Below are 57,671 nucleotides of genomic sequence, written 5' to 3' on the forward strand. Positions count from 1 at the left end.
TGGTTATGTTGGTATTGAATTAAGTGAAGTAAATAAAGTATAATATCCATGAGCATTGTCTCCTTTGTTGATAATGGTTTGTGGTGAATTCATTATACTTCAAAATGGAGGTCAATGCTTTTTTTATTTGCAAACCTCCAATAAATCAAGGTTTTAAAGATTTTTAGAACAATAAAAATGGGTAATATTTGACACTACCAATATTTTCTAGGAGGATAATTTATGATTTTAGAAAAAGCAAAGGAATTAAGAGCAGCAACCATCATTAAAAATCTTGAAAAAAGAAATATGACTGGTATTTACTGCAAAACCAAAGGAGATGCCCTGAAACAAGCTCTCGATTATATTGAAAAAGGATCTGTAGTCTCTTGGGGTGGCTCTATGAGCATTGAAGAAATTGGCCTAATGGATGCTGTTAAATCTGGAGATTATCAAGTCATTGACCGTTCTATTGCTAAAAATTATGAAGAACAAAGAGAAATTTTTTCTAAGGCTGTCTTATCTGATTATTATCTAATGAGTTCTAATGCAATTACGCTTGACGGAGAATTAATCAACATCGACGGAACTGGAAACCGTGTTGCATGCCTAAATTATGGTCCAAAAAATATTATTATGATCGTCGGAATGAACAAAGTTACAAACAATGTAGAAGACGGAATTGCAAGAGTCCGCAATATTGCTTCTCCACCAAATGCTCTCCGTCTTGATCTAAAAACTCCATGTTCCATAACTGGACGTTGCCAAGATTGTTACGGAGATTCTTGTATCTGTAGCCAAATTGTTATCACACGCCGTCAGAGTGCTGCCATGAGAGGCCGCATTAAGGTCATTCTTGTCGGAGAATCGCTGGGTTATTAAACTAAATTTAAATACAAAAAACAGCAGGTAGCTGATATATTCCAAATTTATAGACATATATCCAATGCACACCTGCTGTTTTCTTATTCTTTTTTAACCTTCCTGATCCCACTCGCGAAATGCAATAAATTTTGTTTTCCATAGAAGCGAAAAGGCAGGGGTTAAAACCCACAAAAGATATCCTCTTTTTCCTTCAAAAAACGGAAGCTGAATAATTCCTACGAACTGCACCAGCAATAAAATCGCATAAAGAACAATTAATCCATATGCTACAGAATAGGATGGATACACATCCTGCCGAATCTTAGCACTAAAATAAAACCGATCCAATGTAAGAGAAAGTACGGATAGCACTGCCAAAATTATTTGAACAAGTTTCTGATCCCCACCAATTTGCCAGTAAACAAGAAATGCTCCTGCAAAAATTAAAATTTGAAGATACCATAACATTTTTTCTTGTTTTTCATATAAATCCATATCAAATCCTCATTTCTAATAATGAATAAATACCGGATCCCCGATCTTTGTTAAACGATATACGGAAGCTGCATTGGACAAGGTTAAATTAACACATCCATGGGATCCATTTGCTTTATAATAAGTTGGCGACCAGCGATTCCAGTCTCCTCTACTACTGTAATGATATCCAGTTCCTGTCCACATAATTCTTGTCCAGTATTTTGTCGGAACACTATAATCTGCACCAGTCAAGGTCTTCGTTAATTTCTTTTCTTTGATATCATAAACACCAGTTCTTGTAATACGATCCGGAGTCGCTTTTCCTGTAATACAAGTACAACTAAACACAAGTTTTCCTTTTTTATAAATAAATACTTCCTGTGCAGATAAATCTACTTCACTATAATTTTGGGTATCCCAGTCATTTTGTTTCTTTGCGAAATCCATACGATATCCTTTGTGACTGTATACTGGTTTTAAAAATGTTGTCAATGCTTTTTGTTTGTCTGCAGATGGATTCTTTTCATAAGCTTCAATTGCACTTGCCTGTGGCGTTGTCTTTAGTGCTTTCATTACCTGCTTGATTACTTTATCATAATCAATTCTCCAGCCATAATCTCCACCGCTGACTTTGATTTTCTTTCCAGAATGAGTCTTAAATGTTCTTGCAATTCCCTGTGTCTTATACTTTAAGCAGAATTTTTCCAGCCATTTTTCTACAGCTTTTTTATCCAAAGACACTTTAAGATTCTTTGTATCTACTTTAATACACGCTTGAAGATCTTCTGGAGACATTGTTTCTTTCACATTTTTACCCATATCCCATTCAATCCAATGCAGCAAATATTGATTATAAGTTTCCTGCATTTTTTTAAGAGAATCCTGATCTTTCCGAAGCCCCGGCTGTTTGTAAACATCAGAATAATTCTTTGCATCTGTAACATCCATTGTAGAAGATAATTTTTCAACCGCTGTTCCAATTGCTTTTGCAAACGCATCCTGATTTAAGATATTTCCCTCTACTTCTTCTTTAATTACTCCATATTTCTTCTTTGCGGAATAAACAATGGTTGCATCTTCTGGCTGAATTAACTGATAACCATTCTTTCCAGTTACAAGATCTGAAGTTTTCACAAGATTTTTTACATTTTTTGTAGAATAAGAAATCAGATTTCCTGTTTTTGTATTCGTCTTATTTCCAAAAGAAACCAAAACACTGGAATTATGCTGATCATTATAAGCCTCTTTGATCATATTTTCTCCACTTAAGTGAAGACCAATATCTTTTCCAGTCAGCGTCATATTTCCATGATTTCTTGCTTTAATCTTTAACTGGTAGGAGTCTACTTTTTTCTGAATTTCTTTGACGGATTCTTCATAGGTCATCCCTGAAACATCTACCTGGCCAATCTTACTTCCTGGATACCATCGCCCAGAATAATGAATATGTACTCCAGCAGCAGCTGCTGCTACTGCAACGACGATGACGCCACCTGCAATCATCAGTCCCTTTTTCTTATCTATTTTCATGAAAATCCTCCAATTTATAAAAATACATTTATTGCCGATAGACCCTATTCTATCGCATATTGACTAGTATTTCAACAATTTCGAAAAATCTTCCCTGAAATTGCAAAAAAAGAAGAGATACCCGACACAAAAGTTTTTTGTGTCGGAATTATCTCTTTTAACCAACTTAAAATAATATGTATTCTATTCGTATAATGGATATTTATCTGTTAATCCTTTTACTAAAGCTGCTGCTTCATCCAGATTTTTATCTAATAATGTTAGACGAATTGCTTTCGCGATTGTCTTCATATCATCTTCTTTTAATCCTCTTGTTGTAACTGCAGGAGTCCCAAGACGAAGTCCTGATGTTACAAATGGAGATTTTGGATCATTCGGTACTGTATTTTTATTACATGTAATATGAACAGAATCCAAAACTTTTTCTGCTTCTTTTCCTGTCAAACCATATTTCTTTAAATCTACCAACATTAAGTGATTATCCGTTCCACCAGATACAATATCAAATCCTTCTTCTATCAAAGCTTTTGCTAATGTATCTGCATTTTTTACAACCTGTTTCATATAATCTTTAAATTCTGGCTGCAATGCTTCTTTGAAAGATACTGCTTTTGCTGCGATTACATGCATTAAAGGTCCACCCTGGATTCCAGGGAAAATTGCTTTATTAAAGTTGTATTTTTCATTTACTTCGTTGCTGCACATAATCATTCCGCCACGAGGTCCTCTTAATGTTTTATGTGTAGTCGTTGTTGTTACATGTGCATAAGGAATTGGGCTCTGATGAAGTCCTGCTGCTACTAGTCCTGCAATATGTGCCATATCAACCATTAAAACAGCACCAACTTTATCTGCAATCTCACGGAAACGTTTAAAGTCAATAGCTCTTGCATAAGCACTTGCTCCTGCAATGATCATTTTTGGTTTGCATTCCAGTGCGATTCTTTCTACTTCATCATAATCGATGTATCCTTCATCATTAACTCCATAAGGTACGCAATGATAATTTTTTCCTGACATATTTACAGGGCTTCCATGTGTTAAATGTCCACCATGATCAAGACTCATTCCCATATAAGTATCTCCGACATTTAATACAGCAAAAAATACTGCCATATTTGCCTGAGCTCCAGAATGTGGCTGTACATTTACATATTCACATCCAAATAATTTTTTGGCACGTTCTCTTGCCAGATTTTCTACGACATCAACGTATTCACATCCACCATAATAACGTTTTCCTGGATATCCTTCTGCATATTTATTTGTCAGATGACTTCCCATTGCTGCCATAACTGCTTTGGAAACAAGGTTCTCAGAAGCAATCAGTTCTAGATTACTTCTCTGTCTTGTAAGTTCATCCTCCATTGCTGCTGCTATTTCGCTGTCATAATTTTTTACTTCGCTAAAATCAAACATGCTACTTTTTTCTCCTCCATTGCTGCTTTTTGTTATTTTACTCCTGGAATTGTTCTTTTAACGCTTCCACTGCGCGTTCTACGCGACTTTCCTTGATCAATACTGTAATTTTGATCTCAGATGTATAAATCATTTTAATATTGATTCCTTTATTATATAATGCTTCAAACATTTTTGAAGCTGCTCCGGAATTTGACATCATTCCAGCTCCGACAATCGATACAATTCCTACTTCTTTATCACATACGATTTCATGATAATCTTGCTCTGCAAATGCTTCTTTTAAAGTATCAACTGCTTTTTCTGCATCTTCTTGTGCAACGACAAAAGAAATATCTTTTTCATCTCCACGTCCAATCGACTGAAGAATCAGTTCTACATTTAATTTCTTTTCTGCAATTGCTCCAAACACTTTTGCAGCAATTCCTGGCTGATTTTTAATTCCTTTGATGGCAATCAGTGCAACATCAGCGTTCGACTGCACACCACTGAATAACATTTTTTCCATGTCTATTTTTCCTCCTCATCTTTGTCTTTTGCAAGCTCAATACCAAGCTCTTCTAATTGTAATTTATCCACTTCCCCAGGAGCTTCTGTCATCAGACAAGATGCATCTTTTACTTTCGGGAATGCGATCACATCACGAATGCTATCCTCTCCTGTCAACCACATCACGAGACGGTCAAGTCCATAAGCCAATCCTGCATGTGGTGGAACTCCAAATCGAAATGCATCCAACAGGAATCCAAACCGTTCATGTGCATCCTCTTTTGTAAATCCAAGAGCTTCAAACATTTTTTCCTGGATATCATTCTGATGAATTCTTATAGATCCTCCACCAAGTTCTGTTCCATTTAATACGATATCATATGCCTTTGCACGAACTTTCCCTGGATCTGTATCAATCATTTCAATATCTTCTTCAAATGGCATAGTAAATGGATGATGCATTGCTGTATAACGATTTTGCTCATCACTCCACTCAAGTAATGGGAATTCTGTTACCCACAAGAAATTGAATAAAGATTCATCAATCATATCATATTGTTTTGCAATATGAATCCTTAAATTTCCGAGAACATCGAAGACAATTTTATCACGGTCAGCTGCAAATAAAAGCAAATCTCCTGCCTGGCCATCCATTGCCTTGATTAAGGCATCCATTTCTTCTTCTTTCATGAATTTAGCAAAAGAAGATTTCACACTTCCATCATTCTTTAACTGAATATAAGCCAGACCTTTAGCCCCGAAATCTTTGGCATAATCAACAAATCCATCAATTTTTTTACGTCCGAGATCTCCAAGACCTTTTGCATTTAATCCACGAACAGATCCGCCATTTTCCAATGCTCCTTTAAAGACCATAAAGTCACATCCTGCTACGGTATCTGATACATTAACAAGTTCCATTCCAAATCTTGTATCTGGTTTATCAGATCCAAAACGATCCATAGCTTCTTTGTAAGTTAGACGTTTCATTGGAATCTGAACATCAATATCAAGAATTTCCTTAAAGACTTTCTTTAAAAGACGTTCATTTACATCAATAACATCGTCGACATCTACAAATGAAAGTTCCATATCAACCTGTGTAAATTCTGGCTGTCGATCTGCACGAAGATCTTCATCACGAAAACATTTAGCAATTTGATAGTAACGATCAAATCCAGAACACATCAGAAGCTGTTTATAAAGCTGCGGAGACTGTGGAAGTCCATAAAAACTTCCTGGATGCACACGGCTTGGTACAAGATAGTCTCTAGCCCCTTCTGGTGTGCTTTTTCCAAGAACTGGTGTTTCAATTTCAATAAATCCTTCATCTGCTAGAAAATTTCTAATAATTCTTGCAACTTTATTTCTTGTAATTAAATTTTTCTGAAGGTTTGGTCTTCGAAGATCCAGATAACGATATTTTAATCGAAGTTCATCCTTTACTGTTTTTTCTGCATCAATTGGAAACGGTGGTGTATCAGACTCAGAAAGTACTCTTAATGTATGTACTTTAACTTCAATATCCCCCGTTTTTAAATTTTCATTAATGGCTGCGCTTCTTTTTTGAACAGTTCCTACCGCTGCAACAACATATTCACTTCGAAGTGTATTCGCTTTTTCATAATCTTCTTCTGATAAAGTTTCCTGATCAAAAACCAGCTGTAAAAGTCCAGAACGATCTCTCAAATCGACAAAGATTAGACTCCCTAAATTTCTTCTTTTCTGTACCCATCCCATAACAGTCACTTCTGTTCCTACAAGCTGATTGCTTACTTCTGTACATCGATGGGATCTGGCTAAACCTGACATTGATTCTGCCATGATAGTTCCTCCTTCATATTTTTTTGTAATTTATGCATCCTGCTTTACGAGAATCTGCTCAATCTCCGCTACATAAAGAACATGATAATCTTTATTCGGATACCACTCATCATCCAGTTGTTTAAAAGCATCCACAAATCCTTCCGGCTTCATCGGCTGTGCAAATAATTTTCTACAAATCAACACGATCTTTGCTTCTTCAAAAAATGGAATCCCATTTGCGTCGGTTGGCGTAAGTCTCGTTTTAGAAATTTTATCTTCATCACGTCCGGAAACGCTTCCAAGATAACTTAAATCCTTTTTAAATGTATCATCATAAAATGATAAAGTGAATGTATCGGATGAGTCAATAAACTCTTTTGTATAACGTTGTGGACGAATCACTGTCACTGCAACATTCTTTCCCCACATAACACCAAATCCACCCCAGGAAGCAGTCATTGTATTTACTTTCCCTTCTGGATTTTTTGCGGTTACAAGCATCCATTCTTTTCCTACCAGGCGAAATACGCTCTGATCAAAATCTTCTGGTGCCACGATTGCATACTCACTCATTAAGTTTCCTCCTTTTCAGGTTTCATTCTATAAATAGTCTTTTATATGGTCAAGTGAAACTTCTGTATTTTCTCCTGTTTCCATATTCTTTAAATGTCCTTGTCTGCTTTTTAATTCATCTTCACCGATGATAATCGTATTTTTTGCATGAAGCTTATTTGCATATTTCATCTGTGCTTTCACACTTCTTCCAAGGTAGTCTGTTTCTACAACAAAGCCATCCATACGAAGATTTGTTACAATCTCGTAGGCTTTTGCCTTTGCTTCTTCTCCAAGAATTCCAACATAAAGATCCAGATCTCTACTGCAAGGAAGTTCTACGCCCTCTTCTTCCAAGAAATATAGAATTCTTTCTACACCCATTCCAAATCCAACAGATGGCATAGAAACTTTTCCGTCAATTTCATGAACTAAATTATCATAGCGTCCACCGCCACATAAAGTAAACCCATCTTCATTTACAAACTCAAAAACAGTCTTTGTATAGTAATCTAACCCACGTACAATTTCTGTATCTACTTCATATGGAATATTTAAACTTTCCAGCATATTTTTCAAAGTTTCAAAATGCTCTCTGCATTCATCATCTAGAAAATCAATGGTTCTTGGCGCATCTTTTACAATTTCCTTACAATCAGGAACCTTACAATCAATCACACGCAATGGATTTTTTACCATACGCTCTCTACAAGTTGGACATAAATGATCTTCATGTTCTTTTAAGTATGCCAACAATGCCTGATTATATTTTTCTCTACATTTCGAACATCCAATACTGTTAATATGAAGTTTTGCATCTTTTAATCCGATTTTCTTAATAAATGCGGAAACAAGTGTAATTAGTTCCACTTCTGCAAGAGGACTTTCTGCTCCCACAAATTCTACTCCAAACTGATGATGCTGTCTTAATCTTCCACTTTGAGGTTTTTCATAACGAAAAGCTGGTGTAATATAAAACATCTTAATTGGCTGAGGATCATTTTGCATTCCATGTTCCAGATATGCACGGATCGCTCCCGCAGTTCCTTCTGGTTTCAAGGAAATACTTCTGTTCCCTTTATCTTGAAATGTATACATTTCTTTTTGTACAACATCTGTTGTTTCTCCAACACCTCGCTGAAAAAGTTCTGTGTGTTCAAATACTGGTGTGATAATTTCATGAATATTAAACGACGCACAAAGATCCTTAAAAATATGTTCTAAATAAGTGCGCTGATCCATTTCCTTTCCAAACCAGTCTTTTGTACCTCTTGGTGCCTGTGTGATCATGTTTCTTCCTCCTCTATCTCATCCAGATTGGCTTTTTCAATGACTTCTTTCATACTGTCAGAAAATGCCACTCTCTGAAATGCTAAAAATACTTTCATATCAAAATTTTTCACATCATCAATGATGATGTCCAGTGCTGTCTCTACATCAAAAGCCTCCCGATAATCTCTATTAGAGATCAGTGCTCCAAATACGTCACAAACATGCATGATGCGTGCGGCTAACGGAATATTTTTTCCTTTTAGATTATGTGGGTAACCAGTCCCGTCATAATTTTCATGGTGATATAAAACAGCGTCTAAAACAGTCTGATTATATCCATACTCTACAAGAATGGCGTATCCAATAGACGGATGCATTCTCATATATCTGGTCTCATCAACGGCAAGTATCTCCTCTTCTTTTTCATTCATATAAAAATTCAAGCGAACTTTTCCAAGATCATGTAATAATCCTGCAACTGCCAAATCATGGCAGATATCATCATCTAGTTGCAGTTCACGACCGACCAGATAAGCAAGATTACTGACAACAATTCCATGACTGAGTGTATCGATAATTCCTGCCTGAATCGGTGTCTCTATATCTGCTCTCCCATAGCTGACTGCCATAAAAACTTCTCCTATTTTCCGTCAATTGCTAATTCTTTTCTATGAATCATTTCCTCTATTCGTTGCGTATACTGAAAAATATCCTTCAGATTTTCAACTCTCTGAAAAGAATTTTTCTCTTGATGCATGATCTTTGATGAAGTTCCTGCACCAACTGCTATAATATCATGTAATTCCTCCATAATCAAAATATTATAGAGACATTCTTTCTTTTTTTTCGAAAAACCTACATTTTCAAGATTGCCAGGAATGTTTTTTTGCCGATATAAATAATATGGTTCCATTTCCATGGAACGAGCACATGCATGAGCATAAGAAATCATCTGCGGAGTCGCTCCATAATGAAACAATTCCTTGATCTGATTAAACTTGGAAGAACGTTTCACAGCAAGTGCATGAACCGTCAAACTATCAGGATCTAATTTCTTAATTTCCTCATAAGTTCTTTTTAGCTCATCCATACCTTCTTCCGGTAATCCACAAATCGTATCCATATTAATATTATCAAGCCCAGCTTCTCTCGCCATAAAAAACTTTTCTCTGACATCTTTTACAGAATGCTCTCTTCCAATCAGATGAAGTGTCTTATCATTCATTGTTTGTGGATTAATACTAATCCTAGTGACTCCATATTTTGCAAGAATTTGAAATTTTTCCTGGCTTAGACTATCTGGACGTCCGGCTTCTACTGTCACTTCCAATAGATCTTTAAATGGAAATTTCTGATTTAGCTCATCTAACAAATAGGCAAGTTCCTTCTCCGGAAGTGCTGTTGGAGTACCACCACCGATATAAATCGTTTGAAGCTTTTTCTTCGAAAATCTTTTCTTAACAAAATCAAGTTCCAACAAGAGAGCCTTTAAATATTCTCCAACCTGATCTTTAAATTTTTCAATTGGATAAGACGCAAAAGAACAATACATACAAGTGGTTGGACAAAAAGGAATTCCAACATATAAGCTATATCCTTCTTTATAAGGAAATCTAGATAACAACACTTGTTCTTTTGAAACAACTTCTGTACAAAGACTCGCTTTTTCTTCTGAAGCTAAGTAATCTTTTTGAAATTCCTCCATGATTTCCAGATTCGTTTTTCCATGTTCATATCCATCAAATACAATCTTCGTCGGACGAATTCCAGTCAATGTTCCCCAAGGTAATTTTTTCCTTGAAGCTTTGGAAAAGAGATGATACACTGCCCGTTTCATTGGATTTTTAAATATTTTTTTATTCTTATAATCCCCCAAAATCTCTTCTTTGTCAAGAAAGTTTTCTTTTTCATATAATCTTAGGGTCACTTTTTCCTTCTCATAAAAAACTTCCAGGATAAAATCATAGATAGAACTAACGGAATCCGTTAGTTCTATCTTTTCTCCAATAAAAAACGCCAATATTAAACTTCGAATATCATATTCATAAATTGTCTCGTTTTGAATTAATCCTATCATTGCCTATACTAAAAACGGATTACTCCGTTTTTCTTCTCCAATCGTTGTCGGTGGTGTGTGCCCTGAAAAAACTTTTGTCTCTGGCGGAAGGACAAATAATTTTTCACGAATTCCTTTTAAAAGTGCATCAAAATTTCCTGTCGGAAAATCAGTTCTTCCAATACTCATTTGAAATAAAGTATCGCCTGAAATCAGCCATCCACATTCTTCAAAATAATAGCAGACTCCGCCCTTCGTATGTCCTGGAACATGGATACATCGAATTTTTGTCCCAATTAGCTCAATAATATCTCCATCTTTTACAAGGCGATTTGCTTGCATGGAAAGTGTAAGTCCCATCATCGATGACAAATTTAATTCTGGATTTTGAAGCACTTCTACTTCATCTTCTTGAAGGTAAACCTGGAGATGAGGAGTTTCTTCTATTAAATATGGTAATGCCATAATATGATCAAAATGTCCATGAGTCAAACACACTGCAGTAAGTCTCGCATCTTCTTTTTCTAACAAATCTGTGATTCTTTCTCCCTGATCTCCTGGATCAAATACAACGGCCTCTTTTATATCTTTATTAATCACAATATAACAATGCGTCTGCATCTGTCCAAGACAGATACTAATTAATTTAAATGAACCATGTCTTTCTTCTATCATCCTGCTGTCCTTTCTATGTCAATGACACCTTCGATGCCTCTGATCTTTGTAATAATACGGTTTAACTGACTGACTCCCGTAATATCAAAAGACATACTTAAGGTTGCCCTTCCTTTTTTGTTATTGGATACATTAATCGTAATAATATCAATATCAAGTTCCAAAAAGATTTTAGAAACATCTGCCAGAAGTCCTTTCCGGTTATTTGCATAAATATTAATTTCTGTCGTGTACTTCTGATTTGTCTCTTCTTCACTAACCTGCCATTCTGCCTCAATCAGTCTGGCTCTGTCATGTTCTGACATATTTAATAAATTAACACAATCTGTCCGGTGAATAGAAATTCCTCTTCCCCTTGTAATAAATCCAACAATCTCATCTCCCGGCACTGGATTGCAGCATTTTGAAAAACGAACCGCTACATCATGCACACCTTTTACAATAATGCCGCCTTTTCCCTTTCCTTGCTGTCCTTTCTCATCTTTTCCCTTTTCTGAAGTATTTTCTGAAGTTTTAGAAATTTTAGAAAGAACCTGTTCATCTGTAATTACTTTCTTCTGATGCTTGCGATCTTCATCCAGCATCTTATTAATAACCTGTCCTTCTTTTAATCCTCCATGCCCAACTGCTGCGCAAACAGAATCCCAATCTTTAAAACCATATTTCAACTGAACTTTTTTGAGATATTCTGGTTTCATCAACTTTGAAAGATTAATCACTTTACTCTTACAATATTTTTCAAGTAATTCTTTTCCACGAACAATATTTTCTTCCTTAAACTGATGTTTAAACCATTGATTGATTTTACTTCTGGCCTGCGTAGTCTTTACAATATTTAACCAATCACGACTTGGTCCATTCGAATTCTGTGAAGTAATAATTTCTACACGATCTCCGTTTTGAAGCTTATATTCAAACGGTACCTGCTTTCCATTTACTCGAGCTCCTACCATTTTATTACCAACAGCACTGTGGATAGAATATGCAAAATCAATTGGGGTCGAACCATTGGCAAGATTTTTTACATCTCCATTTGGCGTAAAACAATATACCTGTTCTGCAAAAAGATCTAGATTTGTCTTTAAAAGACTTAAAAATTCTTTATTGTCATCCATATCTCTTTGCCATTCTAAAATTTCACGCAGCCAACTTAACTTTTCTTCTTCTTTATTAAGACCTGGTGTATTTTTATTTTCTTTATATTTCCAATGAGCGGCAATACCATATTCTGCCACACGATGCATTTCAAATGTACGAATTTGAATTTCAAATGGATGTCCTTCTGGCCCAATTAGTGTTGTATGCAGAGACTGATACATATTTGGCTTTGGCATAGCAATATAATCTTTAAATCTTCCAGGAATTGGTTTATACATTTCATGAATAATTCCAAGAGCTGCATAACAATCTTTTACCGTATCGACTTTAATACGAACTGCAAAAAGATCATAAATCTGATCAATCGTTTTATGTTGATTTACCATCTTTTTATAAATACTAAAGAAATGTTTGACACGACCATCAATTTCAGCCTTAATTCCGGCACGGTCAATGTGTCCCTTTACTTCATCTACGATTTCCTTAATAAATGCTTCTCGTTCCTCTTTTCCGGAATTCAAGGAATGTTCTAATTCTTCATAAACTTCTGGTTTTAAATATTTTAAAGCTAAATCATCCAATTCTACTTTAATTTTTGAAATACCAAGACGATGTGCAATTGGTGCATAAATGTCCATGGTTTCTCTTGATTTTTCTTTTTGTTTTTCTGGTCGCATAAACTGCATTGTACGCATGTTATGCAATCGGTCTGCAAGCTTGATCAAAATAACACGGATATCTTTCGCCATAGCAAGAAACATTTTTCGTAAATTCTCAGCCTGCACTTCAATCTTATCTTTTGAATAACTTAACTGTCCAAGTTTTGTAACACCATCAACCAAAAGGGCAACTTCTTCTCCAAATTGACTGACAATATCTTCATAGGTAACATCTGTATCTTCTACAACATCATGGAGCAGGCCCGCCATTATCGTTTCTTTATCAAGTTCCAGTTCCGCCAGGATGATGGCAACGCAAATCGGATGAATAATATATGGCTCTCCAGACTTTCTCTTCTGCCCATCATGCGCTTTATATGCCACATCGTATGCCCGCTTTACACATGTAATATCTTTATCATCATAAATTTTTTCCATAGTTTGCAGTAACTGTTCTTTAAGCTTCTCTGGCGGAGTAAAGCTTTCTGGGTTACTGATATCCTTTTTTACACGGTTTATACTTGTTGTTTTATTTTCCTGTTCCATGAAGTACCTCTTTATATTTTAGTTTTTCTTTAACTTTGATTCACAGTAAATACAACGGTAAACTTGATTTTCCCTGTCAGTAAGTTTAAAAATATGATCAATTTCTTGCTCTACAGATGTAATACATCTTGGATTTTTACATTTTGCAATATTTTTGATCATTTTCGGAAGTTCTACTTTATGCTTTGATTCTACTTTCCCATTTTCAATGACACAAACCGTAATCTCCGGATCAATATATCCGAGAACATCAAAATTCACTTCAAAATTGTCAGAAATTTTAATAATGTCTTTTTTTCCCATTTTGCTGCTTTTTACATTTTTAATGATTGCAACACTGCAGTCCAGTTGATCTAATTCCAAACTCTTATAAATATCCATTCCACGTCCTGCCGTAATATGATCTAGAACGATTCCATTTTTAATACTATCAATGTTCATCTGCACTTACCCCCAGTAAATCCATAATCAATGCCATTCTGACATGTTTCCCATTTAATGTCTGTTTAAAATAACATGCTCTTGGATCTTTATCTACCTTTACCGAAATCTCATTTACACGAGGAAGTGGATGCAAAATTGAAAGATCCTTTTTCGCAGTTTTTAATTTATCTGTATCAAGAATATAACTATCTTTCAAACGAATATAATCAGCCTCATTAAAGAAACGTTCCCTTTGAACACGTGTCATATAGATGACATCCAATTCCGGCATAACATCTTCCATTTTCTGCACCTGTCGGAAAAGAATTCCTTTTTTCTCAAAGACATCTTTTTTCAAATATTCTGGGATCTGTAATTCTTCTGGTGAAATCATGATATAATTGATATTTTCATATCTTGATAAAGCTTTGATTAAAGAATGTACTGTACGTCCAAATTTCAAATCGCCACAAAAACCGATCGTAAAATTATTAAGGCGTCCTTTTTCTCTTCGAATAGTAAGTAAATCAGTCAATGTCTGTGTTGGATGATTATGACCACCATCTCCAGCATTGATAATTGGAATATCTACAAACTGAGATGCAACATAAGGTGCACCTTCTTTCGGGTGTCGCATTGCGATAATATCTGCATAACATGCTACAACCCTTGCTGTATCGGCAACGCTTTCTCCCTTTGATGCAGAAGATGAATCCGCAGAAGAAAAACCAAGTACGCTGCCTCCTAATTCAAGCATTGCTGCTTCAAAGCTAAGTCTCGTTCTTGTACTTGGTTCAAAAAATAATGTAGCAAGTTTTTTATGCTTACACACTTCCTGATACTTTTCCGGGTTTTCGGCAATATCATCTGCGCGATCTAATAATCGGTCGATATCCTCCACGCTTAGGTCCATTGGATCAATCAAGTGTCTCATAGTTACTTCCTCCTAAAAATCATACGTTACTCTGAGAGTATATTTTTATTCTACATTTTTAGACACCTAGTGTCAATTCATTTGGTCATTATTTTATAGTATCCGATTTCATTCGAAGGAAACCTTTTTCAAGCATAAACGCTGGTCGATAAGACATTTTTGCCTTTCTAAGACCCTCTTCTCCCAGATCCTCTTCACGATTTACATATTGATATCCTTCCATCTCATGAAGTACAAATTGTTGGTTAATCATCGGATAAGCTCCTTGAATATCCGGAAAGGCCTTTTCAATATGAACTACAAATGTATCTTTATTTAATGCAGGTTCTCCAAGTGATAATCCTACAATTTTCCCATCAGCTCTTAAAATTCCACCAGAAAGCCCAAGTTCCTTATAATAAATCAAACTGTTTTTCGATACACAGATTTCTTCATGTTTTTCCAAATCTTGTGGATCACAATTTTGTATTTTCCATTCCATCAACATAGCCAATGCTTCCAACTGATTTTCATCATTCAGTTTTTCATAAGACCATTCATGATTTTCTTTAAATCGATTGATATGATTACGTTTTCCATGAAGCTTCTTACCTTTCAGCGTTGCCAGTTTTTCTCTTTCATAAACATAATCTGCTTCATCACGGTCATATTTTACTGTAAAAATATCTCCAAACATCTCTATCATCTGTTCTTCCATTTTATGGGTAATTCCGTGCATAATAAATGGAATCTTTTTTTCTTTACAGTATTCCATTATCTGTTCAATCGCTTTTTTCTTATTTCCATTTCCCATAGGAAAACAAAAAGAAGTCCCTTCCTCATCAGTCTTTGCTATAAAAGTTTCTTCTACAATTGCATATTGGCAGGAATAAAACTGATTCCACAAAATAATATTTGATGAATTAAAATCACAGCTTCTTGTTGAATCCTGTGTCAGATAATAATCCATTTCTTTTTTGCTTTCCAATGTTGGTGTCTTAAACTCCATACGATGCTGCTCCTTACTTGTGATATGGTTGATGATTTATAATCCGGTAAGCTCGGTAAATCTGTTCCAGCAATACAACTGCTGTCAAAGAATAATTCATAGAAAAAGAAGATAGATGAAATAAAGTTCCCTCTGGTTTTTCATTATCAATAAAATCACCGATAAAAAAGGTGATAACAGAGATTCCCTGAACAGACATTTTCTGAATGCGATCAGCAAATGCCGGGCTTGTCAAGCTCTCTTTTCCAGGTACAATATAAAAAACATTCTGTGCTTCTTTTTCATATTTCTTCATTTGTTTTTCATTCTTTATATATTTAATAGAAACATTTGCATAAGCCTGCAATCGTTTCAGATATTCATCCATAGCTTTCTTATACATCGGTTGTGCCTTTTTTTGAAAAAGGTAAATATAAAATTTCATCATGATATCTGACTACCTTTCAAAAATTTTTCCAATTTTTTATCAGATTTCTTTGCCTTTTCATAATCTCGACTGACCTTAGCAATCAATTCTTTCGTTTCACGATTGCTAAGACTTTCTTCTTTGGCGGCTGTAATTTCTTCCGGTTCACGATTTTCATTATTATAAAGAAAAAAAGAATTTCCTTTTTCTTCTACGCCATAAACGGATAACCCTGGAGCCGGAGTAGAAATCCCCTTAATCTTAAGTTCATATGTAACATATACAATATAAGATTGATTGTTTGGTCCTTCTTCCACCCGATAAGAAAGATTCTGATATTTTTCTACATACTGCTGGAATTTTTTCTGTTGTTTTTTTAACATTTGAAAATCTTGCGTTACTTTTTTCAAATTTTCTCTATCATTCTTTTGTATCCATTGATAATAATCAGACATAAAAGCTTGTACTTTTTTCCTTTTTTCCTGCTGTTCTTTCTCTCTTTGATCTTCTTGTGTCTGCTTTCTGGATATTTTTTCATTCGTAATCTTTTTTGCATACAGTAAATCTAGTTTTAAATAAGCAGATACACAGACTGCTAAAAACAAGATCCAACTAGATACAAGGATGATAACCGTTGATTTTTTCAACTTCAAAACAGTCCTCCAGTTTTTATAATACAGTATTTCTTTGGATTTCATTATATTATACCATCTTTAACGTTAAAGGCAAAGAAAATCAGAAAAAACGCTAAAATCTTTAAATTTATCATGATTTTAGCGTTTTTATAAATAATAATAAAGTTTTCTATAGTTTTTCTTTTCTTCCAATAATGTTTCTATATAAAAAAATCGAAACAATCGCGGTTATAATTTCTGCAACCCAAAAAGCATTCCATACACCGATAGCCCCCATAATACGACTTAAAATGTAAGCTGCAGGGAGAATCACAACAACGTATCTTAGCAAAGAAACAATAAAAGAAGGACCTCCTTCACTAAGTGCCTCAAATGCTCCTGCACTTGTTACAGAAACTGCTGAAGCAAGGAATCCAATACTGATGAATCGTAATGCTTCTATACCAAGCTGTACGGTTTTCGGATTTTTTGTAAACATATTCATTAAACTTTGTGGAATTCCCATACAAAGAATTGTTCCAATAGCCATAATACCTAAAATAATAAACAAAGAAGTTCGATATATTTTTCCAACTCTCTTATATTCTCTAGCTCCATAATTATAACTAATCAGTGGCCTCATGCCCTGAACAAGTCCATTGGCAGTCATGTAAAGAAATGTCTGCAGTTTATAATAAATTCCAAGAACAACGATATATGTCTGTGAAAAAGAAGCTAAAATTCCATTTAATGCGGAAACAAGAACTGATGGAAGTGCCATATTGAGCGTTGCAGGTATTCCAACAGAGTAAAGACGAATCCATAAATCTTTTTCTGGTTTCAGATATTTTCTTGATAATTGTACATTTAATGGATATTTTACATAAATAATCAAATAAATAATTAAGGTAGAACACTGCCCAATCACTGTCGCAACGGCAGCACCTTCAATTCCCAAAACAGGAAAAGGTCCAAATCCAAAAATTAAAATCGGATCAAGAATAATATTAATCATACATCCACATAACAAACTTGCCATCGTCACCATCATCTTTCCAACGGATTGGAATATTTTTTCAAATGTAATCTCTGATGTCACAACGACAGAAAAAATAAGAACAATATTAGAATATTTTAATCCAAGGTGAATTAATGCTTCATTTTGTGTAAAGATTCTCAAAAAAGATGGCATAAAGAGAAGGCCTAAAATCATTAAAATAATTCCATGAATTATATTTAAAAACAATCCTTGAGTGGCAGCTTTATTTGCTTTTTCTTTGTTCTGCGCTCCCAAAAAAATTGCAATAACAGCATTTACTCCAACACCAAAGCCAACGCCAATGGATGTAATCAAATTTTGTAAAGGATATACCAAAGACAAAGCTGTCATGGCATCCTCACTAATCTTTGCGACAAAAATACTATCAACGATATTGTACAGCGAATTAACAAACATTGATAGAATCATCGGCAACGCCATCGACATTAATAATGGAAAAACAGGTTTTTCTTTCATATAAATTTGATCCATATAATAATACCTCCAAAAATTTAAAAAATAAAAAAGACTATAGATTCTTCTATCTCTGTCCTGTTTAAAATCAGAAACAGAAAAATCTATAGTCTCTCAGACAATATAAACTGCACCAGGCGGGAGTCGAACCCGCGGCCAACAGCTTCGGAGGCTGCCACTCTATCCACTGAGTTACTGGTACTTGTATTTTATTGTTATTAAAAAAATTTCATTAAATAAAAAGATAATCCATGGTTATCCACGGATTATAAAATGCCGATGGTGGGACTCGAACCCACACGTCCATAAGAACAACAGATTTTGAGTCTGTCTCGTCTGCCAGTTCCGACACATCGGCGTATCCAATTATTTTTTCGACCTCAGATATAATACCATTAAATAACATAACTGTCAACAAAAAAATAAAATTTTATTATTTTTATTTTTTAAAAGTACAATTGATGTGATATCCTCCTTACAAAAAACGGTATCACATCATTGACTCATATACATATATTTAAATGATTCACTATTAAGATTTTTTAGGCAGCACCAAACTAAGAATCAAGGATACTACAAAAACTCCTGCTACTGCATTCCCATTAAAGATATCTCCAACTTCTTTTGGAAACATTGAAAAAAAGTTTCCAGATGTCTGTGTAAGACCCACTCCAATACAAAACGCTAAAGATACAATAACCATCGTACGATCATCAAATTCACATTCCTTTAACATTTTAATTCATACATAATTGATCCAAACATCATAACAGTGCACCCACCTAAAACTGCCTGCGGAATCGAATAATGCCCCAAGTGGTGGAAACAAAGAAGCCAAAATTAAAATCAGAGCCCCCATTAGAATCGTAAAACGGTTGATTACCCCCGTCATTGTGACAAGGCCAACATTTTGACTAAATGATGTTAATGGGAGGCATCCAAAACAGGCAGAAATCGCACTAGAAAACCCATCTACTGCCAAAGATCCCTGTAATTCTTCCATTTTAATATCACGCTTTAATGCGCCTGTACAAACAGCAGTTGTTGCACCGGTCGTTTCTGCTGCCGATACAAGGAATACGATCGCAATTGTAAAAAAAGCTCCAATATTAAATATCGGCTTATGATTCGCAAGAAATACTAGTTTTGGAATGCTAAAAACTCCAACTTGCTGAATTGTTTTCGAAATTCCGGAAAAATTAACTAAAGGAGCTATTCCCGTTACTGTAAAAACAATAGAAAGCAAATATCCAAGTACCAAACCGACTAAAACATTTAAGTTTTTATAAATGCCTTTTAGCAAATATCTAGATACTAAACAAATAAAATTTTCCAGATGGGATATAACTGAAGGCATGTACCAATCCCTGCGACAAACATCGCACATTGAAGTATCTGCGTAATTTCTGCAGAAGTTAAATGATTATTAGTCCCACGTACAAAAGCCGCACTACATACAATCAATACTGGGGCAAGATTTGATACAAACATTGCCAGTACATGCTGCAAGCCAAATGGAATCGCCTTTGATAAAGGAACTCTTCCATTCAGCCTATAAATATTTTCTACACTGACATGATCTTTTTGATTTTTCATTTTAAAATCCTTTCCTTTTTCTTATTTTTTACTTTGTCATTTTTTGTAAGTAAATACAACTGCAGAGATTTCCTATAATTTTTGACATTCAAAGAAAAAAGAATTAAAATGAAAAATCTAAGGAGGCCTTTATTTATGGAACATATTTCAAAAATTGAAGTTCGTTATGCAGAAACCGATCAAATGGGAATTGCACATCACAGCAATTATCCCATTTGGTTCGAGGTAGCGAGAACCGATTTTATCAAAGCTGCAGGGATTTCTTATACCAATGTGGAAAAAGAAGGAATTATTTTACCGTTAACCAGTTTGGAATGCAAATATAAAAAAGCAGCTTTTTACGAAGATCAACTAGAAATCCATGCTAAACTTACAAAATTAACTCCAGTACGTGTAGAATTTACTTATCATGTAACTAGAGGAGATGATCTAATCGCTGTTGGAAAAACCGGACACGGAATGGTAAGTAAAGATCTACATCCGATTAATGTAAAAAAAGAACATCCAGATCTTTACCAAATGTTTTCATCTGTATTAGAGACGGCTTAACTGCTCAGTTAAAATGACTCTCATCAACTGATGAGGAAATGTCATCTGACTGAAGCTTAATTTCAGATTAGAACGAGATACAACTTGTTTGGAAAGTCCTAAAGAACCACCAATGATAAATGTGACACATGGAATCGACTGTCGTTTCCACTGTGTCCATTTTTTTACAAAACTTTCGCTAGAAAGAGGTGTACCTTCAATACAAAGTACGACTATTAGACTTTCTTCAGGAATTTTTGCAAGAATTCTTTTTCCTTCTAATTCTTTAATTTTCATATTTTCTTTTTCCCCGGCATGATCTGGTGTCTGTTCATCTGCAAGTTCAATTACTTCAAATGAATACTTTTTTTGAATCTCTTTCGCATATGTATCCATCAACTCTCTTAAATAACCTTCTTTTAATTTTCCAACACAAATGATCTGTATTTTCATAATATTCTTTTTCCTCCTTAAAGAAAAAAACTGTTACAGTTCCCTGCAACAGTTCTTATTGTTATCCTTTTAATTCGCTGAGCAAATCTTCAATCTCATCGATACACGCTCCACAAATCGTTCCTGCTCCTGTTAAATCTTTAACCGCATCAATTGTTGTCGCACCTTCTTCATAAGCATCCATAATCTGTCCTACCGTAACATCTAGACATGGGCAAATAATTTGTTCTCGATCCATCCTAATACCTCCTTTCCAAAGGTATTATTCTCATTTTTTTCTGCTCTATACACTGTTGATTATTTTTTCAAGATTTTTCTTTTGAATTTGTTTATTTACAATTTCCGTCAGTATCTGATATAAAACAGAACAAAATGGAATGCTAAAAATCATTCCAACAATTCCAGCAATATTTCCGCCAATTGTAACAGCCACAAGTACCCAAATCGATGGAAGACCTACAGAATTTCCAACAACATGTGGATAGATAACATTTCCTTCAAACTGCTGCACAACAACAAACATAATTAGAAATACTATGGATTGTTTCCAGGCTACTGTAAGAATTAAGAAAAAACCTACCCAACATCCAATAAATCCTCCGATAATCGGAACCAATGAAGTTACTCCAATAAATACTGCAATTAAAATTGCATATGGAATTTTAAGAAATTTCATAGATACAAAAATTAACATTCCAAGAATAAATGCTTCCAGACATTGACCAGATAAGAAATTAGAAAATGCCTGGTTAGAAAGTCTTCCAATTCTTATCATATATTTTACAATTCTCTGAGGTATAAAAGCAAAAAGCAGCTTTTTCACCTGATGAGAAAGTTTTTCTTTTTGAAGCAATGCATTCAATGCAAAAACAAAACCCAATGCAAAATTTATGACAACTTGAACCGCCGTAGAAATGACACTAACTGTCGAATTTAAAATGCTTGTCGCCCATGTTTGCAAAAAATCCATAATCTCACCAGAAATTTTATTCCAATCCATATCAATCTCCGCAATATATTTATGTACTGTTGGATATTTTTCAGAAGTTGTATCTAAAAACTTTTGCAATGTATTTATGGAATCTGGAATATTATTCGACAACTTATAAAGAGTTCCCGCAAGTTCCGGAATAATTAATCCACAAACTAAAATAATCACACCCAAAATACAAACTAGTGCCGAAATTAAACTAAAAGCTCTTTTCCCCTTTTTTAATTTCCCAAAAACTTTATTTTCAAAAAAGCGCATAGGAACGTTAATAATAAAAGCTAAACATCCGCCTAAAATAAATGGAAAAGCTACGGATGAAGCATAAAAAAATCCATGTGCTACATATTGCAAATGATTTAGGGCAAAATAAAGGACAATGCCAAATGTAATCAAAATAAATGGTTTCTTATCATGCTCTTTAAAAAATTTCATTTGTATCTCCTTTTTTATATATTCAAATATCCCCTGACATCCTTCTGCCATCTGTCAAAGGCTTTTTTTGAAATCAAATTAAAATTCCAAAAGAAAATATTGAAAGGGAGCCCTGCTATGCAGTCTCCCTTTTTTCTCTTTAGTTACGCCCAGAATGCCGGTCTCGCAATTTTGACGCCTAGCAGAGCTAGGTGGGTTTTCTCGACAAACCTTCTGCCGTCCCCGCCAAAATGAGGGCGTGACATCCAGTTTGTTATATGAAATCCCTTGATAAATAAATGTAGGTTCAAAATAGCAAGTTATCGTACACCCCAGGTCGTATTTCATTTATACCTATTATACGTTAAGTATGCATCTTTTTCAAGTCACTTATGCAGAAAATTCTACTTTATATGAATCGTATTCGTTTTTTCAAACGGAGAAATCTTATCATAACCGCTAATATCTCGCTTTAAATCGGCTTTTAAATAACGAAATGTATAATCTTCTCCTTTTTTTGCATACATGACAAGAAGCCTTGTGAGGTATTTTCTCGATGCATCATTCATGATGGATCCACCGATTCCATGTTCAAAATATTTTAAAGGATCTTCTTTTTTAAACTTCTTTCCATTATAAATCTTACCGGCACTAATTCGGTCTACAAACATTTCTGCCATATACTTTTTCGGGATCTTCATGCCTACTAAACCCTTTTTGGAAGGATCCAAACTATAATCAATCCAGTATTCAAAATGATGCTTGTTCCTTCCTTTATGATGAAGCCATGCCATGGATACTCCTTTTTTGAGACGTTCCCTGTTATTTGGGCTTGCCGTTCCTTGATAATAGATCACCCCTGGAATAAATTCCGTCGGAGAATATTTTGACATATCATGCATAATACCTTGATAATAAAGTCCGAGTCGAAAACATCCTTTGGCAACCAATAGTTTATGTTTTGTAATTGTCTTAAAATGTCCAAGAATATTCATTCACACACTGCTCCTAAATTTTAATTCCTTCAACTTCTATTATCATAGCAAAAACTTCGGCTAATGAAAAGCCTATTTTTTGACAAAAAACAGTATTTCGGTCAAAAAGCCCGAAATACTGCTATAAATTTTTCTTATAAATTTGTATAACCCATTAGCTGATAATCAACTTCTCTTGCCGCATCTCTTCCTTCGCGGATTGCCCATACCACAAGAGACTGTCCTCTATGCATATCTCCTGCAACAAAAACATTTTTTACATTCGTTGCAAATTTTCCAGGTTCTGTCGCTACATTTGTTCTTTCGGTTACTTTTACACCAAAGGCATCTGTTACATAAGATTCACTGCCAAGGAATCCCGCTGCAATTAATACCAGATCTGCAGGTACTTCTTTTTCAGATCCTGCAACCGGAACCATAGCCATTCTTCCTGTTTTTTCGTCCTTCTTACTTTCTAAAGAAACAAGAACCGCCTTACAAACCTCTCCTTTTTTATTCATCTTAAACTCTTTTACAGTTGTCTGATAAATCCGTGGATCATGTCCAAAAACTGCAATTGCTTCTTCCTGACCATAATCTGTTTTGCAGATTCTAGGCCATTCTGGCCATGGATTATTCTCTGCTCTCTGATCCGGAAGCTTTGGCATCATTTCAAGCTGTGTGACACTCTTTGCTCCATGACGAATTGATGTTCCAACACAGTCATTTCCTGTATCACCACCACCAATAACAATCACATTTTTCCCTTTTGCAGAAATATATTTATGATCTTTCAAATCTGAATCTAACAAACTTTTTGTTGTTGATTTCAGAAAATCAACAGCAAAATAAATTCCTTTTGCTTCTCTTCCAGGAACTTCAATATTTCTTGGATGAGAAGAACCACAAGCAAGAATAACTGCATCATAATCTTTCTTTAATTGCTCAGGCTTGATATCCTTTCCAACATTTGTATTGGCCACAAAATGAATTCCTTCTTCTTCCATGATTTTTAATTTACGTTCAATGATATGTTTTTCCAGTTTCATATTTGGAATTCCATACATCAAAAGTCCGCCGAAACGATCTGAACGCTCATAAACTGTTACCTCATGTCCTCGCTTATTTAAAGAATTGGCTGCAGATAATCCAGATGGACCGGAACCAATCACTGCAATTTTCTTTCCCGTACGCGATTTTGGAGGCATTGCTTTTGCAAGTCCATTGGCATATCCATATTCAACAATACTTAATTCATTTTGCTTTGAGCAGACTGGATTTCCATCCAGTCCACATGTACATGCGTTTTCACAAAGAGCCGGGCAGACACGTCCTGTAAATTCAGGAAACGGATTTGTCTTTTTCAGTCTACGATATGCTTGTTTCCAATTTCCTGTACAAATTAGGTCATTCCATTCCGGAACAAGATTGTTTAACGGACATCCAGATGCCATTCCATTCAACAGCACTTGGCCGGACTGACAAAATGGTACTCCACAATCCATACATCTGGCTCCCTGTTTCTGTTGTTCTTCTTTTGAAAGAGGAACATGAAATTCATTAAAATGTTTAATTCGTTCTTTTGGAGATTCTGCTTTGGCATCTTCTCTTGCATATTCTAAAAATCCAGTTGGCTTTCCCATAGTTTCCTCCTCTATTTCTGTCCATTTGCATTCATATAAAATGCTTCCATCTGTGCCTGTTCACTACTCAATCCACGTTCTTCCATCTGTACGATCAAATTCAGCATCTTCTTATAGTCATTTGGCATAATTTTCTTGAATTTTGGTAGATAATCTCCAAAGTTTTTCAAAATTTCTTTACCTTTTTCAGAATTAGTATATGCTACATGTTCTTTCAGCATATCTTTTACTTCCATAACATCATACTTGGAGGTTACTGTTTCAATGGAAACCATTTCTTTATTCAAATTCATATAAAGTTTACTGTCTTCATCCAATACATAGGCAATTCCACCGCTCATTCCAGCTGCAAAGTTCTTTCCTGTTGGTCCAAGAACGAGAACACGTCCACCAGTCATATATTCACATCCATGATCTCCAACACCTTCAACAACTGCAGTTGCTCCTGAGTTTCTTACACAGAATCTTTCTCCCGCAATACCATTGATATATACCTTTCCGCTTGTAGCACCATACAATGCAACGTTACCAACAATGATATTATCTTCTGGTTTGAATTTCACTCCTTTTGGAGGGAAGACAACTAATTTTCCTCCAGAAAGACCTTTTCCAAAATAGTCATTACTGTCACCAACAAGCTGAAGAGTAAGTCCTTTTGGAATAAAGGCTCCAAAACTTTGACCTCCGGCACCATTACATTTAACTGTATAAGTGTCATCTTCCAATGCTTTTTCTCCCCATGTTCTTGTAATTTCTGCACCAAAAATTGTTCCAAATGTACGATCAATATTTGTAACATCAACCTCAATACTCTTCTTTTGTTTCTTTTCAAGAGCTGGTTTTAATTCTTTTAATAAAACATTCACATCTTTTGTTTGATTTAATTTAAAATCATATACATTTTTATGATAATAGTCCATTTTTTCAGGTTTTTCCTGGGCGTTGTAAAGAATTCTTGACAGATCCACATGTTTTTCTTTCGCAACTTCGTTTGGTCTTAATAAATCTGTACGTCCAACTAATTCATCTAAAGTTGCTACACCAAGTTTTGCCATATATTCTCTTAATTCTTGTGCAATAAAACGCATAAAGTTTACAACATATTCCGGTTTTCCTTTAAAACGTTTACGAAGCTCAGGATTTTGTGTTGCCACACCAACTGGACAAGTATCCAGATTACAAACTCTCATCATCACACATCCAAGTGTTACAAGTGGTGCTGTAGCAAATCCAAATTCTTCTGCACCAAGCATTGCTGCAATCGCTACATCTCTTCCGCTCATTAGTTTACCATCTGTTTCCAGAATAACTTTATTACGAAGGTCATTCTGAATCAGATTCTGATGTGCTTCAGCAAGTCCAAGTTCCCAAGGAAGCCCTGCGTTATAAATAGAGTTTCTAGGTGCTGCACCTGTACCACCATCATATCCTGAAATCAGAATTACTTGTGCACCCGCTTTTGCAACACCAGATGCAACCGTTCCAACGCCAGCTTCTGAAACTAATTTTACGGAAATTCTTGCATTCATATTTGCATTTTTGCAATCATAAATCAACTGTGCTAAATCTTCAATAGAATAAATATCATGATGTGGTGGTGGTGAAATCAAACCAACCCCGGCAGTTGAATGACGCGTTTTTGCAATCCAAGGATAAACTTTCTTTCCTGGAAGATGTCCACCTTCTCCAGGTTTTGCTCCCTGTGCCATTTTAATCTGAATTTCTTTTGCACTTACCAGATATTCACTTGTTACACCAAAACGACCAGATGCAACCTGTTTAATTGCTGAACAACGATTTAGTCCATCTCTTCCAATCTTTAAACGTTCCGGACGTTCTCCACCTTCTCCACTGTTTGACTTACCACCAAGCATATTCATGGCAATTGCAAGTGTTTCATGAGCTTCTCCAGAAATAGATCCATAAGACATAGCTCCAGTCTTAAAACGTTTCACGATAGAATCAACACTTTCGACCTTTTCGATTGGAATTCCTTTCTTCGGATAATTAAATTCCATTAATCCTCTTAAATTTCCAGGTTCCAGTTCCTGATCAATCATGTGCGTGTATTGTTTAAATAGTTCATAACTTCCGGTTCTTGCTGCAACTTGAAGCGTATGGATTGTTCTTGGGTTGTACAAATGCTGTTCTTTTCCGCTTCTATATTTATGACTTCCAGCACTTTCCAATGTTAAATCATTTTCCAGTCCTAATGGATCAAAGGCAGAACCATGTCTTGCATCAACATCAGCTTCTAGATCTTTCAAAGAAATTCCTTCAACTCTGCTGACTGTATTTGTAAAATATTTATTTACAACATCAGAATTAATTCCGATTGCTTCGAAAATCTGAGATCCCTGATAAGACTGTAAAGTAGAAATACCCATTTTAGAAGCAATTTTTACAATTCCATGTAAAACTGCATTTGTATAATCATCTACTGCAGCATAATAATCTTTGTGAAGTAAATTATCATCAATTAACTTCTGAATACTTTGCAATGCCAGATATGGATTGACTGCACAAGCACCATATCCAAGCAATGTAGCAAAATGATGCACCTCTCTTGGTTCTCCACTTTCAAGAATCAAAGCTACCGATGTACGCTTCTTTGTTTTAATTAGATGCTGATGCATTGCAGAAACAGCTAATAAACTAGGAATCGCCACATGGTTTTCATCAACACCACGGTCTGATAAGATAATAATATTTGCTCCATCGCGGTATGCACGATCAGCTTCTACAAACAAACGATCGAGGGCTTTTTCCATAGAAGTATTTTTATAGTAAATAATCGGAAGTTCTACTACCTTAAATCCGCTCTTATTCATTGTCTTAATCTTTAACAGGTCTGTATCTGTAAGAATTGGATTATGTACTTTCAGCACACGACAGTTTTCCGGTTTTTCATCTAAAATATTTCCTTCTTTTCCAACATAAATTGTTGTAGAAGTTACAAGTTCCTCACGAATTGCATCAATTGGTGGGTTTGTTACCTGTGCAAATAACTGTTTAAAATAGTTAAATAACGGTTGATGTCTCTTAGATAATACAGCCAAAGGTGTATCTGTCCCCATCGCTGCAATTGCTTCTGCACCGTTTAATGCCATAGGCTGAATGGATGTCTTAATTTCTTCATAAGTATAACCAAAAGCCTTCATCAATTTTTCACGTTCTTCATTTCCATAAGAAGGTACTGGCTGATTTGGAATCTTTAAGTCTTTTAATTCCAAAAGATTACTATCCAGCCATTCTCCATAAGGCTCTTTTTCTGCATATTTTTCTTTTACGATATCATCAGCAATTACTTTTCCCTGAACTGTATCGACAAGCAGCATTTTTCCAGGACGAAGTCTTTCTTTTACAACAATTTTTGTTGGATCAATATCAAGAACACCAATTTCAGAAGAAAGAATCAACTGATCATCATCCGTAATATAATATCTAGAAGGTCGAAGACCATTACGGTCAAGGACTGCTCCTACCTGATCACCATCTGTAAATAAAATAGATGCAGGTCCATCCCATGGTTCCATCATTGTTGCGTAGTATTGATAAAAATCTTTCTTTTCTTGAGAAATGACTTTATTGTTTTCCCATGGTTCTGGAATCGTAATCATCACTGCATGTGGAAGATCCATTCCGCTCATAACAAGGAATTCCAATGTATTATCAAGTCTTGCTGAATCAGAACCATTTGGATTTACAACAGGAATCAATTTATGCATCTCATCTTTGAGATATTCAGATTCCATATTTTCTTCACGGGCAAGCATTTTATCCGCATTTCCACGAATAGTATTAATCTCTCCATTATGTACAATAAAGCGATATGGATGTGCTTTTTCCCAACTAGGTGTTGTATTTGTACTAAATCTTGAATGCACAATGGCAATCGCTGACTCATAATTTGGATTCTGAAGATCTTTAAAGAATGTACGCAACTGTCCAACAAGGAACATACCTTTGTATACAATCGTACGGCTTGATAAAGAAACAACATAAGATTCTTCATTACTTTGCTCAAATACTTTTCGTGCAATATATAATTTACGGTCAAAATCAAGACCTTTATTTACATTTTCCGGTTTTTCAACAAATCCCTGAAGGATACGAGGCATGCATTCAATAGCCTTTCTTCCAAGAACTTCTGGACAATTTGGAACCTCACGCCATCCAAGGAAGTGCATCCCTTCTTTTTCAACAATAATTTCAAACATCTTCTTTGCCTGTTGAAGTCTTAATTCATCATTTGGAAAGAAAAACATACCAATTCCGTATTCTCTTTCTCCTCCAATTGGAATCTTTGCTTCCTTACAGGCAGTTTCAAAAAACTTATGGGAAATCTGTAGCATAATACCAACACCGTCTCCGGTTTCTCCTGCTGCATCTTTACCAGCTCTATGTTCCAATGTCTCAACAATTTTTAAAGCATTATCGACTGTCTGATGATCTTTTGTACCTTTGATGTTGACGCAGGCACCAATTCCACAGTTATCATGTTCGAAACTTGGCTCATATAGTCCCGGCTTCTGATTCATCTGATTCGTCATATTTCTTCTTCCTTTCGTCAATTCTCATTCTTGTTGTGTTTTATAATACCGAACTTTGTCTCCTTTGTAAAGAAAAAAATTCTTAAGTTTTCTGATAATATGATAATTAGTATTTATTAATAAAATAATCAGATTATTTATCCTTTTCTTGTCTTCCCTTTTCTTTTATATTATAATTTTCTTAGGATAAGACTATATTAAGGAGATTTTTATGAAACAAATGAAAAACAAAAACCCTCTAGGTACCGACAAAATTGGTACCCTTTTATTGCGCTTTGCAATTCCGAGCATTATTGCTATGTTGGTCAGTGCCCTCTATAATATGGTTGACCAATTTTTCATTGGCCGAAGTGTTGGAATGCTAGGAAATGCGGCTACAAACGTTGCTTTTCCACTTGTGATTACTTGTACTGCAATCGCTTTAATGTGTGGTATTGGAGGCGCAGCAAATTTTAATCTTTGTATGGGTGGAAATGAAAAAGAAAACGCTGCAAAATTTGCAGGAAATGCAATTACAATGTTATTTTCCCTTGGACTATTTTTATGCATCATTACCAAAATCTTTTTAAAACCTATGATGCTTTTATTTGGAGCAACACCAGATGTATTAAATTATTCCTTAACTTATACTGGAATTACTTCGTTTGGTTTTCCATTTTTAATTCTTACAACCGGAGGCACAAACCTTATAAGAGCTGATGGAAGTCCAAAATTTTCCATGGCTTGTACTTTAACCGGAGCCATTATTAACACAATCCTTGATCCACTTTTTATTTTTGGATTGCATTTGGGAATTGCCGGTGCCGCATGGGCAACTGTTGTTGGACAAATTATTTCCGGACTCATGGTCATTGGATATCTTAGACACTTTAAAACCGTAAAACTTACCAAATCTTTATTAAAACCACATAGTGTTTACTGCAAAAAAATTATATCCCTTGGAATGGCTCCATTTTTTAATCAAGTTTCACTAATGATTGTTCAGATTGTTATGAATAATGTTTTAATTCACTATGGTGCGCACTCCTCTTATGGAAGTGATATTCCTCTTGCATGTGCCGGAATTATCACGAAAATCAATATGATTTTCTTTTCTATTAATATTGGTATTTCTCAAGGATTACAACCGATTATTAGTTTTAATTATGGTGCCAAAAAATTTCATCGCGTTAAAGAAGCTTATTTAAAAGCTGCTATTGCTGCAACCATTATTAGTACAGTTTCTTTCTTATGCTTTCAACTATTCCCAAGACAGATCATAGGTATCTTCGGATCAGAAAGCGAAGCTTATTTCCAATTTGCTGAGAAGTTTTTCCGTATTTTCCTATTTTGTACTTTTATCAATGGCTTACAGCCAATTACTGCAAACTTTTTTACAGCAATCGGAAAAGCAAGTCGCGGTATTTTTCTATCGTTAACCAGACAGGTGATCTTCTTACTTCCATTGATGATCCTTCTCCCAATTTTTATGGGAATCGATGGTGTTATGTATAGCGCACCTATAGCTGATGCAATCGCAGCAATTTGTGCCATCACATTTGCAGCATATGAATTGAAATCCTTTTCGAAGAAATAAAGATCAAAAAAGTAGCCTTTGAAACTATTGATATGATACCTCTAAAGTAGACAGATAAAATAACCAAATCTGTTTCTTTGGAGGTTATTTTTATATCTAAATCATCTCATATACCTAAATTCAGAGTAAAGATATTACAAGAGTATCTCAATGGCGTCGGTTTGTTCCGATAAAATATCATATTGGAGTTTCAACACTTCGAAAAGAAATTAATACATGGAACTCCTGCTTTTATATCTGAAAAACGAAAAGAAATTATTACATACTGTGTTAACCATAATCACAATTACAAAGAAACCGCAGATATTTATGACGTAAATTTATTCCTGAATAAAGAAAAATGTATGCATAGAAAAAAGTGCCTGCACATCCAGCAGATATGCAGACACTTTTTTGAACCTTTTTATTTTTTTCTAATTTTCAAATATTCCTGAAGTCCTCTATTTCGAAGTTTACATGCTGGACAATGCCCACATCCATCTCCCATAACTCCATTATAACATGTCAGTGTCTCATTTCGAATAATATCAAAAACACCAAGACGGTCAGCCATTGCCCATGTCTCTTTTTTATCAATCCACATCATTGGTGTGATTACTTCAAATTCATAATCCATTGCAAGCGTCAATGTTGTTTCTAAAGAGGAAATAAAGACATGACGACAATCTGGATATCCACTAAAATCACTTTGTGATACTCCTGTTACAAGCACATGAATTCCTCTTTGTTTTGCAAAGACAGCTGCAAATGTAAGAAAGAGCATATTTCTTCCATCTACAAAAGTATTTGGTGTTCCTTCTTGTGGAGCTTCATGATCTACTTCCATATCTACTCTCGTTAAAGAATTTGGAGCCAATTGATTTAAAAGCTCCATATCTAAAATATGATGTTCGATTCCATGTTCTTTACAAATTTTCTTTGCACATTCCAATTCTAATGAATGTCGCTGTCCATAATTAAATGATAATGCGATAACTTCTTCGTATTTTTGTTTTGCCCAGAAAAGACATGTTGTACTGTCCTGCCCACCGCTGAATACAACAACAGCTTTCGTTGGTTTTGCCATAACTTTCCTCCTCTATTTTCCTGCCTGCATTAAGAAATGCCATTTTAATGTATCATCTGTCTCAAATTTTCCACGTAATGTCGTTGTAACTGTTTTAGCATTATTCTTTTTAATTCCACGCGCACTCATACAACTATGACACCCTTCAATATAAACAGCTACATCTTTACAGTTTGCAACTTCCATGATAATTTCTGCAATATCACTTCCGATACGTTCCTGAAGCTGTAATCGTTTTCCAACCATATCACAAATTCTTGCAATTTTACTCAGCCCAAGAACCTTTCCGTTTGGAAGATAAGCTACCGAAACTTTCATATCATACATTAATGCCATATGATGTTCACAATAACTAAAAATATCAATATCTTTTACGACTACCATATCTCTATGTTTTTTTACTTCCAGATCATCTTCAAATGTTTTATCAAACATCTGTGCAATTTCATGATTTGTATAATTCATGCCTTCAAAAACTTCTTCATACATTCTTGCTACACGATCCGGGGTCTCTTTTAATCCTTCTCTATCTGGATTATCTCCTAAAGCAACTAAAATTCCTCTAATATGTTCTTTTATTGCCTCTTTATCGATTGCCATAATTTTTTCTTCCTCCTACACTCCGGTTTGTTCCGGATCCCAGACTACCTTATGAATCTGGATTTGAAATCTTACCTTATTTAAATGTTCTTCTTTCATATACTCTACAATCTCTTCTGGTTGAATTTTCCCAAAAACTGGACTAAAATAAACGATTGCACGTTGACACAGAGAAAAACGATCTATGATTTCTTTGGCACGCACTAAATCTTCCTTGCTCCCAATGACAAATTTTACAACATCCCATGGCTTTAACTGTTCCATATTCTCAAGACACATAGCTTCTTCCATATGACTGGACGGAAGCTTATAGTCCATTGTCATAGTCAGCCTAGCATCTCTTTCTTTAAATGGACGAATCGGAACGCTCCCATTGGTTTCAATTTCAAGTTCCACCGGTTCCATCAGAATGCTTCCAATCAACTCCTGAATATTTTCATCAAGTAAAGGCTCTCCACCTGTCAATGTAACTAATTCCACGCCAGACTCTAGGATTCGATCTGTAATCTGTTTCGCAGTCAATAATTCACATTTTGCTTTTTTTTCGTTCGCCCATTTTGTATCACAATAAGAGCAGGAAAGATTACAACCTTTTAATCGAATAAACATAGCAAGACGACCTGCCTTTTTTCCTTCTCCATTAATACTTACAAACGTCTCAACAACCTGAAACTTTTCCATCTTACTCACCATATCCCGCCATATTATTTGGAGTCTCGTATACATTTACCAGACCAACCTCATATCCAAGACTTTTAATCCTATAAAAGAAATATTTTGCAAAATTTTCCGCTGTCGGGCGAAATTCCACTTCGATCATACGAAAATGTTCTTCTTTCAAAGCTTCCATTGTCTTTTCTCTTAAAGTTCCTTTTTCTATGATCAAACAATGATCAAACTCATCTGCCAAAGTTTTTACATCCTTTTTTAATTGTCCAAAATCAACAATCATTCCTCTTGTCTGTCCACACTCTTCTAATGTCTCACTTTTTACACTTACTTCAAGTTTCCAGCGATGCCCGTGGAGATTGCTACATTTTCCATCATATCCAGACAGAAAATGCGCAGAATCAAATGATGCCTGTGTTGTTAACTGATACATAGTTGTTTTTCCTTCCTCTATACTAAAATACATGAAAAAGGATACAGATTACGCACCTGTACCCTGAAATTCTAATCTTTCAAGTCCTAGTTTTTTTTATAGACAGGATGGTACGAATGAACTGTCTGTTTTCCAACTTGTAACATTATAGCATTGTTTTTATGAAATAGCAAACAGAGATTGCATAAAATGCAATCTCTGTAAATAATGAGTCATATTTATTTTTTCAATGGTTTCTTTGTAAAAGACATAATCAGCATTCCAATGACTGCTCCAATCGCTACCGATAAGATGTACTGTAATGGATTTGTAATAACACCGATAACAAAGATTCCACCATGAGGTGCCGGAAGTCCACAGTGGAACGCCATAGATAACGCTCCTGCGACTGCTGATCCAATAATACATGGAGGTAAAATATGAATTGGATCACCGGCTGCAAATGGGATAGCACCTTCTGTAATGAAAGATAATCCCATTACATAGTTTACAACCCCTGATTTTCTTTCATTTTCTGTAAAACGGTTCTTAAAGAATGTTGTACATAATGCAATCGCAAGAGGAGGTACCATACCACCAGCCATAACAGCTGCCATAATTGCATATTGCTCTGCACCTGCATTTGCTACTGTTAACTGCGCTGTACCGAAAACATAAGCAGCTTTATTGAATGGACCACCCATATCAACAGACATCATTCCACCAAGAATTGCACCAAGAAGGATTGAACTTGTTCCGCTCATTGAAGAAAGGAAATTATTTAATCCTGTATTAATCGCACCAACAATTGGGTTAATTGCGATCATAATGATTCCCATAATCAAAATACCACATACGGGATAAAGAAGAATTGGCTTTAATCCTTCCAGTGCACTTGGAAGCTTATCAAAAAGCTTTCTTAATAATACAATAATATATCCACCAATAAATCCTGCAAGCAACGCACCGATAAATCCGGATGAAATTGCTTTTGAAGAATCATAGGACATAATATTAGCAAATGTATAACCACCGTTTGCCAGTGCTCCACCAACAAAACCAACAGCAAGTCCTGGACGGTCTGCAATACTCATTGCAATAAATCCTGCAAGGATTGGAAGCATAAATCCAAAGGCCTGCTCACCGATGGTCTTTAATGTTGCCGCAAGAGGTGTATTTTTACCAAAGTTTGCTGGGTTAATTGCTTGATTATCAAACAGGAATGCTAATGCGATCAAAATACCACCGCCAATAACGAACGGAAGCATATGTGATACACCATTCATCAAATGTTTATAAATCTGACGTCCAACACTTTCTCCTTCTCCCTGTTCTTCTTCCTGTGCAGCTCCAGAATGATGATACGTTGGAGCTTTTCCATCAAGAATTGTCTGGATCAATTCTTGAGGTTTATTAATTCCATCTGCAACTTTTGTCTGGAGCACTTGTTTTCCATCAAAACGTGCCATTTCGACATTTTTATCTGCTGCAACGATAATTCCATCACAATGTTCAATTTCTTCTTTTGTCAGTATATTTTTTGCACCACCAGAGCCATTGGTTTCTGCCTTTAATGCAATTCCCATCTCTTTTGCTTTGTTTTCCAAAGATTCTGCGGCCATAAAGGTATGCGCAATTCCTGTCGGACATGCAGTAACAGCCAATACCCGGTATCCATCCTTTATTGTTTTTTCTGGCTGTTCTTCTTTTTTCTCTGCCTCTTCTGGGAATTTTTCAGTTTCTTTTTCATCAATCAATTTCAGATATTCTTCTTTTGTTGTTGCTTTTAAAAGTTTTTCTTTAAAAACAGGGTCCATTAAAATTGTTGATAATCTTGCCAATGCTTCCAAATGAACATCGCTTCCTTCCGCAGGCGCAGCGATCATAAAGAATACATCGGATGGTTCTCCATCCATTGCTTCATAATCTACCCCATCTGGAACAGTCATAGATGCAAGTCCTGCTTTCGTAACTGCTTTGTTTTTGGCATGTGGAATCGCGATTCCTCCACCAATTCCAGTTGTTCCTGTTGCTTCTCTGGCAAGGATTCCCTTTTTATATTCCTCTCGATCGGAAATATTTCCACCCTTCACCATCAAGTCAACCAAATGATCAATTGCTTCTTCTTTGCTGCTTACTTTTACGCCAAGGTCAATTGTGACATCTTGCAATAATTCTGTAATTCGCATACAACATGATCCTCCTTTTCTTGTTATAAATCATTCAAAATCAGTCATTCTCCATTCTGATTTTGATTGTTTCTCTTCCTTTTTCTTAAATTATAGCACTATTTCAGTCAAAGTCAATCATTTTTAGTCATTTTTAATCATTTTGTTGTTTTGCAAAAAAATGAAAAGATGTACAAGAATTTTTTTTCATTTTTCTTGTACATCTTTTCATTTATTAACATTTTATTCTGTTTTAAAAGGCTTTTAAAATCAATCTCCAAGTAACATATAAATTCCAATGACCAACATTAAAATACCAAGAATTCCTTTAAAAATCTTTGCAGTCAAATTAGCCGCACTACTTTCATCCAAGCGATTGGCAAATCCAACAGATGTTCCTGCAAGTACAATAATAATTCCATGTCCGATGGAATAACAAAGCAATAAAATAATTCCAAGAAGAAAATTACCGCTCTGCGTTGCAATCGCAAGCAACATGATAATGACTGGTGCTGCACAATGAGAAGAAAAAATCCCACCAATCATTCCGACAAAAAAAGCACCAATAAATCCTTTTTTCCCATGACCACCAACTCCATGAACATGAGGGATAAGATGAATGACTCCCCACATCTGCAAGGCCATTAAAATCATCAAAATTCCTAATATAATATGAAGAATCTCTGAATGTCCAATCATATGACCAAGCGCAGACGCCAGAAATCCAAGACAAATAAAGGTTACAGCAGCTCCTACTGCAAAAGTAATAGATAATAGGAGAGCTTTTTTGTTATCTTCAATCTCCTCTCCATCTGCCGTCACATACCCTGTAATTAATGGAATATTTGATAATCCACATGGTGTTAGGGATGTAAAAAGTCCCGCTGCCAGGGCGAAAAACGGTCCAATCCATAGATTTCCCTGAATCATCTGAATAATGTTTTTTGCAAGTGTTTCTAACATAATATAATCCGCCTTCTTTTATTTTAATTTTAGACTCTAAAGGTTTATTTTACTCATTTTCAAAACAATATGCAACTATTATCTAATGTATTCTAATGAAATCTTTTATCATTTTCTATTTCTATGCTCGAATCGCCCAACGCATTTTTGTTGATTTTGCGCGTCCATTTCTTGCACACTCTTCTTTTGAAGGGCGAATAACGTCTTTTGCTACATCGCTATAAATTCCAGATTTCTTTCCATCTTTAAATGCATGTTTAACAAGACGATCTTCCCCTGAATGGAATGTAAGAATTGCCACACGTCCTCCTTTTGCTAACGCTTCTGGAAGCTTTTCAAGAAATTCTTCTAGCACTTCAAATTCACTGTTTACATCAATACGTAAAGCTTGAAATGTTCTTTGGCAGGATTTTTTTACAGCTTCTTTTCTTTCTTTTTCCGACAAAAAAGAAAGTGCCTTTTCTATCACATTTTTAAGATCTGTCGTTGTCTTAATTTTTTGTCCACGTTTCATCACTGATATTGCTTCTTTTGCAATTTGTTTGGCATAAGGTTCATCTGAATTCTCAATAAGCATTCCTTCAAATTCTGCCTTTGTAATATCTTCTAAACGCTCTGCTGCCGAAATTCCCTTTTCTGGATTTAACCTCAAATCCAGTGGACCTTCAAATTTATAAGAAAAACCACGCTCTGGATTATCAATCTGCATAGAGGATACCCCAAGATCTGCTAAAATAAAATCAAATGGACCATGTTCTTTTGCTACCTGATCAATATTTGCAAAATTTGTATGGATAATACTTAAAACATCTTCGCCAAATCCAGCCTCATGCAATCGTTTTTCCGTCTTTACTGATTCAATTGGATCCACATCCAGCGCATAAATATGCCCTTTCCCTTGAAGTCTTTCCAACATTTTTCTTGTATGACCGCCATATCCAAGCGTAGCGTCTAATCCTTTTTGTCCTGGTTTAATATCAAAAAAATCAAGAATCTCTTTGACGCAAATAGAAAGATGCATTCCAGCCGGAGTGCTTCCCTTGCTAATGACTTTTTGAATCGTATCTCCATATTTTTCTGGGTTTAATTCTTTATATTTTTCCTCAAATCGTCTTGGATGTGTCCCTCTATAACGTACTCGACGTTTATGTTTCTTTTCTTGTTGTTCCATTGTATAACCTCTTTTCTTTCTTAATTTATATTTTATGAAGAATTTCTAGGAAAGAAAAAAACAGAGCCTCTTTGTACAAAGACCCTGTCTTGTTTTTTCTAATTTCCTGTCTCAATACTAATTTGATTGAACTGATCAAGAAGATCATCTACGACAAGATTTGCCTTTTCTTCTCCTGCCTTATCGACAATCGCATGTCCTTGATGCATCATAATCAGACGATTTCCATATTCAACAGCATAACGAAGATTATGTGTGACCATAATTGTTGTCAATTTCTTTTCCTTCACAACTTTTCCTGTCAATTCCATAATTAATTCCGCTGTTTTTGGATCCAATGCAGCAGTATGTTCATCAAGAATCAAAAATTCAATCGGTGCCATCGTTGTCATCAACAGTGCCATTGCTTGACGTTGCCCTCCAGAAAGTGCTCCAACTTTACTCCCCATCATATCTTCCAGGCCAAGACCAAGTTGACTTAATAGCTCTCGATAATAATCTTTTCTTTTTTTATTTGTTCCAAAACTAAGACCGAAACTCTTTCCTTTATTATCCGCTAATGACATATTCTCAAGAATGGTCATAGAAGGACAAGTACCCATTGCTGGATTTTGATAAACACGCCCAATTTTTCTCTGACGAATAAATTCCTTTTGATGTGTAATGTCTTCTCCATTTAAAGTAATTGTTCCATCTTCGACCTCAAGACTCCCACATATAAGATTTAACAAAGAAGTTTTCCCAGATCCATTACTTCCAATAACTGAAATAAAATCGCCATCATTGATTGTCAAATTAAAATCTTTAAATAGACAAACTTCATTTACCGTTCCAATATTATAATATTTATCAATATGTTTTAATTCAATCATGATTTTTTCACCTTCTTCTTACGGTCCATACTGACAACCAAAATGATTAAAAACAGTGCCGCAGTAATTAGTTTTAAATCCGTTGCAGGTAAACCAACTTCAATGGCAATAGCCACGCAGGCTTTATAAATAACCGAACCTATTACAACAGCCGTTGTTGCCTTAAAAAATTTTCCTTTAAAAACGTTTGTTCCAATAATAACACTTGCAAGTCCGATTACAATCGTTCCAGTTCCCATAGAAATTTCAAAAAATCTTTGTTGCTGACACATAACACTTCCTGCCAAAGAAACAAGTCCATTGGAAATAGCAAGTCCCACAATTTTTACAAACCCACTATCCTTTGCAAGAGAAGTAACAATCGTTGGATTATCACCAACTGCACGAAGCAGGTATCCAGATTTTGTTTTTAAATACAAATCAAGTAATACCTTTGCAATCACCATAACAATAAAAATAATGATGACAGTCTTATAAGGTGATAAAAATGTTGGGAAAATTCCATTGATAAAATCATTATCAAAAATAGATTTGTAATTAAATAATGGAACATTATTCTGGCCAACAATTCTTAAATTTAATGTATAAAGCCCTGTCATGACGATAATTCCCGATAAAAGGTCTCTAACTTTAAATTTCACATGGATAATACCGGTAACCATTCCAGCCAAGGCTCCTGCTGCTGTTGAAGCAAGCAATGCTAAAATTGGATTTTTCCCAGACGAGAGTATAATAGTCGTAACCGCTGCTCCCAATGGGAAAGTACTATCTACTGATAAGTCTGGAAAATCCAATATTTTATAAGTAATGTATACGCCAAGCGCCATAATTGCATAGATAAATCCCTGCTCAAATACGCCAATGATTAATTGTTCCATAATTTTTTACATCTCCTGATTATTTTTCTGGGGCACTAATTTTGTTAAATGTCTGTTTTGCCTGTTTTTTTACGTCATTATTGATATTCATACCAATTTTCTTTGCGGCTGCTGTATTGATGATCACATCTCCATTGTTAAATGTCTCAAACTTCATATCTTTTGCTTTTTCTTCACCCTTTAACACTTTCGCAGCCATCTTTCCTGTCTGTTCCCCTAATTTCACAAAATCAATACCGACACATGCAACACATCCTAATTTTACCTGTTCTACTTCAGAACCAAATACAGGAATCTTTGCTTGGTTTGCTTTCTGTAAGTAAGTCTGCATATTGCTAACAACCAAATTATCTGTTAAGTTTGTAATACAATCAACTTTTTTAATCAAACTATCTGCTGCCATTGGCATATCTGCAGATGCTGTAATTCCTTGTGTAATAATTTTAAATCCATATTTATCTGCAACTTTTTCGTAAGCTTCAATACCAGCTTTCGCATTTGCTTCATTGGTGCTATATAAAATTCCAACATTCTTTGCTTTTGGCATCATCTGACGAATTAATTTTAACTGTTTTTCTGCAAGAACTAAATCTGATGTTCCAGTAATATTTCCAAGATTCTTTCCATTTTTATCAACAAATCCTGCTGCTTTTGGTGATGTTACTGCTGTGTAGATGACAGGTGTGTCACTACCTTTTACTGCGTTATATGCACTTTGTGCACTCGGTGTTGCAATTGCACAAATCATATCAAGATTTTTCGATGCAAAGTTAGAAGCAATCTGATTATCCGTTGCCGTATCAGATTGAGAATTTTTATAAGTAATTTTTAAATTCTTTCCTTGCTCAATGCCTTCATCTTTCAGTCCCTGTAAAAATCCTTTTCTGCAGTTATCCAAAGATCCATGTTCTGCAAACTGGATAATTCCAAGATTGTATGTTTTATTACTACTATCTTTCTTGTTGCTTCCGCATCCAGTCATAAGAGACAGTGCCATGATTGCTGTTAATCCTGCTGCTAATACTTTTTTCATTGTTCTCATCATTTTTTCTCCTTTTTCCTTTAAGTTGTACGTTTCTTGAATTCATCTCTTTTTTGAATTCTTTTTGGAAAATAGAAAAAAGAAAAGCCCCAAGCATCTTCTGCTTGAGGCGAAATATCCGCGGTACCACTCAAATTGACATTATAATGTCCACTTAAATCATATACTAACATATATGCCCACTCTGATAACGGGTCGGGTGCCCGGCGATCCCTACTGAATTCAAAATCGCCCTCGGAAGTCCATTCAACAGGGAAATCATACTGCAATCACACCACCTGCAGCTCTCTTGGAATCCTTCCTATTCTGCTTACTACTCTTCCTCAACGGTTTCTTTTCTATTTGTTTAAAATCATAATACTTTTTCATTTAGATGTCAAGCTCTATTTATAAAAAGAATGACCTTCATAAGTAAAAAGCCTTGTAAGAGAACGCTCAAACCATGAAACATTTCCTGGAGTTGCCATTGTCTTTTCCACAAAATATAAAGCTCCTTCTGAATAATCTTCTCCCTCAAGCACTCTTTTTACACTTTGCCTTGTACTTTTTGTAATAGTTACCGAGTCATATCTTCCATCTGCCGTTGGAGAAAACTGTACTTGTCCATTTTCTCTTTGAAAAACAACTGCTTCAATCGTATTTGGAAACTCTTTTGCTCTAACTCGATTTAAAATCACATTGGCCACAAGAATTTTGCTCTTTAAATCTTTATCCGTAGCTTCCGCTTCCACGATTCTTTCTAAAATCCTTTGTTCTCTATTCGTAACTTCATACATTGTTTTTGGAATATAAACAGGTCTTTCCCTGATTATTTGTTCTAAATCAATTTTTTTCAAAAGTTTTACTTGCAAAAGATAATTTCTTTGTTCGTTTAGAATCTTTTTCTGAACCAGATATTCCATCTGGCTCCTGCTTCCTGCTGACAGCTGCATGAATTCTCTTGCGTTTACCCTATGGCTAAAACAAAGAATACCAGTCAAACACAATACAACTGCTGTTTTTATCCTTTTTTTCACTCACATACACTCCTTCACTATCGTAGTGTATGCAAAAATTTTAAAACCTATTCCATAAAAATTTAAATTTCACAAAATTCTGATGGATAGATTTGTCCATCTTTAATTACTTTTTTTAAGCGAAGTTCTTCGTCCCATAAAACAAGGTCCGCTTTTTTCCCTTCTTCAATAGATCCGTACCTATCGTCAATTTTCAAGCTTTTTGCTGGATGAATAGTGGCACAGGCAATGGCTGTCTCTAAAGGAATTCCCATCTTCTTTACTGCAATTCTAACACAGTCTGGTAATGTTGTCGCGGAACCAGCCAATGCTCCATCTGACGCAAGTGTTGCACGATTTCCTCTAACATTAACATCCAATCCGCCTAGTGTATAAGAACCGTCCGGCATCCCAGTTGCACGCATACTATCACTGATGAGAATCATACGCTCTGCTCCCATCATCTGAAATGTTGCTCTTACAACGGATGGATGAATATGAATTCCATCGCAAATTAATTCAGCCATAACATGAGGACTATCTGATACTGCACCAATTACACCTGGATTCCTATGATGAAATGGCGGCATTGCATTATAAAGATGCACCGCATGATCTGCCCCAAGATCAAAGGCCTCCATAGCAGTATCATAATCTGCATTTGTATGGGCAAGAGAAACCGATACTTCTTCTTTTACTTCTTTTATAAAATCACTGCATTCACTTTCTTCCGGCGCAATACCAACAAATTTTACAAGTCCACGAGCCGCTTTTTGAAATTTTTTATAAATAGAAACATCGCAAGGAATAATATTTTTTTCATCCTGGGCCCCTTTTTTTACTTTGCTGATAAAAGGTCCCTCCATATTAACCCCAACTAAATCTGCTCCCCAAATAGTTTGTTTTTTTTCTTGCAGGTCACGATAATCCGCTGCATTTTCAAGGATCTGTTCCAGTTTTTCTACTGGGAGTGTCATCGTAGCTGGAGAAATTGCTGTCACTCCAATAGATGCTTCAAACTGTGAAATTGTATCCAATACTTCTCTTGTTCCATCACAAAAATCAGCACCTTTACATCCATGAAAATGAAGATCAATCATTCCAGGAATACAATAACATCCTTGTCCATCAAGCACCTGTTGGGAAGCTGTACTTTCGACAGCTTCCCTTTCTGTGTAGACTTCTTTGATATGATCATCTTCTGTTATAATAACACCAGGAACAAACGTCTGATCCGGTTGATAAATTTTTATATTTTTTATAATCATAATATCGCCTTCTCTTTAGCATTTTTCTATTTCTGAGATAAATATTCTTCTGGTACAAGTGATAATGCTGCTTCATCTGCAACAATTGTCACATCATTATGGAACTGAAGAATTGATCCAGGTACCTGTGGTGTTACTTCCCCACAAATAGAATCTTTAAGTGCCTGTGCTTTTTCTTCTCCACTTACGACAACTAATAATTTTTTAGATCTTAGAATCGTACCGATTCCCATGCTATAAGCCTGTTTTGGTACATCATCAATAGAATCGAAAAATCTCTTATTTGCATCAATGGTACTTTCTTTTAATGTTACACAATGTGTTGCTTTTTCAAAAATATCTCCAGGTTCATTAAACCCAATATGACCGTTTCTTCCAAGACCCAAAAGCTGAAGATCTACAATTCCAAGGCTTTTTACAAGCGCTTCATAACGTGTTGCCTCTGCTTCACTGTCAAGATTCATTCCATCTGGAAGATATGTGTTCTCAACATTGATATTTACTTTATCAAATAAATGTTCATGCATAAAATAATAATAACTTTGCTCATTTTCCTTTGGAAGACCTTTGTATTCATCCAAATTAACCGTTGTTACATTTGAAAAATCAAGATCTCCTTTTTCATACCATTTTACTAACTGTTCATAAACGCCAATTGGTGAAGATCCTGTTGCCAATCCAAGCATAGACTCTGGTTTTAAAATAATTTGTGCAGATATAATATTTGCTGCCACTCTGCTCATTTCATCATAATCTTTTGTTTTATAAATTCTCATTTTTTCTCTCCTTTCAACGCTTTCAACGTATCATCATGTAACATTTCTTTTTTCAATTTATCTTGTTCTACATAGTATGAGTAGATTAAGTCCAACGTAATCAAGATTGGAAACTGTGGAGAAATTAAATTTCCATGATCCAGGTATTTCAAAGAAGGAATCAAAACAAGTTCATCGCAAAATTCCTGGTAATTTTCCACATTTCTCCCTGTAAGTAATATGGTCTTAGCTCCTCGGTGATGAGACTTCCTTAGCATATAAAGAACATCTGAAGAACTTCCACTAATACTAATTCCAATCACCAGACGCCCCTCTTTTTGCATCACTGCCTGCATCCTCATTAAATCAGGATCTTGAATAGAATCAATGTCTACACCAATTCTCATAAACCGAAGTTTCATTTCTCTTGCAGCAAGTCCCGAACTACCTTTTCCACATACAAAAACTCTTTTTGCTTTTCCAAGATCATCACAAATTCTTAAAATCTGTCCTTCATCCATCAAACTGTACGTTTTATTCAATAATTCTTGATACGCATTTAATACTGTTCTTGTATGAGCTGTAATTTCCTGATGACTTTCTACAAAATTTTCTTCATATTGGTAAATAAATTCCCGATAGCCTCGATAACCACATTTTTGAGCAAACCTTGACAAAGAAGCCTCTGATACAAATAATTTTTTTGAAATTTGCTTTGCGGAAAAATTGATCTTTTTTTTATTTTTCAGAAAAAAATCAGCAATGATCCGTTCCATCGGTGTAAAATTTTCATATGTTGATTCTATAACCGGTATAACGGATTTTTTCTCATATTCCATGTTTTTTCCCTTTACTATAAAGTCTCTATTTCCTGTGCAAATGATTTTGTGATTAACTGTGGTCTTGTAATTGCAGATCCAACAACAACACTATATGCTCCAAGTTCCAACACTCTTTTTGCTTTTTGTGGAGTATTAATATTTCCTTCTGCGATGACCGGATGTTTCACTTTTTTTAAAATTTCTCGAAGAATTTCAAAATTATTCTTCTCAATTTTTAAATGACTGCTTTGTTTTGTATAGCCAACCAATGTTGTTCCTATAAAATCAAATCCAAGTTCATCTGCATGAATCGCCTCTTCTACCGTCGAACAATCTGCCATAAATAACTGATTCGGATATTTTTCTTTGACTTTTTGGAAGAAATCATCGACAGAAACTCCTTTGGGACGACTAGAAACCGTTGCATCTATTGCTATAATTTCTGGTTTTACCTCCATAAGTTCTTCTATTTCTTTCATTGTCGGTGTGATATAAACATCACAGCCTTCATAATTTCTTTTTACAATTCCAATCACTGGAAGATCAACCGTTTTTTTAATTTCGGAAATATCTTCTTTTGTGTTTGCCCGAATTCCAAAAGCTCCACCTTGCTTTGCTGCCAAAGCCATTCTTCCCATGATAAAAGAAGAATGAAGAGGTTCCTCTGGCAAAGCCTGACAAGAAACAATTAGTTTTCCTTTGAGATTTTCAATACCCATTTTGATTTCCTCCTTCTTTGTTTCGTTCTTTATCTCTAGTATATCCGCTTTAAAATTATTTTCAATACTTTTGTATTATTCTGAAAGTTCTTTCAATAACAATCGAAAAATATCTTCTTTTGTAAAAAATGAGTTCAAAATTTGTAATTTCTTTCATATTTTTATACAAAAAAAGAAGGTATTGCATACCTTCTTAAAAAGTCTTTGATCAAACTTAGCCAGACGATAAGCCGGGTTCTGTCATTGAATGGTCATCTATCTCGACTTGCTGTTGCCAGCAAGCTCTAGCGACCCACCTGAAAACAAATCGGGCCAATTTATCGTTTTCTGTTCGGTCTTGCTTCGGATGAGGTTTACATGTGCCCTGTCTGTTACCAGACAGGCGGTAAGCTCTTACCTTGCCTTTCCACCCTTACCGGTAAAACCGGCGGTTTATTTCTGTTGCACTGGCTTGAGGGTTGCCCCTACCGGACGTTATCCGGCATCCTGCCCTATGAAGCCCGGACTTTCCTCACCATTCCCCTTTCGTCTGAAATGGCGCGACCATTTGTCTGACTAAGCACGTTTGCTATCATATCACAAAAAAACCTTGAAAACAATATTTATTTGAAAAATCCACGCAAACTTGCAAAATTTTTATGTTTCAAAACAACTTCCGCCGATAAATTCTCTCAAAAGTGATGTTTTTGGAATATCTTCACTCTTAATATTCAAAAAATAATCAAGAAAATTTAAAAGTCTTTTTGCTTCTTGATATTCTGGACAATTTCTTGGAACCGCAAATAATAATGGCTCTGCATACTGTTTTAGAACAGCCAATTCATAAATCTGTGAAGAATTAAACATAATATCTGCCTCTTCCTGATATGGAAAGATATTATCTTCTTCTCCCTTTCTTACAGAATCCCATCGTCCAATCGTTTCCTTTGCATCATTGCCTCTCGTCATCGAATCTCTTACGATCCTTCGAAGTAATCTTCCATCAGAACTCGGAATTCTATTATGTTCATCCAGATTAATCTGGCTTAATGCACTAACATAAATTTTATATTTTGCTTCTCTTGGAAGGTTTCTAGAAAGCTCACCATTTAGTCCATGAATTCCTTCAATAACAAGGATATCATCATGGCCTAATTTTAATGTCTTTCCTTTATATTCTCTTTTTCCCGTTACAAAATTATAAGTCGGCATTGAAATTTCTTCACCTGCTAAAAGGCAATTCATATGTTTTGTAAAAAGATCAACATCTAATGAAGCAATTGTCTCAAAATTATAATTTCCAAATTCATCTTTTGGAGATAATTCTCGATCAAGGAAATAATCATCCAAAGAAATCGGATGTGGATTTTTTCCTGCAATTTGCAGCTGAATCGATAATCTGTGAGAAAATGTTGTTTTTCCAGAAGAAGATGGTCCAGCAATTAAAACAATCTTTTTATGTCCCTGAACAATTTTATCGGCAATTTCTGCCATCAATTTTTCTTGAAGTCCTTCCTGTAAAAGAATCAAATGATTGGTATTTCCACATGTAATGACTTCATTTAAAGCGCCAACCGTATCGACCCCCATCGTGGCACTCCACTCTCTGGATCGCTGCATCACGCGAAACAATTTGGGCTGTGGATAAAATTTCTGAAGTTCTTCTGTCTGATGGCGTTTTGGTGTCTGAAGTACTAACCCATCTTGATAAGGTGATACAAGAAATGTTTGAATATAACCTGTTGATGGTGCCATATATCCATAAAAATAATTTTCGTATCCTCCAAGAGAATATAAGTTGGTCTTAGATTCTCTACGAAAACGAAACAATCTCTGTTTTTCCTTTAATCCAACACCTTCAAAATATTTTTGCGCCTGGTAAGTATCTACTGATGTTTTTTGAATTGGAATATTTTCCTTACAAATTTCTTCCATTCGCTTTTGTACTTTTAAAGCCATTTGAACATTTACTTGAATATCTCTTACGAGAAATTCACAAAAGGTGCTATTTCCAATAGAATATTTAATTGAAATATCATCACTGGAACCTTCTCCAAATAAATCTTCGCATGCTTTCAAGAATATAAACATTGCTGTCCGTTTATAAGTCATATACCCAGCTTCCTGTGCTAGTGTAACAAATTCTACCTGACAGTTTTTCTCAACTGGTTGAAATAATTCTTTTAATTTACCGTTCACATAGGCGAGTAAAATAACTGGTTCTCCCTTTTTTTGTACTTTATCTGCAAGTTCCTGAAAGGTTGTACCAGCTTCTACCGTGTAATCTACACCTTTTATAGTTACATGATACATTCGCATCACACTCCTTTTAAATGACTTTGTAAGGAACTCCTGCTTTATAAGAAATAATTTCACACTCTGGTAACTTATCAGAAAGCAACTGACTCATATCATCAATAAAGATTTGTTCCAATCCATAATGTCCAGCATCTATGATAGAAAGACCCATATCTATAGCGTCCAATCCTTCATGATGACCAATATCTCCAGTAATCAAAACGTCCGCTTGTTTTTTTACTGCCTCATAAATCATACTTCTACCAGATCCAGGAACAAATGCAAGCTTTTGCACCTTATGTTCTAAATCTCCAAAAATAGTAATACTATCCAAAGAAAATGCCTTCTTGATTTTCTGTCCATATGCCTCCAGAGTCACAGGTTTTGTAAGATTTCCAATCATTCCTATGCCTTTTCCTTCTTCTCTGAGTTTTGGATTTTTTGTAAGCTCTAATGCTTCCTGTGGACAAAATGAAAGTCTCTTTGCAATTTGTTCTCCCATTCTACACACATCATAGTTCGTGTGCATTCCATAACAACTGATCTGATGATGAATCAATTGTAACATTTTCTTTTGAATAAAGTTTTCATCTGTACACCTTTTCATAGAGGAAAATATGATTGGATGATGTGCAAGAATAAAGTCCGCACCAACTTCTATTGCTTTTTCAACTACTTCATTCGTAATATCAAGAACTACTAAGATTTTTTTGACTTCTTGTGTTCTATCACCAATCAAAAATCCTGGATTATCCCAACCTTCCGCCGCATAAAGCGGTACTTCTTGTTCCAAAATTTCTATGATATCCCTACATTTCATAATATCCGAACGCCTCCCTTATATAATCACACATCGTAAGTATTTCCTCTCTGCGTTGCCGAATATGCTCTTTTTCACTATCATTTAAATATTTTAATATTTCTCCATATTTTTGATACTGCAAATCCATGTATTCTAAAAGTATCGGATCTTGATTTTTTAATAGTTTTTCTCCAAAGTAATAAAAACATTCTTTTTCATAGATTTCTTTTCCATGAATCGCGCGTATAATTATATAATATTTTCCATCTTCTTTTACCATAGCTTCTTTTGCAATCAAAAATCCATGGTCATGAAGAAAATGCCGCACTTTTTCCAAGTGAGACTGTGGCGAAAGAATCATTTCTTTGATTTCTTTTAATTTTTCCAGATCATTTTCAAGAATCTTAACAACAAGATCCCCTCCCATTCCTGCAATGACAAGAGAATCAACTTCCGTTTGTGGAAGTTGATTCAATCCATCTGATAGAATGCATGTGATCTGATCTTGTGCATCCATTTCTTTTATATGTTGCCTCGCCCGGCTTAGCGGTTCCTTTCCTACATCCATTGCAAATGCTTTTGGACATTTACCGCTTTTGACCAAATCGATCGGTATGTATCCATGATCTGTTCCAATATCCGCCACACATAATCCTTTCGTTACGAAAGATGCAATGGTTTTTAAACGGTTTGACAATTCCATAGGCTACACCTTAATCTAAATAGTCTTTTAATTTTCTGCTACGACTTGGATGTCTTAATTTGCGCAATGCTTTTGCTTCAATCTGTCGGATACGTTCTCTTGTAACGTTAAATTCTTTTCCAACTTCTTCTAGCGTTCTTGCACGGCTATCATCGAGCCCAAAACGCAATCTTAATACTTTCTGTTCTCTTTCTGTTAATGTTCCAAGAACTTCATCAAGCTGCTCTTTTAATAAAGTAAAAGCTGCTGCATCCGCTGGTACTGGTACATTTTCATCCTGAATAAAATCTCCAAGATGACTGTCTTCCTCTTCACCAATTGGAGTTTCCAAAGATACTGGTTCTTGAGAAATTTTAAGGATCTCTCGAACACGCTCTACCGGAATATCCATTTCTTCTGCAATTTCTTCTGGAGAAGGTTCTCTTCCAAGTTCCTGTAGTAACTGTCTAGATACACGAATGAGTTTATTAATTGTTTCTACCATATGAACCGGAATACGAATCGTTCTTGCCTGATCGGCAATTGCTCTTGTAATTGCCTGACGAATCCACCAAGTTGCATACGTACTAAATTTATATCCTTTTCGGTAATCAAATTTTTCTACTGCTTTAATCAACCCAAGATTTCCTTCTTGAATTAGATCAAGAAACAGCATTCCACGTCCAACATAACGTTTTGCAATACTTACAACAAGACGTAAGTTTGCCTCTGCCAGTTTTTTCTTAGCGGCATCACCCTTCGCGATGTAACGTTTCTGTTCCTTGATTTTTTCTTCCAGCTCTTTTTTCTCGTCTTCATTTTTTGCATTTTCTAGCTGTTCTTTGAGTTTCTCAATTTCTTCTTCTGCCTGATTTCCATCTTCCATTTTTTGAGCAAGATTAATTTCTTCATCTGCACTAAGAAGTGGTACTTTACCAATTTCTTTTAAATACATACGCACAGGATCTTCAATACTGATCCCATCTGGTACAGCAATTTCTGTCTCATCATCTAAAGTATCATCCAAATCATCATCGTCATCCTCCACTGCTGCCAGTGTCAAAACATCGATTCCATTTTGTTCCAGATAATCATAAATTGCTTCCATCATATCAGATGTCAATTTCATATCTTTAAAATAAGATTCAATCTGTGCATACTCCAGAAAATTTTTATTCTTTTTTCCAAGTTCGATTAATCCAGAGAGTTTCTCACTGAATTGTTCCATTGTACCTTCCATAGTTCGTCCTTTCTTCTCATTTCTATTGTAACCAACCTATATTGAAATATGCAGTTTTAAAAGACTGCTCTTTTCCTGAATCAGCTCCTGCCATTTCAAAATATCATTTGTTGCATTCATCTGTTGTTCAATACTTTCTTCTTTTACCCGCCGAACAATATCTGTCAGCGCCTTATCATTATCTTCCGGTGACGGAGCCATCTTAAGCGTTGTATTAAATAATTCCGCTATTTTTTTCTGATCCTTAGGATCCGTATACTGATTAAGAATTCTCGCCGGAATCACTTTCTTTTCCTTTTCATACTGTTCAAATAGCATCAGTGCCACTCCATGATAAATCGGATCATGAAAATCCTCTGGACTAATAATGCCATTTAATTTTTCAAATAAAACTGGTTCGTTTACGAACCATGTGAGTAATAATTTTTGTGGCTGCCTCTTTTTCTCCTGTTTGTCTTCCTCCGGTGCTACCCTTCTTTCTTCTCTTTTCATCCGCTGACGTTCTTGTTGTGTAATATACCCATTACTTCCATAATCATCCACCAAGTCTTGAAACTCCTTAGGACTGATGAAATATTCTCTAGAAACAGCTTCGATAAAATTTTTTCTTTCCAAAGGATCTACAATTCCTGCCAACACTTTTGCAGCTTCATGCTGAAATTTTGTTTTTTCTCCAGGATCATTTTGATCATATTGACCGGACAATGTTTCAATCTCAAACATAACACAATTCTGTGCTTTTTTAATACGTTCCTCTAATGCCGCAGCTCCCATATTTTTTACAAATTCATCAGGATCTTTATATGGCGAAAGATTCAAAACTCGAACGTTCAGTCCAGCATCTTTTAAAATTGGAATCGCACGTAAAATGGCTCTCTGTCCTGCCTCGTCATTATCAAAAGATAAAATAACATTTTCTGTATAACGCCTAAGGAGCATACCATGACCACTCGTAAATGCGGTTCCTAAAGCTGCAACGGCATTGGTAAATCCTGCCTGGTGCATAGAAATTACATCCATGTATCCTTCACATAAAATGATTTCCCTTCTTCTAGAACTTCTTGCAAAATTCAATCCATATAAATTTCTGCTTTTATCAAAAAGTTTTGTCTCTCTGGAATTTAAATACTTAGGAGTTCCATCTCCCATAACTCTTCCACCAAATCCAATCACACGATTATTTACATCCATAATTGGAAACATGACACGATTCCAAAATTTATCACTACCCCCTTTTTGTTCATTAAGTGTCACAAGTGCTGAATCTTTCAATTCTTCATCACTGAATCCTTTGCTTTTTAAAAAGCGATAGAGATCATCATGATAAATATCGGAATAGCCAAGGCCAAATCTTCGAATCGTATCTTCTGTAATTCCACGATTTTTAAAATAGGCCATCGCCTTTTCGCCTCGCTTACTTTGAAGAAGGCAATAAAAATAATTGGCTGCTTGCTTATTCATTTCCCGAAGTCTAGCCTTTTCATCCATTTTCCGCCGGTCCTCATCATTCAGCTCTTCCTGTGGCAGCTGCATTCCTGCACGTTCTGCTAAAAAACGGACGGCTTCTGGAAACGAAAAATTTTCATATTCCATCAGAAATGTATAAACATTTCCTCCGGCACCACAACCAAAACAATAATACATTTGTTTTTCTCTGCTTACAGAAAAAGACGGAGACTTTTCATTATGAAATGGACACAGTCCAAAATAAGAACTGCCCTTTTTTTTCAGTGGTACATAACCGGAAATCACATCCACGATATCATTGCGGCTTCGCACTTCTTCGATAATGTCTTCTCCATACATCATGTGCTCTTCCCTCCTTGTCCTGAAAAGTTCTCTCTATTATAATATTCTACATTTTCTGCCGAATTCCTTTTTTTATTTTGAACTTTTTTCATTTTATGTTTCTAACCAAAACTTCGGTATAAAAATGTCTTGATATTTTTCAATTGCGTAATGATCCGTCATCCCTGCAATATAATCGCAGACCGCTTGTTCTCTTGAATCCCCTTTATGTTTTATCCTATCTTGATGATCCTTTGGCAATTGTTCAATATGCGAAAGATAATATTCATATAACGGGGCTATAATATTGGTAACTTTTTCTTCTTCTTTTTTTGTATCCGGATCTGTATACACATGTTCAAACATAAAGGATCGAAGACCAAACATTGCCTGATATATCGAATCGGACATGCAAATATCATTTTTTCCCTCACTTTCCCGAACAATATCAAGAATCATCGTATTGGTTCTTTCCCGAAAGGAATGTCCTAATACCTTCGTATATTGCATCGGAAGATCTTCTTCTTTTAAAATTTTTGCCCGAATTGAATCATCAATATCATGATTGATATATGCAATTTTATCGGCTAGACGAACAATTTTTCCTTCCATCGTTGCAGGCATACTTTTGATCGAATGATGCTCCATTCCATCAAGAACTTCCCATGTCAGATTTAACCCTTTCCCGTTTTTTTCAAGATACCTTACAATACGCACACTCTGACTACTATGTTTAAAACCTAATGGATTCATTTCATTTAAAACCTTTTCACCTGCATGTCCAAACGGTGTATGTCCAAGATCATGGCCAAGAGCAATCGCTTCGGTTAACGACTCATTTAAACGTAGGGCACATGCAATGGTTCTTGCATTTTGTGATACTTCCAACGTATGAACCAATCTTGTTCGATAATGATCTCCCTTAGGCGATAAAAATACTTGTGTCTTATCTTTTAAGCGGCGAAAAGCCTTGGAGTGAAGAATGCGATCCCGATCCCGCTGATAACAGGTACGAATTTCACATTCCACTTCAGGCTTCTCTCTTCCTTTTGTATCCATACTAAGCATTGCATAAACGCTGAGATTCTCTTTTTCTGATAATTCCTGTTTTTCTCTGATCTCCATCAAACCCTCCTTATCTTTATAAGAAATTTTTTCTTTTAAGAATTTGAAGGTGTAATATCAGCCTCCATCACAGAAATCGCATCTAACGATACCTTCATGATTTCTTTGATTTCTTCCACTGTCATTGATAAGTATTCGGCCAACTCTTCTGCTTTTGGCTCTCTGCCAAGTTCTTTTGCTAAATGCGTTGATGCTTCATCTAAGCGATTCGCTTTTATAGCAATCTGTTGTCCAATATTATCAGATCCTTTTTGAACCGCAATTGCATCCAACATACAGTCTTCAATAATTCCTTTTGCATGACGCATAAAAGCATCTTTATCATCTCCGCTAAACGATGCCATAGCTTCTAAAAGTCCAATATTTCCTTCTTGGATCAAATCTGCAAATAAAACACCTTTTCCCTGATGTTCCCTTGCGATTTCCACAACGAGAGGAAGGAGACACTGAATTACCTGATCTCCATCTGTTCTTTTTGCAAGCCATTTTTTTAAAACTTCCTGTTGTTCTTCCACAGAAATAGAAAGATCCTGAAGCTCTTCCTCATAAAACTGAACAATAGAAGAATCTTCTTCTAAACTTTCTGATTTTGTTTCTGCAACGGATGTTTCTTCCATTTCTTTTTTGGTTTTTTCATAACCAATGACACGAATTCCGGCTTCTTCATATGTATCAAATAATAATTTCTGTGCCGATTCATCTAAAGAAAGATCACTAAAGTAATCAAGCAATTCTTCTTTAGAAATCTGATTACCATTTGTTTTGGCAATCGACAACATTTCTTCCATTCCTTTTAAAAATGCACTTTTATCCATCGTTTTCTCCTTTTATTTCAGAAAAGCAAAATAGCAAATGACTAAAATACCAAGAATGATACGGTAAACGCCAAAAGCTTTAAAGTCATTTTTCTTAATATATCCAAGCAAGAATTTAATTGCAAGAATGGATACAAGGAATGACACAACCATTCCAACGATCAAAACCGTTGCTTCTATAGAAGTAAAATGAAGTCCAAATTTTACAATCTTTAATAAACTTGCACCAAACATCACTGGAATTCCAAGGAAAAATGAGAATTCTGCTGCTACAGTTCTAGAACATCCAATCAAAATACCACCAAGAATAGTAGCACCAGATCTTGAAGTTCCAGGAATTAGAGAAAGTACTTGAAATACACCAATGATTAATGCCATTGAATATGTCAGACGATTCAGATCGTCCATTGCTCTTCCTCTTCTTTTTTTATTATAATTTTCAACGACAATAAATAAAATACCATAAATAATCAAAGTAGCTGCTACAACTGGCGGATTATAAAAATGATCATTTAGCCAGTCATCCAACAAAACACCGATGACAGCTGCTGGTAATACTGCAAGAATTACCTTTGTCCATAAAATAACGGTATCTGTTTTTTCTTTTTTGTTCTTTTTTGGTGAAAAGGGATTCAATTTATGAAAATAAAGAACAACGACTGCCATGATCGCACCAAGCTGAATCACAACATCAAACATTTCCATAAATGCATCTGACATATTTAAATTAATAAATTCATTTGCCAAGATCAAATGTCCCGTACTGCTGATCGGCAACCATTCCGTAATTCCTTCTACAATTCCCAAAAGAATGGTCTCAATTAGTAATAAAATATCCATAACTCCTCCAAGTCATCTGCTCCTGTTGTTTATTTGCTTCATCTACAAAGAAGGGCGCTTAGGAATTCCTAATCACCCTTATTCCTGTTTTTATTCTTCTGCTTCTTCATCATCTCCAAGAATTTTGACTTTTTCCTGTCTTAATTCTTCAACAGCAATCGATAATGGCTTTTCTGAATTTGATACCGCAACCAATGGGATATCTCCTCCAATAATCTGTCTTGCACGTTTGGCACTTGCCAGTACTACAGAATAACGGCTAGAAATTACTTTCTCATCTTCGCTATCTCCGTTAATAACTTTCATTAATTCGGTATATGATGGATGTAACATAATAAATTCCTCCTATAATTCTTTTAATCCTTTTCTTGTTGCTTCAATAAAATCCAGGTTATTTTTTAACAGACTTTCTTTTGCACGAACGATTGAATGAATTTGATCAACACATTCTTCCAGATCATCATTGACAACAATATAGTCATATTTATCCATATCCCTGGATTCTTCTTTTGCGCGATCTAAGCGCTTTTTAATCACATCTTCAGATTCTGTTCCACGCCCGATCAAACGCTGTTTAATTGCCATAGCGCTTGGTGCCGTGATGAAGATTAAAAGAGCATCTTCATACTGTTTTTTGATATGAAAAGCACCTTGTACTTCAATTTCCAAAATCACATGATGGCCTGCCTGTAATTCATCTTCTACGAATTTACGAGGAGTCCCATAATAATTATCAACATACCTAGCATACTCTATAAATCCATTATAATCAATAAGATTTTTAAACTCTGCTTCGGTTTTAAAAAAATACTCTCTTCCGTTTTCTTCGCCTTCCCTTGGTTTCCTTGTCGTTGCAGAAACAGACAAGCTGTAGCCATATTTTTCTACAAGTCGCTTTGCAACTGTTCCTTTTCCAACACCAGAAAAACCAGATAAGACAAGCAGTGACCCTTTTTTCTTCATCTTGCATCCCTTCTTTATTCTATATTCTGAATTTGTTCCCTGACTTTTTCCACATTGGTCTTTAATTCAATGGCATGGTCTGAAAGCGCCACATCACTTGATTTTGATAAAATCGTATTTGCCTCACGATTCATTTCCTGTGCCATAAAATCAAGTTTACGTCCGATTGCCTCTTCCTGATTAAGGACATCTCTCATCGAGCGAATATGACTTTGAAGTCTTACAATTTCCTCATCCACAGCAATCTTGTCCGCGTATAAAGTAACCTCTGCTGCGATTCTATTTTCTTCAATTGTAGAATCTTCTAGAAATTCTTTTACCTTTTCTTCAAGTTTTGCCCGATATTCACGAATAATATCTGGAGAACGCTTTTCAATGAAATCTACATCTTCTTCCATCTGATCCAGCTTGCCAAGAAGATCCTGCTTTAGATTTTCCCCTTCAATCGTTCTTGTTTCCACAAATTTTTCTGCTGCAGATCTTAAAGCCCCTTCAATTAATGACCACCATACTTCTTCATCTTGTGGTTTTTCTTCGATAGAGATTACTTCTGGAAATCTTGCAAGATCTTTTGCTGTAATATTTGATTCAATTTTAAAATCATCTCTCATCTGCTCAAAGATCTTCAGATATTCTCTTGCCATTTCCTGATTATAACGCAATCCGACAGATGTCTGTGATAAATCTTCAAAAGAAACAAAAATATCAATCTTTCCACGGCTTACATATTCCTTCATGATATTTCTAATTTTTGCTTCAAACATTGAAAATTTCTTTGGTAATTTCAAAGAAAGATCACAATATCTGTGATTTACGGACTTTATTTCTACTGTAACTTTCTGATTTTCGGCATTGGATATTTCTCCATGTCCGAAACCTGTCATGCTTTTTATCATAAACTCATCCTTTATTTATTTTTGTCAATCTTTTATATTATACGCAAATCCAGCAGTTTCGTCAACGTTCTTTCTGTTTTTGCTCTAGATACTTTTTCAAACATTCCAAATAATGAAGAACCATTCCCTTTTTGAGAGGAACAAAACATCCAATATCGAGTTCCTCATATTTAAAATGCTTTGGACCACCGTTTTCCCCACGCTTCCAGTATCTCATTGCCTCCTCAAAGGAAAGAAAATAACAAGCCTGTCGATTTGTAAAATATAAAAGCAGAAAACTAATTCCGCCTTGTTCTTCAAACTGTCTCATAAACTTCATTTGATGCTCATGAATGTTCTGAAGCGGAAAGATATCCGTTGCACATTCCTTAGCATCAAAACAAACAGGAATTCCTTGTACCACACCAATATAATCTACGGTACTTTTTTGATCAAAATAAGCAAGCGTAATATGTCGATGCATTTTATCAAACCGTACCGGCTTAATTGATGTCGGTATTTTTTGAACAAGTGCAAGATTTTGTTCTCTATATTTATCATTTGTGTAATTTACAAGTTCTTCAAGAACAGAACCTCGCAATCCCTTTACATTCCAGCTTCCCATGATTCTCTCCCAAATAATTGTGTCGCAATTTCTTCAAACTGCTTTGGTAAAGGTGCTTTTATTGTCCGATCTTCAAGGTTTTTACATCCCTTCATTTTTTTTGGAAAATGAAGTTGTCCACAATGCAGGAGCTGTCCTTTTAAAGAAAATCTTTTTTTCGCCCATTCATTTATTTTTTTGTCTCCATACTTTGGATCACCAAGAAGCGGATGTCC

At 35.3% G+C, this 57,671-nt stretch carries 54 protein-coding genes, 2 tRNA genes, 2 other RNA genes, 1 pseudogene and 1 other annotated feature (1 of these 60 running past the window's edge); of the genes and pseudogenes, 3 read left to right on the forward strand and 56 right to left on the reverse strand.

Going from position 1 to position 57,671, the window contains the following annotated elements; all coding sequences use genetic code 11:
- Positions 1 to 222 precede the first annotated feature (222 nt).
- Positions 223 to 861: a lactate utilization protein gene (locus KQI71_RS07620; protein WP_216435322.1), complete on the forward strand. Its 639-nt coding sequence runs from the start codon at positions 223 to 225 to the stop codon at positions 859 to 861.
- Between the two features lie 93 nt (positions 862 to 954).
- Here KQI71_RS07620 and KQI71_RS07625 read toward each other — a convergent pair whose 3' ends face one another.
- From KQI71_RS07625 to KQI71_RS12990, 20 genes and pseudogenes are all read right to left on the reverse strand, one after another.
- The gene (locus KQI71_RS07625) at positions 955 to 1,338 is read right to left on the reverse strand and encodes a hypothetical protein (protein ID WP_216435323.1); all 384 of its coding nucleotides are present in this window, start codon (positions 1,336 to 1,338) and stop codon (positions 955 to 957) included.
- Between the two features lie 15 nt (positions 1,339 to 1,353).
- Positions 1,354 to 2,850: a L,D-transpeptidase family protein gene (locus KQI71_RS07630; protein ID WP_216435324.1), complete on the reverse strand. Its 1,497-nt coding sequence runs from the start codon at positions 2,848 to 2,850 to the stop codon at positions 1,354 to 1,356.
- 183 nt (positions 2,851 to 3,033) lie between these two features.
- Positions 3,034 to 4,269, reverse strand: a complete 1,236-nt coding sequence (glyA, locus tag KQI71_RS07635; RefSeq protein WP_216435325.1) for a serine hydroxymethyltransferase — start codon at positions 4,267 to 4,269, stop codon at positions 3,034 to 3,036.
- A 37-nt stretch (positions 4,270 to 4,306) separates the two neighbouring features.
- Entirely contained in the window at positions 4,307 to 4,777 is a 471-nt protein-coding gene (locus KQI71_RS07640; protein ID WP_216435326.1) for an ACT domain-containing protein, read from the reverse strand.
- 2 nt (positions 4,778 to 4,779) lie between these two features.
- Positions 4,780 to 6,582, reverse strand: a complete 1,803-nt coding sequence (gene aspS, locus KQI71_RS07645; protein WP_216435327.1) for an aspartate--tRNA ligase — start codon at positions 6,580 to 6,582, stop codon at positions 4,780 to 4,782.
- 30 nt (positions 6,583 to 6,612) lie between these two features.
- A complete protein-coding gene (locus tag KQI71_RS07650; RefSeq protein WP_216435328.1) occupies positions 6,613 to 7,137 on the reverse strand; it encodes a flavin reductase family protein in 525 nt (174 codons plus the stop codon).
- A gap of 27 nt (positions 7,138 to 7,164) precedes the next feature.
- Positions 7,165 to 8,406 carry a histidine--tRNA ligase gene (gene hisS, locus KQI71_RS07655; RefSeq protein ID WP_216435329.1) on the reverse strand — a complete coding sequence of 414 codons (1,242 nt, stop codon included), beginning with the start codon at positions 8,404 to 8,406 and terminating at the stop codon, positions 7,165 to 7,167.
- Complete coding sequence (locus tag KQI71_RS07660) at positions 8,403 to 9,017, reverse strand: HD-GYP domain-containing protein (protein WP_216435330.1); 615 nt, start codon at positions 9,015 to 9,017, stop codon at positions 8,403 to 8,405. Before KQI71_RS07660 ends, hisS begins: the two co-directional genes overlap by 4 nt.
- An 11-nt stretch (positions 9,018 to 9,028) precedes the next feature.
- Positions 9,029 to 10,465 carry a coproporphyrinogen dehydrogenase HemZ gene (gene hemZ / locus KQI71_RS07665; protein ID WP_216435331.1) on the reverse strand — a complete coding sequence of 479 codons (1,437 nt, stop codon included), beginning with the start codon at positions 10,463 to 10,465 and terminating at the stop codon, positions 9,029 to 9,031.
- 3 nt (positions 10,466 to 10,468) lie between these two features.
- Entirely contained in the window at positions 10,469 to 11,119 is a 651-nt protein-coding gene (locus KQI71_RS07670; protein ID WP_216435332.1) for an MBL fold metallo-hydrolase, read from the reverse strand.
- Positions 11,116 to 13,422 carry a RelA/SpoT family protein gene (locus KQI71_RS07675; protein ID WP_216435333.1) on the reverse strand — a complete coding sequence of 769 codons (2,307 nt, stop codon included), beginning with the start codon at positions 13,420 to 13,422 and terminating at the stop codon, positions 11,116 to 11,118. The genes KQI71_RS07670 and KQI71_RS07675 overlap by 4 nt, the downstream gene beginning before the upstream one ends.
- An 18-nt stretch (positions 13,423 to 13,440) precedes the next feature.
- Positions 13,441 to 13,863, reverse strand: a complete 423-nt coding sequence (locus KQI71_RS07680; protein ID WP_216435334.1) for an aspartate carbamoyltransferase regulatory subunit — start codon at positions 13,861 to 13,863, stop codon at positions 13,441 to 13,443.
- Complete coding sequence (gene pyrB / locus KQI71_RS07685; RefSeq protein ID WP_216435335.1) at positions 13,853 to 14,779, reverse strand: aspartate carbamoyltransferase; 927 nt, start codon at positions 14,777 to 14,779, stop codon at positions 13,853 to 13,855. The genes KQI71_RS07680 and pyrB overlap by 11 nt, the downstream gene beginning before the upstream one ends.
- 88 nt (positions 14,780 to 14,867) lie before the next feature.
- Positions 14,868 to 15,767, reverse strand: coding sequence for a DUF2156 domain-containing protein (locus KQI71_RS07690; protein ID WP_216435336.1), 900 nt, complete (start codon positions 15,765 to 15,767; stop codon positions 14,868 to 14,870).
- A gap of 13 nt (positions 15,768 to 15,780) precedes the next feature.
- Positions 15,781 to 16,194: a 23S rRNA (pseudouridine(1915)-N(3))-methyltransferase RlmH gene (locus KQI71_RS07695; protein WP_216435337.1), complete on the reverse strand. Its 414-nt coding sequence runs from the start codon at positions 16,192 to 16,194 to the stop codon at positions 15,781 to 15,783.
- The gene (locus tag KQI71_RS07700) at positions 16,191 to 16,826 is read right to left on the reverse strand and encodes a hypothetical protein (protein WP_216435338.1); all 636 of its coding nucleotides are present in this window, start codon (positions 16,824 to 16,826) and stop codon (positions 16,191 to 16,193) included. The genes KQI71_RS07695 and KQI71_RS07700 overlap by 4 nt, the downstream gene beginning before the upstream one ends.
- 151 nt (positions 16,827 to 16,977) lie before the next feature.
- Complete coding sequence (locus KQI71_RS07705; RefSeq protein ID WP_216435339.1) at positions 16,978 to 18,318, reverse strand: MATE family efflux transporter; 1,341 nt, start codon at positions 18,316 to 18,318, stop codon at positions 16,978 to 16,980.
- Between the two features lie 111 nt (positions 18,319 to 18,429).
- A tRNA-Arg gene (locus KQI71_RS07710) sits at positions 18,430 to 18,502 on the reverse strand.
- Between the two features lie 72 nt (positions 18,503 to 18,574).
- Positions 18,575 to 18,658 (reverse strand) — tRNA-Leu (locus tag KQI71_RS07715).
- Positions 18,659 to 18,832: 174 nt separating this feature from the next.
- Positions 18,833 to 19,896, reverse strand: a pseudogene (locus tag KQI71_RS12990) (uracil-xanthine permease family protein).
- 135 nt (positions 19,897 to 20,031) lie between these two features.
- On the opposite strand from KQI71_RS12990, the gene KQI71_RS07725 reads away from it, so the two are divergent.
- Positions 20,032 to 20,445: an acyl-CoA thioesterase gene (locus tag KQI71_RS07725; protein ID WP_216435340.1), complete on the forward strand. Its 414-nt coding sequence runs from the start codon at positions 20,032 to 20,034 to the stop codon at positions 20,443 to 20,445.
- Here the strand turns inward: KQI71_RS07725 and rlmH are convergent.
- The 7 genes from rlmH to gltB form a co-directional block, all read right to left on the reverse strand.
- Positions 20,431 to 20,877, reverse strand: coding sequence for a 23S rRNA (pseudouridine(1915)-N(3))-methyltransferase RlmH (rlmH, locus tag KQI71_RS07730; protein WP_216435341.1), 447 nt, complete (start codon positions 20,875 to 20,877; stop codon positions 20,431 to 20,433). The genes KQI71_RS07725 and rlmH overlap by 15 nt on opposite strands.
- Positions 20,878 to 20,938: 61 nt before the next feature.
- The gene (locus KQI71_RS07735) at positions 20,939 to 21,115 is read right to left on the reverse strand and encodes a (2Fe-2S)-binding protein (protein ID WP_216435342.1); all 177 of its coding nucleotides are present in this window, start codon (positions 21,113 to 21,115) and stop codon (positions 20,939 to 20,941) included.
- 45 nt (positions 21,116 to 21,160) lie between these two features.
- Positions 21,161 to 22,300: an AI-2E family transporter gene (locus tag KQI71_RS07740; protein WP_216435343.1), complete on the reverse strand. Its 1,140-nt coding sequence runs from the start codon at positions 22,298 to 22,300 to the stop codon at positions 21,161 to 21,163.
- Positions 22,301 to 22,443: 143 nt separating this feature from the next.
- Positions 22,444 to 22,621, reverse strand: a non-coding RNA gene (gene ssrS / locus KQI71_RS07745) — 6S RNA.
- Between the two features lie 62 nt (positions 22,622 to 22,683).
- On the reverse strand, positions 22,684 to 23,274 hold the full coding sequence (locus KQI71_RS07750; protein WP_216435344.1) for a DUF5662 family protein: 591 nt from the start codon (positions 23,272 to 23,274) through the stop codon (positions 22,684 to 22,686).
- Between the two features lie 134 nt (positions 23,275 to 23,408).
- Entirely contained in the window at positions 23,409 to 24,896 is a 1,488-nt protein-coding gene (locus KQI71_RS07755; protein ID WP_216435345.1) for a glutamate synthase subunit beta, read from the reverse strand.
- Between the two features lie 11 nt (positions 24,897 to 24,907).
- Complete coding sequence (gltB, locus tag KQI71_RS07760; protein WP_216435346.1) at positions 24,908 to 29,449, reverse strand: glutamate synthase large subunit; 4,542 nt, start codon at positions 29,447 to 29,449, stop codon at positions 24,908 to 24,910.
- Positions 29,450 to 29,660: 211 nt separating this feature from the next.
- Between gltB and KQI71_RS07765 the strand changes: the two genes are divergently transcribed.
- On the forward strand, positions 29,661 to 31,025 hold the full coding sequence (locus tag KQI71_RS07765) for an MATE family efflux transporter (RefSeq protein WP_216435347.1): 1,365 nt from the start codon (positions 29,661 to 29,663) through the stop codon (positions 31,023 to 31,025).
- A gap of 403 nt (positions 31,026 to 31,428) precedes the next feature.
- On the opposite strand, the gene queC is transcribed toward KQI71_RS07765, so the two are convergent.
- From queC to KQI71_RS07910, 29 genes are all read right to left on the reverse strand, one after another.
- Positions 31,429 to 32,091 carry a 7-cyano-7-deazaguanine synthase QueC gene (queC, locus tag KQI71_RS07770; RefSeq protein ID WP_216435348.1) on the reverse strand — a complete coding sequence of 221 codons (663 nt, stop codon included), beginning with the start codon at positions 32,089 to 32,091 and terminating at the stop codon, positions 31,429 to 31,431.
- A gap of 12 nt (positions 32,092 to 32,103) precedes the next feature.
- Positions 32,104 to 32,691 (reverse strand): GTP cyclohydrolase I FolE, encoded by a 588-nt coding sequence (gene folE, locus KQI71_RS07775; protein WP_216435349.1) that lies wholly within the window; start codon positions 32,689 to 32,691, stop codon positions 32,104 to 32,106.
- A 15-nt stretch (positions 32,692 to 32,706) separates the two neighbouring features.
- Positions 32,707 to 33,372: a putative 7-carboxy-7-deazaguanine synthase QueE gene (gene queE / locus KQI71_RS07780; RefSeq protein WP_216435350.1), complete on the reverse strand. Its 666-nt coding sequence runs from the start codon at positions 33,370 to 33,372 to the stop codon at positions 32,707 to 32,709.
- A 1-nt stretch (position 33,373) separates the two neighbouring features.
- Positions 33,374 to 33,793 carry a 6-carboxytetrahydropterin synthase QueD gene (queD, locus tag KQI71_RS07785; protein WP_216435351.1) on the reverse strand — a complete coding sequence of 140 codons (420 nt, stop codon included), beginning with the start codon at positions 33,791 to 33,793 and terminating at the stop codon, positions 33,374 to 33,376.
- A 218-nt stretch (positions 33,794 to 34,011) separates the two neighbouring features.
- A complete protein-coding gene (locus tag KQI71_RS07790; protein ID WP_216435352.1) occupies positions 34,012 to 35,961 on the reverse strand; it encodes a PTS fructose transporter subunit IIABC in 1,950 nt (649 codons plus the stop codon).
- A 249-nt stretch (positions 35,962 to 36,210) separates the two neighbouring features.
- Entirely contained in the window at positions 36,211 to 36,903 is a 693-nt protein-coding gene (locus KQI71_RS07795) for a cytochrome c biogenesis CcdA family protein (RefSeq protein ID WP_216435353.1), read from the reverse strand.
- A gap of 121 nt (positions 36,904 to 37,024) precedes the next feature.
- The gene (rsmH, locus tag KQI71_RS07800) at positions 37,025 to 38,074 is read right to left on the reverse strand and encodes a 16S rRNA (cytosine(1402)-N(4))-methyltransferase RsmH (protein ID WP_216435354.1); all 1,050 of its coding nucleotides are present in this window, start codon (positions 38,072 to 38,074) and stop codon (positions 37,025 to 37,027) included.
- A 98-nt stretch (positions 38,075 to 38,172) separates the two neighbouring features.
- Positions 38,173 to 38,946 (reverse strand): ABC transporter ATP-binding protein, encoded by a 774-nt coding sequence (locus tag KQI71_RS07805; protein WP_216435355.1) that lies wholly within the window; start codon positions 38,944 to 38,946, stop codon positions 38,173 to 38,175.
- Positions 38,943 to 39,824: an ABC transporter permease gene (locus tag KQI71_RS07810; RefSeq protein WP_216435356.1), complete on the reverse strand. Its 882-nt coding sequence runs from the start codon at positions 39,822 to 39,824 to the stop codon at positions 38,943 to 38,945. The genes KQI71_RS07805 and KQI71_RS07810 overlap by 4 nt, the downstream gene beginning before the upstream one ends.
- Positions 39,825 to 39,843: 19 nt before the next feature.
- Positions 39,844 to 40,866, reverse strand: a complete 1,023-nt coding sequence (locus tag KQI71_RS07815; RefSeq protein ID WP_216435357.1) for an ABC transporter substrate-binding protein — start codon at positions 40,864 to 40,866, stop codon at positions 39,844 to 39,846.
- A gap of 102 nt (positions 40,867 to 40,968) precedes the next feature.
- Positions 40,969 to 41,202, reverse strand: a binding site (T-box leader).
- 47 nt (positions 41,203 to 41,249) lie between these two features.
- Positions 41,250 to 41,882, reverse strand: a complete 633-nt coding sequence (locus KQI71_RS12865) for a cell wall hydrolase (protein ID WP_330655368.1) — start codon at positions 41,880 to 41,882, stop codon at positions 41,250 to 41,252.
- A 62-nt stretch (positions 41,883 to 41,944) separates the two neighbouring features.
- Complete coding sequence (gene nagA / locus KQI71_RS07825; protein ID WP_216435358.1) at positions 41,945 to 43,129, reverse strand: N-acetylglucosamine-6-phosphate deacetylase; 1,185 nt, start codon at positions 43,127 to 43,129, stop codon at positions 41,945 to 41,947.
- A 26-nt stretch (positions 43,130 to 43,155) separates the two neighbouring features.
- The gene (gene nagB / locus KQI71_RS07830) at positions 43,156 to 43,905 is read right to left on the reverse strand and encodes a glucosamine-6-phosphate deaminase (RefSeq protein ID WP_216435359.1); all 750 of its coding nucleotides are present in this window, start codon (positions 43,903 to 43,905) and stop codon (positions 43,156 to 43,158) included.
- Positions 43,902 to 44,723 carry a MurR/RpiR family transcriptional regulator gene (locus KQI71_RS07835; protein ID WP_216435360.1) on the reverse strand — a complete coding sequence of 274 codons (822 nt, stop codon included), beginning with the start codon at positions 44,721 to 44,723 and terminating at the stop codon, positions 43,902 to 43,904. The genes nagB and KQI71_RS07835 overlap by 4 nt, the downstream gene beginning before the upstream one ends.
- Positions 44,724 to 44,737: 14 nt before the next feature.
- Complete coding sequence (locus KQI71_RS07840) at positions 44,738 to 45,424, reverse strand: N-acetylmannosamine-6-phosphate 2-epimerase (RefSeq protein ID WP_253287994.1); 687 nt, start codon at positions 45,422 to 45,424, stop codon at positions 44,738 to 44,740.
- 210 nt (positions 45,425 to 45,634) lie between these two features.
- Positions 45,635 to 45,983, reverse strand: an RNA gene (rnpB, locus tag KQI71_RS07845) — RNase P RNA component class A.
- Between the two features lie 77 nt (positions 45,984 to 46,060).
- The gene (locus KQI71_RS07850) at positions 46,061 to 47,716 is read right to left on the reverse strand and encodes a nucleoside kinase (protein ID WP_216435361.1); all 1,656 of its coding nucleotides are present in this window, start codon (positions 47,714 to 47,716) and stop codon (positions 46,061 to 46,063) included.
- 16 nt (positions 47,717 to 47,732) lie between these two features.
- Entirely contained in the window at positions 47,733 to 48,521 is a 789-nt protein-coding gene (locus KQI71_RS07855) for a Nif3-like dinuclear metal center hexameric protein (protein ID WP_216435362.1), read from the reverse strand.
- Entirely contained in the window at positions 48,511 to 49,206 is a 696-nt protein-coding gene (locus tag KQI71_RS07860; protein ID WP_216435363.1) for a tRNA (adenine(22)-N(1))-methyltransferase, read from the reverse strand. The genes KQI71_RS07855 and KQI71_RS07860 overlap by 11 nt, the downstream gene beginning before the upstream one ends.
- Positions 49,207 to 49,216: 10 nt before the next feature.
- Entirely contained in the window at positions 49,217 to 50,425 is a 1,209-nt protein-coding gene (rpoD, locus tag KQI71_RS07865) for an RNA polymerase sigma factor RpoD (RefSeq protein ID WP_216435364.1), read from the reverse strand.
- A 36-nt stretch (positions 50,426 to 50,461) separates the two neighbouring features.
- A complete protein-coding gene (gene dnaG / locus KQI71_RS07870) occupies positions 50,462 to 52,234 on the reverse strand; it encodes a DNA primase (protein WP_216435365.1) in 1,773 nt (590 codons plus the stop codon).
- A gap of 93 nt (positions 52,235 to 52,327) precedes the next feature.
- Positions 52,328 to 53,338: a deoxyguanosinetriphosphate triphosphohydrolase gene (locus tag KQI71_RS07875; protein WP_216435366.1), complete on the reverse strand. Its 1,011-nt coding sequence runs from the start codon at positions 53,336 to 53,338 to the stop codon at positions 52,328 to 52,330.
- A 35-nt stretch (positions 53,339 to 53,373) separates the two neighbouring features.
- Positions 53,374 to 54,153: a sigma-70 domain-containing protein gene (locus KQI71_RS07880; protein WP_216435367.1), complete on the reverse strand. Its 780-nt coding sequence runs from the start codon at positions 54,151 to 54,153 to the stop codon at positions 53,374 to 53,376.
- Positions 54,154 to 54,165: 12 nt separating this feature from the next.
- Positions 54,166 to 54,993, reverse strand: a complete 828-nt coding sequence (locus KQI71_RS07885; RefSeq protein ID WP_216435368.1) for an undecaprenyl-diphosphate phosphatase — start codon at positions 54,991 to 54,993, stop codon at positions 54,166 to 54,168.
- A gap of 90 nt (positions 54,994 to 55,083) precedes the next feature.
- The gene (gene rpoZ, locus KQI71_RS07890; protein WP_216435369.1) at positions 55,084 to 55,326 is read right to left on the reverse strand and encodes a DNA-directed RNA polymerase subunit omega; all 243 of its coding nucleotides are present in this window, start codon (positions 55,324 to 55,326) and stop codon (positions 55,084 to 55,086) included.
- 12 nt (positions 55,327 to 55,338) lie between these two features.
- Positions 55,339 to 55,956 carry a guanylate kinase gene (gene gmk, locus KQI71_RS07895; protein WP_216435370.1) on the reverse strand — a complete coding sequence of 206 codons (618 nt, stop codon included), beginning with the start codon at positions 55,954 to 55,956 and terminating at the stop codon, positions 55,339 to 55,341.
- Between the two features lie 14 nt (positions 55,957 to 55,970).
- Positions 55,971 to 56,852: a YicC/YloC family endoribonuclease gene (locus tag KQI71_RS07900; RefSeq protein WP_216435371.1), complete on the reverse strand. Its 882-nt coding sequence runs from the start codon at positions 56,850 to 56,852 to the stop codon at positions 55,971 to 55,973.
- A 61-nt stretch (positions 56,853 to 56,913) separates the two neighbouring features.
- A complete protein-coding gene (locus KQI71_RS07905; RefSeq protein ID WP_216435372.1) occupies positions 56,914 to 57,456 on the reverse strand; it encodes a Holliday junction resolvase RecU in 543 nt (180 codons plus the stop codon).
- Positions 57,438 to 57,671 carry the 3' portion of an RluA family pseudouridine synthase gene (locus tag KQI71_RS07910; protein WP_216435373.1) on the reverse strand. The gene runs 756 nt beyond the window's last position, so the window shows 234 of its 990 coding nt (coding positions 757–990); the start codon falls outside the window, past its right edge; its stop codon occupies positions 57,438 to 57,440. The genes KQI71_RS07905 and KQI71_RS07910 overlap by 19 nt, the downstream gene beginning before the upstream one ends.

The organism is Anaerostipes sp. MSJ-23 (assembly GCF_018918155.1).
In the GTDB taxonomy this organism is placed as follows: domain Bacteria; phylum Bacillota; class Clostridia; order Lachnospirales; family Lachnospiraceae; genus Anaerostipes.

Coding starts and splice junctions, on each gene's coding strand:
- KQI71_RS07620 (WP_216435322.1), top strand. CDS start 223: ATGATTTTAGAAAAAGCAAAGGAATTAAGAGCAGCAACCATCATTAAA.
- KQI71_RS07625 (WP_216435323.1), bottom strand. CDS start 1,338: ATGGATTTATATGAAAAACAAGAAAAAATGTTATGGTATCTTCAAATT.
- KQI71_RS07630 (WP_216435324.1), bottom strand. CDS start 2,850: ATGAAAATAGATAAGAAAAAGGGACTGATGATTGCAGGTGGCGTCATC.
- glyA (WP_216435325.1), bottom strand. CDS start 4,269: ATGTTTGATTTTAGCGAAGTAAAAAATTATGACAGCGAAATAGCAGCA.
- KQI71_RS07640 (WP_216435326.1), bottom strand. CDS start 4,777: ATGGAAAAAATGTTATTCAGTGGTGTGCAGTCGAACGCTGATGTTGCA.
- aspS (WP_216435327.1), bottom strand. CDS start 6,582: ATGGCAGAATCAATGTCAGGTTTAGCCAGATCCCATCGATGTACAGAA.
- KQI71_RS07650 (WP_216435328.1), bottom strand. CDS start 7,137: ATGAGTGAGTATGCAATCGTGGCACCAGAAGATTTTGATCAGAGCGTA.
- hisS (WP_216435329.1), bottom strand. CDS start 8,406: ATGATCACACAGGCACCAAGAGGTACAAAAGACTGGTTTGGAAAGGAA.
- KQI71_RS07660 (WP_216435330.1), bottom strand. CDS start 9,017: ATGGCAGTCAGCTATGGGAGAGCAGATATAGAGACACCGATTCAGGCA.
- hemZ (WP_216435331.1), bottom strand. CDS start 10,465: ATGATAGGATTAATTCAAAACGAGACAATTTATGAATATGATATTCGA.
- KQI71_RS07670 (WP_216435332.1), bottom strand. CDS start 11,119: ATGATAGAAGAAAGACATGGTTCATTTAAATTAATTAGTATCTGTCTT.
- KQI71_RS07675 (WP_216435333.1), bottom strand. CDS start 13,422: ATGGAACAGGAAAATAAAACAACAAGTATAAACCGTGTAAAAAAGGAT.
- KQI71_RS07680 (WP_216435334.1), bottom strand. CDS start 13,863: ATGAACATTGATAGTATTAAAAATGGAATCGTTCTAGATCATATTACG.
- pyrB (WP_216435335.1), bottom strand. CDS start 14,779: ATGAGACACTTGATTGATCCAATGGACCTAAGCGTGGAGGATATCGAC.
- KQI71_RS07690 (WP_216435336.1), bottom strand. CDS start 15,767: ATGGAGTTTAAGACACCAACATTGGAAAGCAAAAAAGAAATGGATTAT.
- KQI71_RS07695 (WP_216435337.1), bottom strand. CDS start 16,194: ATGATGAAATTTTATATTTACCTTTTTCAAAAAAAGGCACAACCGATG.
- KQI71_RS07705 (WP_216435339.1), bottom strand. CDS start 18,318: ATGGATCAAATTTATATGAAAGAAAAACCTGTTTTTCCATTATTAATG.
- KQI71_RS07725 (WP_216435340.1), top strand. CDS start 20,032: ATGGAACATATTTCAAAAATTGAAGTTCGTTATGCAGAAACCGATCAA.
- rlmH (WP_216435341.1), bottom strand. CDS start 20,877: ATGAAAATACAGATCATTTGTGTTGGAAAATTAAAAGAAGGTTATTTA.
- KQI71_RS07735 (WP_216435342.1), bottom strand. CDS start 21,115: ATGGATCGAGAACAAATTATTTGCCCATGTCTAGATGTTACGGTAGGA.
- KQI71_RS07740 (WP_216435343.1), bottom strand. CDS start 22,300: ATGAAATTTTTTAAAGAGCATGATAAGAAACCATTTATTTTGATTACA.
- KQI71_RS07750 (WP_216435344.1), bottom strand. CDS start 23,274: ATGAATATTCTTGGACATTTTAAGACAATTACAAAACATAAACTATTG.
- KQI71_RS07755 (WP_216435345.1), bottom strand. CDS start 24,896: ATGGGAAAGCCAACTGGATTTTTAGAATATGCAAGAGAAGATGCCAAA.
- gltB (WP_216435346.1), bottom strand. CDS start 29,449: ATGACGAATCAGATGAATCAGAAGCCGGGACTATATGAGCCAAGTTTC.
- KQI71_RS07765 (WP_216435347.1), top strand. CDS start 29,661: ATGAAACAAATGAAAAACAAAAACCCTCTAGGTACCGACAAAATTGGT.
- queC (WP_216435348.1), bottom strand. CDS start 32,091: ATGGCAAAACCAACGAAAGCTGTTGTTGTATTCAGCGGTGGGCAGGAC.
- folE (WP_216435349.1), bottom strand. CDS start 32,691: ATGGCAATCGATAAAGAGGCAATAAAAGAACATATTAGAGGAATTTTA.
- queE (WP_216435350.1), bottom strand. CDS start 33,372: ATGGAAAAGTTTCAGGTTGTTGAGACGTTTGTAAGTATTAATGGAGAA.
- queD (WP_216435351.1), bottom strand. CDS start 33,793: ATGTATCAGTTAACAACACAGGCATCATTTGATTCTGCGCATTTTCTG.
- KQI71_RS07790 (WP_216435352.1), bottom strand. CDS start 35,961: ATGCGAATTACAGAATTATTGCAAGATGTCACAATTGACCTTGGCGTA.
- KQI71_RS07795 (WP_216435353.1), bottom strand. CDS start 36,903: ATGTTAGAAACACTTGCAAAAAACATTATTCAGATGATTCAGGGAAAT.
- rsmH (WP_216435354.1), bottom strand. CDS start 38,074: ATGGAACAACAAGAAAAGAAACATAAACGTCGAGTACGTTATAGAGGG.
- KQI71_RS07805 (WP_216435355.1), bottom strand. CDS start 38,946: ATGATTGAATTAAAACATATTGATAAATATTATAATATTGGAACGGTA.
- KQI71_RS07810 (WP_216435356.1), bottom strand. CDS start 39,824: ATGGAACAATTAATCATTGGCGTATTTGAGCAGGGATTTATCTATGCA.
- KQI71_RS07815 (WP_216435357.1), bottom strand. CDS start 40,866: ATGAGAACAATGAAAAAAGTATTAGCAGCAGGATTAACAGCAATCATG.
- nagA (WP_216435358.1), bottom strand. CDS start 43,129: ATGATTATAAAAAATATAAAAATTTATCAACCGGATCAGACGTTTGTT.
- nagB (WP_216435359.1), bottom strand. CDS start 43,905: ATGAGAATTTATAAAACAAAAGATTATGATGAAATGAGCAGAGTGGCA.
- KQI71_RS07835 (WP_216435360.1), bottom strand. CDS start 44,723: ATGGAATATGAGAAAAAATCCGTTATACCGGTTATAGAATCAACATAT.
- KQI71_RS07840 (WP_253287994.1), bottom strand. CDS start 45,424: ATGGGTATTGAAAATCTCAAAGGAAAACTAATTGTTTCTTGTCAGGCT.
- KQI71_RS07850 (WP_216435361.1), bottom strand. CDS start 47,716: ATGTATCATGTAACTATAAAAGGTGTAGATTACACGGTAGAAGCTGGT.
- KQI71_RS07855 (WP_216435362.1), bottom strand. CDS start 48,521: ATGAAATGTAGGGATATCATAGAAATTTTGGAACAAGAAGTACCGCTT.
- KQI71_RS07860 (WP_216435363.1), bottom strand. CDS start 49,206: ATGGAATTGTCAAACCGTTTAAAAACCATTGCATCTTTCGTAACGAAA.
- rpoD (WP_216435364.1), bottom strand. CDS start 50,425: ATGGAAGGTACAATGGAACAATTCAGTGAGAAACTCTCTGGATTAATC.
- dnaG (WP_216435365.1), bottom strand. CDS start 52,234: ATGATGTATGGAGAAGACATTATCGAAGAAGTGCGAAGCCGCAATGAT.
- KQI71_RS07875 (WP_216435366.1), bottom strand. CDS start 53,338: ATGGAGATCAGAGAAAAACAGGAATTATCAGAAAAAGAGAATCTCAGC.
- KQI71_RS07880 (WP_216435367.1), bottom strand. CDS start 54,153: ATGGATAAAAGTGCATTTTTAAAAGGAATGGAAGAAATGTTGTCGATT.
- KQI71_RS07885 (WP_216435368.1), bottom strand. CDS start 54,993: ATGGATATTTTATTACTAATTGAGACCATTCTTTTGGGAATTGTAGAA.
- rpoZ (WP_216435369.1), bottom strand. CDS start 55,326: ATGTTACATCCATCATATACCGAATTAATGAAAGTTATTAACGGAGAT.
- gmk (WP_216435370.1), bottom strand. CDS start 55,956: ATGAAGAAAAAAGGGTCACTGCTTGTCTTATCTGGTTTTTCTGGTGTT.
- KQI71_RS07900 (WP_216435371.1), bottom strand. CDS start 56,852: ATGATAAAAAGCATGACAGGTTTCGGACATGGAGAAATATCCAATGCC.
- KQI71_RS07905 (WP_216435372.1), bottom strand. CDS start 57,456: ATGGGAAGCTGGAATGTAAAGGGATTGCGAGGTTCTGTTCTTGAAGAA.